The sequence below is a fragment of the Paraburkholderia sp. MPAMCS5 genome (assembly GCF_036016995.1).
Classification (GTDB): domain Bacteria; phylum Pseudomonadota; class Gammaproteobacteria; order Burkholderiales; family Burkholderiaceae; genus Paraburkholderia.
Window position 1 is genome coordinate 1 of sequence record NZ_JAYXBK010000027.1, and the last position, 47,906, is coordinate 47,906.

The window sequence follows — 47,906 nt, forward strand, 5'->3', positions numbered from 1 at the left end:
CCCAGCCCTCGATTGTTGCGCGTGCCCTCCATGCCGTAATGGTCGAGCAGCGCTGAGTAACGTTTCGTGAAGTCCTCCTGCTCTGTCAGATTCTTGAAGGCAGCCGACAGGCTGTCAGAGCGATGTTCGCGCGGGCAGCCGCCGGCCTGCCACAGCGCGTTCTGCAATCCCGCTGCGAGGGCCTCGAAACTCTCGCCACCCTCAACAACGTTCGCGTATTCCCAGCGCGAGAACGCCAGTACGAAGTGATACAGCCGATGACCGAATGGGGCACCGCCGATCGTCATGCAAAGCTTGCTCATATCGGTGAAGTCTGACAGTCCGCGCAGACCGGGCTGATGCTCCTGGGGGAAGAACACCTCCTGTGTAGGCCCTTCAAGGGGGATGAACAAGGTACGCGATGAGCCAGCGAAACATCGCGCCGAGTACCGACAGTGCGTAAGCGGTTGAGCGTGCAGATAGCCCACCGGAGAATGGTCGCCACTCGGGCGAAGTGCGCGGACGCACGGGCCCCACCCAGCGCTCGCGCGGCGTCGGTCTGCGTAGAAAACTTCTGTACGCGATCGCATCCTCTGTCGTGAGCGACGACAGGGCTCGGTCACGGTCGACGATCGCCCACAGGATCAAGCGTTCGGCTTCCTTCCGGTAGGCCCGCTGCGTTGCGGGGGATTCGTGCAGCGACAGCCATGCCTTATGCGCAAGTCGGTAACGATTCTCTAATACTCGCAGGCTGTGTTAAAGCGGACACCCGCACAAACACAGCAGAGGATCTGCACGATGACAGCAAGACGAACGACCATCCGGCAACTGCCGTTGACTGAGGTCGTTGACCGCGACACACCCGGCGCGACGCCGGTCAGTATCACCACCCCCGAGGGCGGCACCATCTATCACACAGTCCCGCTCGCAGACCCCGACACTGGCAAGCGACGCGACACCCGCCCGAAGTGGATCGCTGACACCTTTCCTCTCTTTCCCGTTGTCCGACTTGCTGACGGCGCGCCGTGGGCTGAGGCGAACCTCTGGCTCATCGACATGATGGAATCGAAGTCGTCGCCCAACATGCTGACGTTTGCCAGCATCGCAGACGACCTGGTGGCGTTCCGTCGTTATCTGGATGACGAGGGTATCGACTGGCTCGTCTTCCCTGTGAACAAGCGGCAACGTCCGACCTACCGATATAGCGGCTCGATCAAGCTGGCCGTGCAGGCCGGCGAGCTGTCCCCGGGCGTTGCCAGGCGTCGTATGGGCACCGTGGTGCGCTTTTATCGCTGGATGATGACCGAAGCAGGCTTTCGACCCACGAACGCGCTGTGGGTCGAATCTGATCGTTTCATTGAGTTCAAGGACCAGAAGGGCTTCAGCAGCGTGATCGAAGTCAAGACCACGGACCTGTCGATCAGTGGCCGGCGCGCAGACGACCCGTGGGACGATCACATCCAGGACGGTGGTCGCCTGCGCCCGCTCCCCTCTGCCGAGCAGTCGGCGCTGCTTGAATCGTTAGCCACACTCGGCAATATCGAGATGACGCTCGTTCATCTGTTCGCGCTGTTGACAGGCGCCCGCATCCAGACGGTACTGCCCGTGCGTGTGAAACACGTGATGCGCAAGCCTGACGGGTTTCACGGCGACGACATCCGTCTCGCCTGCGGGCCAGGTACCGGCATCGACACGAAGGGCGGTGTTAAGGGCGTGTTGCACGTTCCGCGCGGTTTCTATGAGCGGCTGTACATCTACGTGCACAGCGATCGTGCGCGCAAGCGCCGCCAGATGGCAGATGGCGGCGATCACTTCGACCAGGCGCTCTTTCTGAGCCATCGCGGTGCGCCGCTCTACGAGGATCGCGCGTCGCGCGACCCGCTCACCTCTGGCCCGCGCGTGCGCCGTCACGTCAAGACCGGGCAGGCCGTGCGCCAGTTCATCCGGGACGAACTGTTGCCCATGATGCGTGTGCGGCTCGACAACCCCAGGTACGAGTTCAGTTTCCACGACCTGCGCGCGACTTTCGGGCTGAACATGGTCGACGCGATGACGGCGAACGGGACGAAGTACACCCGGGCGCTCGATCAGTTGCGGCAGTTGATGTGGCACGTCCGCCCATCTACAAGCGAGGCGTACCTCGGCTTCAGGGAGAACCGCAAGCTGTTCGACGCTGTACAGGACGGCTGGGGAGCGCACCTGTCGACGCTGGTCACGCGCACCCTCGACACTGTGGAGGTAGCATGAACCGCCTGTACGAGGAAGTTCGCATGCCGCTTGCGGAGCGCACAATACTGCTGCACCCAGAGCGCGCGGTGCTCCGGTGGGAAGGCGTGAACAGCCGTTCCGATATCGGCCAGATCTGCTACCTGACGCGCGACACGTCGAGCCCGCAGCGCACACGACGTACTTTCGACCATACGAGTTTCAGCAGCGAACGCGCCGGGGTAGTACGTCTGCTGGTGACGCAGCTTTCCGGGCGTATGACACTTGGCGCGAGGCGTCCGGTGACGATCTTCATGGATTTGCGCGTCGTGCTTGATTTCGTCAACTGGGCCGACAGCCAGGGCTTGCATCAGGTGCTCTGTGACGAGAAGGCCACCGCAGAGGCGGTTCATCGGTACTTCCGTGAGAGGCGCGAACAGGTCTCGCTGGGCAACCTGAACCGCAATTCCGTCGCCCACTATCAGCGCAGTCTGTTGTCGATGCTACGTGAGTTCTTCCGAAACGACGACTTCTGCGCCGACGCGAGGGTGCTGCGCCACCAACAGGATGCCTGGGTGCCGACGGCTGTGCCTGACGCCGAGGCACAGGCTGCCCTGCTCGCGTGGGCCGACGCGCTCTTCAGCAGCATCAGCACGCTGGTGCTCGACTTCAAACCGTACCCCGTGCGCGTGACCACGGTGCGAGGTGAGCATCTTTGCCTCGTTCCGCACATCTACGGCCGTAGCGACGGCGACGACTCGCGCGGCCTGATCGGCTGGAATCTGGAGACAGGAGAGCCACGTACTCGCGAAGACATCACGAAGCGCATGGCCGAAACAGGGGCTAATACTCCTCATGAGAGTTCGAGGAGGATCGCCGGACTGACAGCTAAACATCTTGCGGCAGCGAACGCGGACGCGCAGTCGTCAATCCGACGCTCGCACGCTTCGATAGCGGCCTCTTGCTTCGCCGCGCTGTTTCTTGCCGAAACGGGCATCAACCTCGCGCAACTGCTAGCCATGAAGTGGAGTCCGGAGCTTGCCACGAGCCTGCAGGATGCGTCGGTTGCGCGTCAGAAGTTTCGTCAGGTCAAGTACCGGGCAGGCGGGAAGGAGATTACGTTTACCGTCTCGCTGGGCTTCATGCCGAAGCTCAGGGCGTATCTGGCGTTGCGCGAGTATCTGGTGCAGGACGCAGAGTGGGACGCGTTGTTCGTCGTAGTCGGGCATCATGCACAGCTGCGGCGGCTAACGGGTCTCTCAACCAAATTCCTAGAGCGGCTTTACCGTCGACTCGACACGCTCGGGATCGTGCTGCCGCGCATTGGCGCGCGTCAGTGGCGTGCGGCGAAGCAGGATTGGGCGGTGAGCAACCACGGCCCCGTCATCGCAGCCAGGCTGATGGGGCACTCGCTGGAGACGGCGCTGCGCTCGTACTCGAACGGCACGGATGCCGCGCACAAGGCTGAGATGGGCGCGTTCCTCGCTTCGGTCGAGAAGACCGTGCTGGGGCCAGGCAACGACCCCGCGGGCAGCATCGGGAGCGCAGTGGGCATCTGCATCGGATTCCACAAGCCTGCGCCGATCGCGGCTTCGGTCACGGTACAGCCTGACTGCCGCTCGACCGAAGGGTGTCTCTTCTGCGACCAGTACCGCGTGCACGCTGACGCGACCGACATCCGCAAGCTGCTGAGCTGCCGTCACTGCGTCAGACTCGTGTGCGGGCGTGCTGACTCGATCGAGCAGTACGACAGATCGTTCGGTGCGGTGCTGCGACGCGTTCACTTCCTGCTCGACGAACTGCGCAGGCGGGATGCCGCGCTGGTCGAACAGATCGAGCATGACGTTGATATTGAGGGGAATCTGGACGCTTTCTGGTCGGCCAAGCTCGACCAGCTTTACGAATTGGGAGTGGCATGAACAACTCACTGATCGCGCCGACCGCTGAGCGGCCCGACTGGTATCGGGTCGAGGACGATACGGTCGTCACGCGCGACACGTCCGGGAACACTGTTTCGCTGTTTGGTGACGATACCTGGGACATCCGTGCGTACGCGGTTGGGCCACGCAGCACGCATCTCTATTTTAGGAGCCACTTGCCTGACGGCGTGAGTCGCCCGCTTTCAGAAGCAACCACGCGTCAATGGAAGCAGGTCATGTACTTTCTGATGCACGAAGCGACCGATATGGTACCGGCGTCCGGCACGCTTCAGGCTCGTTCAATCAACCTGAGGGAGTTCACGTTCTTTGCCGCCGCACGTCAGCTTACGCTCTACGAGGGCCTGTCCAATGTCGCCGTTGTTCTGGACTATGCGGCGCAAGCCAGAATGGAGTCGAAGGCCCAACGCCTTCATTCGATTCTGGTGAAGCTTCACCGTCTGGGCGTCGAGACCACAGGGCTGCGCGTACCGCTGGTCCAATTACATAAGCCTCTGCTTAAACGCTGGGCGCAACACGCTGGATACTCGCAATACCCTGCCATCCCGACGCGGATCTACCAGCACTTCCTGTCGACCTGTCAGCATGACCTCGGCATCGCTGAAGACGTCGCTGATGTTCTGTCGGACTACCTCGCACGCGCATACGCTGGTGAGAGGCCTGGTGTCCCTGCAGAACTGGTAAGTACTGCCACGCACTTCCGGTGCGAGGATCCCCGTTACGTCGTGTCGTCGCTTGTGGCGTCGATCACCGCGCTATGTCAGCTTGTCATCCTGTCGTTCACCGGCATGCGCGCGGCAGAAGCAGAGACCCTGCCCTACAACTGCCTGAGCGAGTCCCGTCTGGATGGCGTGACGCACTACACCATCGAGGGCGTCACGACCAAACTATCGGGCGGTCGTCCCAGGCGCGCGTGCTGGGTGACCAGCCCGCTCGCTGCCCGCGCTATCAGGCTCGCGCAACGCCTGTCGGGCGAGGCGCACCGTGCGCACGGCGCGCAAGGCTACGCCGAATCGACGGACGGTTCGCACCTGCTGTTCTGCCGGATGGGTCTGCCGATAGGCCCGCGTCATGGATACGTGGCAAACCGGGCGGCAAGTAAAGTAGCTAACTATATCGAAGCCTTTCGTGAGCGCGTCTTTTCGACGATCACATTCGAGGACATCGCCGAGCTGAAGCGTGTCGACATGCACCGCGCGTGGGAAGACGAGCCGAAGTACGCGCTCGGGCAGCAGTGGCCGTTCACTCGCCACCAGCTTCGCCGGAGCCTAGCCCTCTACGCCCATCGTAGCGGCCTCGTGACGCTACCTACGCTCAAACGTCAACTGCAGCACCTCACGCACGAGATGAGCACCTACTATGCGCGCGGCTCGGCGTTCGCGAAGGGTTTCATCGACACCGACAAGCGCCACTTCGCGAAGGAATGGGCCGAGACGCAGGGCCTGTCCGAGTATCTCGCCTACGCCGAGCAGGTGCTGTTCGCTGACGAGCGGCTGTTCGGCGGGCACGCAGCGTGGACGCAGAGCCGTGCCGTGCAGGCCTCGCCTGTGTCGGTCTACTCGCGCGAGCAAACGATCAGAAAGTTCGAGAAGGGTGAACTCGCATATCGCGAGACGGTGCTGGGCGGCTGCGCCAGCGTCGAGCCCTGCAGGTCGACACCTCTCGACTGGATGCGTCTGGATTGTCTTGAATGGAACTGCCGTAATCTCATCGTCGTGCCGTCGAAGCTTCAGCGAGTGATCAAGGCGCAGCAGACTACGGTCGGGAAGCTGCGCGCAGTTGATGAGGCAAGCGTCGAATACCGTATCGAGGCACAGACGCTGCAACGACTGCTTGACGCGCAGGAGAAACTGATCAAACCGGAGGCAACATGAGCGACGCCATGACCGACTACTACGCCGCCCTTGAGCGGCTGAAGAAACGAAAAGGAGTGCGTATCAACAATGACACCGTGGCGATCGAGGCGGGCCGCAAGAAGGGCAGCATCAAGAAGTCACGCCCGCAGTTCACAGCACTGATTGACGCGATCGATGCAGCCAACGCGGTAGCCGGGCGCCCGAAGCTAGAACTGGGCGAGCGTCTGGACCGGGCGAAAGGCGACGCGAAGGATCTGCAGGCACAACTTGACGAGTCACTGGCTCGTGAGCTCGCACTGCTGCGTCAGGTGTTCAGCCTGCGCAAGGAACTGGCCGCGCTACGAGGCGGTAGCGTCCTGCCCCTGCACCCGCGCTAGATCGGGGCGGGCGTTTTCGCTCGAAACGGGCATTTGGTCTGCTTCATCTGCGTCGACCTGGTGCTCGCGAAGGTTCCCGCTACGGGTCACCCGGCGTAGTGACCCATCATACGATCGTGGTTCTGTGACACCGCTGAATGGGTCAAGGGCGGGCGAAGCCCGGCGAAGTGAACCCTTGACGCGCGATGGTTTGATACGCTCTGGCATGGTCGGACACCCGGCTTTATCGGGCTTCCGACCATGCGAAACCTGCGGTGAAAGATGGACACACAGACGGTCGACCTGTCCACTTTTTCGGCTGATCTGATGGACACTCCGCAGACTGCTGATTCCAGCATTTTCAAGGCTCCGGCTGATGTCCATTGTTTTTCTCTTGCGCGTAATGCCTGCACGGCTGCGTAATCGTTGTTGGCGTCGAGCGTGCAGGTGTGCCGAGGCGCGCGAAAGGCACCTGACGAGCCATCAACCTGGTGCGGCAGCCGCAGTGATTCCCACGGAACGACCGCGCCCGGAACAGAGGCCGTGATCAGGGCGCGTGCCCGCTCCGTCAGCGCGGGATACGCGGCGAAGAACGCCTCGATTCGCCGTGCGCTTGCCGCGCCGAGCCCGGGTACGGCTTTCCACCACTGGCGCCGGCGGGGAATCCGCACAGTCAGGTCAGCCAGCGTATCGATACCGTGTGCGCGCAGTGCCTTGCCAGTTCTGGCCGGAAACCATCGTTCGATGTCGTCGCTGATCTGCGGCTCGGGTGCCGGCAACAACCGGAGCACCCCGATCGCGTGCGTCACCGCCTTGGCGCGTTCGATACGTTCGGCCACCGGATGCCCAAACAGTATGGCGAGATCGTCTCGGTGAAGACCGCGAGCCACGGCGACCAGTTGGCGACGGATGCGCCCGAGGATGCCACGTGCAGACTGTCGCTCGCCCATGCTACCGCACAGGTAACGCTGGACCGCTTCCCGCGCCGGCAGGCCCGCGTACCAGGCACGCAGCGCAGCCAGCGAGTCGGCATCGGGAAAACCGTCCGGTGTCGGCGCGGAAGCGGAGGGGGACGTCAGACGTGTTTTCATGACACGGAGTTTAGTCCACGAAAGTGGCCCTTGAGATAAGAAAACTTATCTCAATAGTGCGATCACCGAGCGCGTTTGTAACTGATGGCACTCGTGCGAATCCAACCGGGGACCTGGCGAGTGGCCGCTGTCGGCAGGCACGACCGCCTCCTGTCGACCCGCGACGACCCTTCGACTTCTCGACAGAAGACATTCGCGATTGGCACACGGGCGCGACGGAATTCGGAACGGTGTAGATTGAGCTACGCGTGCAGGCGACATGTCGCGCAAGCGAACCGCTGGTCGAGACCTCTGCGGCTTCCTCGCGCGGCCGGCAAACGAACGCCCCATGATTGGAATTTCCCCTGTTCGGTGAGCAAAATGCAGACGATTATTCTGGTGGATGACGATCGCAGCATCCTGATTGCGTGGAAACGTATCCTGCAACTCGAAGGCCACCGAGTCGAAACGGCCAGTGATGGGAAGGCCGGCCTGGCTGCCGCCAACAAGGTGCAACCCGTCCTCGCTGTCACGGACCGACGATGCCCGACCGAAAGTGGCCGAGGCTGTCGCATGGACCAGCCGCCCGTTCACCCGCACTCGCGCGGCGGGTGACAAGTTTGTTCGCATCGTCCAAACACTTGTGCCACAAGGCTCGATCGCCGCAGGCCCGTGGCATCGCCCCGAGTTGACCTTTACTGTCGCAATCGTGACAGATCTATTGCGGTCTAAGGGGCCAGGTTGTTGACCGCTACCGTACAGACGTACTCCGTCAGCCGTGAGAACGTGCTAGTCCACCCTGCACGCACCAGCGATTTTCGGGTTGCTCTCACGAGGCAGGTATTCACGAATAATCGGCAAGGCGCGCTACACAGCAAGCCGTTGCTGTGACAGGCCGTCGCATGCCGCAGCGTGCATCGCCCGCTGGTCGCGATCCGCGCGTCAAAAAAAGAGGCTCAACATGTCATCTCATCCAGTGTCCTTCCAGTGGTCTGTTGGCACGCCCGATGCACACCACGCAGACGTGAACGATGAAATGATGGAACGCGCGCAGCAACGAGCCTCCATCGCTTGTTCCAGTCATTCTCCGTCAGTCGCCCATCGTTTCGACGCGCTACGACGCAAGGACGAAATTCTTGCGATGGTGGCGCACGAGCTTCGTGGACCATTGACGCCGATGCAACTCGCCATCCACCTCATCCGCAGGGCGTCGGCGGATCGTCCGGAGGTGTTACGGTCGATCGACATGCTCGACCGGCAGATCACACAGATTAGCCGGCTTGCTGAGGACCTGATGGATGCCACGCGGATCGACCGTGGCGCGCTCCGTGTGAGCAAGACCCTCATCGAAGTCGTTGCGGTTCTGGCCGCGCCTCTTACCGCGGTTGCACTGGCGGCCGCCCAACGCGGCCAGACACTCACCGTGCAGATTGCCGACAGGACTGTACACATTGAAGGCGATCCGGTCCGTCTCGCACAGGCCGTCGACAACCTCCTGCATAACGCAGTGAAATACACGCCGGAGAAGGGTTGCATCACCGTGAACGTGCTCGCAGACGGGAAGGACCTTGTGGTGTCCGTCAAGGACAATGGCCTGGGCATATCGGGCGCGCTCCTGCCACATATCTTCGACCTCTTCGCTCAATCCAGCCGAACAATCGCGGCGAGTGCCGGCGGTCTGGGGGTGGGTCTTGCCGTCGTCAAAGCGGTCGCCGAAGCGCATGGCGGAACGGTGTCGGCGACCAGTGCCGGCCCCGGTACGGGCAGCGAATTCACGCTACGGCTGCCGATCGTGCTGGAACGGCGCATGGCTCGAGAGCCGTCGTGACGGCGGGCAATGCGGCCACACATTTCAGTCTGCTGCTGAGCCTGCCAGCCCGCAGACGACACCGCCCTCGCAGGTGACAGACCTGTCAGCGCAGACCCGTTGAGCCATGGCCGGTGGCCGTTGCAGCCCGCCTGCGACGCGCCACCGTGCGCGCGCGAACTATAATTTAAACGGGTTTAGTCAGGGTCGATATCCTCGCCCATCCGTCTGCTGCTTTCATGCAACTGCCGTTGAAGCCTGATACTGTTAAGAACAATTCTGCGAAAATGGTGCAGTTTCTGGACAGGATGGTAAGGAGCGGGACATGGAAAACGGACATCATCCCGGAGAAAACCACCTGCTTTCGGTTCTGCCGGAAGCGGAGCGCGCGCGCGTGGTGCCGCATCTCGTACCGGTTGAAATGCCCCTGGGGCAGGTCGTGTATGAGTCTGGCGACCGCCTTGATCACGTCTATTTTCCGACAACGTCCATCGTATCGTTGCTCTTTGTGATGGAGGATGGTGCGTCCGCCGAGATCGCGATCGTGGGCAACGAAGGGATCATCGGTATTGCACTCTTCATGGGCGGTGAAACGACGCCAAACCGGGCAGTCGTGCAAAGCGCAGGTCTGGCGTATCGACTGGATGCGCGCATCCTGAAAGAGGAATTCCATCGCGCCGGCCCGGTGCAGCGGTTATTGCTGCGCTATACCCAGGCATTGATCACCCAGATGGCCCAGACAGCCGTCTGCAACCGGCATCATTCGATCGACCAGCAATTGTGCCGCTGGCTACTGCTCAGCATGGACCGCCTGCCGTCAAACGAACTGAAGATGACACAGGAACTGATCGCCAACATGCTTGGCGTGCGCAGATCCGGGGTGACGGAGGCGGCGCTGAAACTTCAGAACGCGGGGCTGATTCGCTACGGTCATGGCCACATCGAGGTACTGGATCGACCGGGGCTCGAAAAGCGCGTGTGCGAATGCTACAGCGTGGTGAGACGGGAGTTCGACCGCCTGTTGCCTGATCTGAAGGCGATATAAACCGCGCATCATTCCTGCGCGGGCGAGCAGCGCCGGGTTACCGCAACACCCCTGCAGCATTCCCGGCGAATACGGCTGGCGCGCTTTACCAGGGCGGGCACGCATTGAACCCAAGCGTGAAAAGGAGAAATTTTCGTCCGCGACCGGACCGCTGCTGAACAGAATACCCGCTTTGGCCGGCGTATTGCAGAGCGTCATTTGGATTGCGCCGAACGATCTCCTGGCCGGGCAGAGTGCAGTCGGACTGACAGCCCGGCACTGCCCACAGACGGCAGTACCCCGGCACGCGGCAGTCGCGAATTCCGGGCGGAAAAAAAGAAATCCCGATGTCCACCACCGTACCGACTGCGTGGCAAATCAATGCCAGCCTCACGGTACAGAGCGGGTCTTTTCCGGGTTGTGCGGATGCCGTTCATCATCGCTTTTATTTTGCGCAGATACCTCGCTAAAGGCCAGAAGATTCCGGGCACGTGGCGAGAGAGCGGCGACGGGCTCGTCGTAAGACGGAGTCGGAAAGGGGGCGTCTTATGTTAAGCATACTATTGATAGTCGTACTGGCGTTCATTTTGATGGGCGCGATGCCGACCTGGCCATACAGCCGTTCATGGGGCTATATGCCCAGCGGGGTGCTGGGCGGGGTGCTGGTCGTCGTTCTCATCTTGCTGCTTCTGGGCAGAATATAGGAGCGCAAAATTCCTGTCTGGATGATCCGATCACGGGCAGTCGTTGTCGGACCGTGCCATCAGAAAACGAGCGGGCGGCACGCGTTGGTAAGTTCAGTCATCCGTCATTTTCAAGGAGTAGTGTCATGAACAAGGATCAGGTGAAAGGCCGCGTCGAGGAAGCAAAGGGAAAGGTTAAGGAAGTCGTCGGTAAAGCCACGGGAAGCGAAATGACCCAGGTGAAAGGTCAGGTCGAACAGGTCGCCGGCAAGACACGGGCCGCGTACGGCGATGCAAAGGAGCAACTGAAGAAGCAGCCGTAGGCTGTTCGCGCCGACAGATCTTGAGGCGTCACGTCGTGGGTCAAAGTGCTCGCGTGACGCCTTTCCCAACGTATGCTTTCGAACTGCGGGGTGCACGATGAAACGGGTTATCACGCTGGTATCGGTGGCTGTTCTCGGAACGGCCCTGATCACGGGAACGCTGTGGGCTCAGGGAACGCCACAATCCATCACAGCGAAGCGCGTTGATGTCGTCCAGCTGGCGACGGGATACCGGGCCTCCAGGATCAACGGATCGCCCGTCTATAACCGCAACAAGGACAACATCGGAACAATTGACGACCTGATCGTCAGTCCAACCGATCGGGTTCCCTACGTCATCCTCTCGGTAGGCGGGTTTCTCGGTATGGGAACCCATCTCGTCGCAGTACCGTTTGGCAGCCTTCAGGTCGTCGACAAGCAGATGCGGCTGCCGGACGCGACCCGGGAGTCCCTGAAAGCGTTGCCGGAGTTCAGGTACGCGCCTGAATAACGGCCGCCACCGGTTCTGATGCGCCGCCGCCGGCGTTCCGGCAGGATCGAAAGCGCTTCGCAGGCACGCGGGCACCGCCCCCGTTTGTTTTGGGCGCTACAGTGACTTCAGCTTCGTGATCTTCGTACCCTCGAGCGTCACGCCGGCCATCAACCCGCTGTTCGTAAGCACGAACGCTTCGATCGGCGCTGTCGCGGTGGCGGTATCAATGTTCCCATTCGCGCCGACTTTCAAGACGGCCACTGACGCGTCGCCGCCCACTGACCAGCCTTCGCTATTTCGGAACCGGGCAAGTGCGTCCTCGGTCATGAACAGGAAAATGATGGCTTTCGATTGCGCGCCGATCTGCAGCCCGATCGAGCCGGTCGTGGTGCTGTAGTAGCCAACCGTGCTGCCGCCGACTCGCAACGAGCCTTCGCCATACTGGTCGCCGATCCAGAAGCCGGCGGCGATGACCGATGGGAACACCAGTACGCCGCGGGCCTTGCCGACGAGTTCACGCGAGCCGTTGGCGGTGGTGTAAAGGCGTGCAAGGGTCGAGTCGACGCCTGCATCGATGGCGTGACGCTTGTCGACCTGGTGGCCACTGGCATCGGTTGTTCCGGTCGTCATGCAACCCGAAACCGCGAGGCCAATCGCCAGGATCGATCCGGGCGTAGCCCATATGGATGTTCGTCGTAGCATCATCGTCTCCAGTTGTTCCGGGAGGCTTCTGACGCTACGCCAGGGCGGCGGCGGACGCGGTACGACAGCGTACAGAAACGCGAAACAGGTCTCGATGAACAAGACGGGTTTGACGCGCAACACGCGCATCGCTTTCCAGTCGGTTTCGGGCATCGGGGCAGTTTGCCCGCAGACATATTCAGTATGTGTCTCTGCCCCTTCCGGATAGCCGGTAGCCCGGTCTACTGCGCTGCTCTGAACAGGTCCAGTTTTTTATGTGGAAACATGATTCCGGCGCGATCGCTTCGTACTGGAAAACTGCCGAGGTGCCGATCAACCCGTGGCGGCACGTCGCAACACCGGGCGTCTTGATGCCTGAAGCAGTGACGTATAGCTGTCGAGGTAATTGTGCGCCATCGTCCTGGCACTGAAGCGGCGTTCGAACTGGGCCCGGATTTCAGTCCGTGACAGCTCATCGAGACGTTGCAATGCACCGACGGCGTCCTGTACGTTTTCGCAGATATAGCCGGTGACACCGTGATCGACGACCTCCGGAACTGAGCCGCGATTGAATGCAATCACTGGCGTCCCGCACGCCATTGCCTCGATCATGACCAGGCCGAACGGCTCGGACCAGTCGATCGGAAACAGCAGCGCTTTCGCACCCGACAGGAATCGAGGCTTCTGCTGCTCGCTGATCTCGCCGAGAAATTCGACGTGCGCCTGCGACAGCAACGGCTCGATTTCCGTCCTGAAGTATTCCTGGTCGGACTTGTCGATCTTGGCGGCGATCTTCAACGGCAGACCGCTTTGTGCAGCGATCCTGATGGCGACGTCTGCTCCTTTCTCCGGACTCAGACGTCCCAGGAAAGCGAGATATTTCGGCTCCTTCTGCGTTTGCGGCGTGAGCAGCGCTTCCGGCAGACCGTGATAGATCGTGTCCAGCCAGTTCGCCTGCGGCAGCGGCAAACGTTGTGAATCGGAGATCGACACGACCGGCGCCTTCGGAAACGTATTGAACACGACCTGCAGTTCCGGCAGGTCGAGGCGGCCGTGCAGCGTCGTCACGAACGGCGTGTCGAACTGCGAAAACAGCGAGAACGGCAGATAGTCCAGGTGGAAGTGCAACACGTCGAATTCGTGGGCGACACGGCGCACCTTTTCGAGCATCAGCATGTGCGGAGCAAGCACGTCGCGGGTCGACGGGTCGAGGCGCAGTGCGCGCGGCCACGCAGCCTCGAGCGTCGCCTTCGTGTGCGAGTCGCCGCTTGCGAACAGGGTCACGTCGTGTCCCAGGTCGACGAGCGCATCGGTGAGGTAGGACACCACGCGCTCGGTGCCGCCATAGAATTTCGGAGGAACGGCCTCGTGCAGCGGGGCAATCTGTGCGATTCGCATTGGCCGGTCTCCCTGGAACAGGTGCTGGGGCTTCAAACTATTTCCGAATGACCAGCGAGAGTCTCGAAGGCTGACGTCTGCGCGATATATTTTGCGCTGCGCCCGGTCTGGCCTGAACTGAAGTTCTCACCTGCGAGGAGATCCGTCTGTACGGTAGCGTTCAGCCCCGATCATTCGGCGGGCCCTACCGTGTTCCTCTTCTTCATTCGATTGACCGTGCCGCCCGTGCGCGTTGCGGATCAGTGCTGGCCATTCGCAACGGCGTCCACGGGCCGAGCAACTCATGCGCCACGATGACCAGGATCAGGTTGCTGATTGGTGGCACTTCGACGCCGCGACCCGTCGCGCAAACGTCCTCCAAAGAACCATCCGCACTCGGCCGGGGACCACGCTTCATCAATGCATATGTCACGACAGGAAAGTTCAAAGCAGAACCTTCCGAAAACGCCTCGGTGGGCGCCAGATGTGCTGACATTTCGATCCCCATTTCGCGCCCCGGTGGGCCAACGATGAACGGGGAGAGGCGCGTATCAGGATGGTGTTCAAGGGAAGCAGGCTGCTTGCAGAACATCGGAAGCGCGCGTTCGCCAATGCCTGCCTCGCTGGCGCGATCAGGAAATCACGGACCGAGAGCAGGTTGACGCAACGAGATCGCAGATGCAGTCAGGTAAGTCTGTGCGGCAGCGTTCAGGCCGGCAAAAACGACCGAATTGCGCGAAAACCCATGGGCGTAGAGCACGTCTGATGATTGCGGCAGGCGTCACCGGGTCAGTGCCCGACTACCATCAGGAAAGTCGCGTGACGACCAACGCTGATTAGGCGTTTGAACATAGACAAACGTCTGTACGTTGTCGTACCGCTTTCGTCCGCGCGTGCAGGTAGTGTGTTGTCTTCTATCGACTTCCTCATCGACACACAGTGTGGAGAAACCATGTTGCGAAGCATACGGGACTTGCACGGAAACACCGTTAGCGCTGTGGACGGTGACATCGGCTCAGTCAGTCAGGCATATTTCGACGACGAGTCATGGGGTGTGCGTTATCTGGTGGTCGAAACCGGCAATTGGCTCAACGACAGGCAAGTGCTGGTTTCGCCGTATTCGGTGAAACACACCGACCCCGGATCGAACGTCGTGCATGTCGGCCTCTCCCGGCAGCAAGTGAGGGACAGCCCAATGCTGGACGCCCACAAGCCGGTATCGCGGCAGCACGAGATCGAGTATCTGCGCTACTACAGCTATCCGACCTATTGGGGCGGTCCGAACCTGTGGGGCATGGGCGCCTATCCGGCCTATGACCCGACAGGTGTGTCGCCGGACGCTCTGCCCGATGAGCCACCAGAGCCAACCGTGCATACGGACAAACCGCAACCCGACGTCCATCTGCGCAGCACCGACGAGGTCAAGGGCTACCACCTCAAGACGGCCGACGGCAGCATCGGTCACGTATCGGATTTCATTTACGACGACACCGACTGGGCGATTCGTTACCTGGTCGTCGAGACGCACAACTGGTGGCCCGGCGGCAAGGCCGTGCTCATCGCGGTTCACTGGATAGACGAAGTCGACTGGGTTGATTCGACCGTATCGACGGCATTGACGCGCGACGTCATCAAGAATAGCCCAGCTTATGACGACTCGATGCCGATCGACCGGCGTTACGAGGTCGTGCTGCACCAGTTTTACGACAAGCATGGATATTGGTCGGATGCCGGCGTCGACGAGCGAGACGCATCGGACTGACCCGCCGTGCGGACCACGGTCCTCATCATTTCCGGACCGTGCCAGATCCACCGAAAGCGAAAACCTTCAAAGGCGCTAAAGGCAGGAGCAGGTCATGAGGCAGAACATTCAGACGTTGTATCAGGCCCGTATCCATACATTCACCCCCGAATGCATGGAACTGCAGGACGGGACATTCGATTTTCATCTTCGGCATGCTGTGGAAGGCTGCCTTCCTTCGGCCGACAAGCACTATGACGTCGGCGTTTTTGCGACGAGCAAGGAAGGCTATGCGGCAGCACTCGCATACGGCGACAAATACATTGCGGAACATAAGTTCGGGATATAGCAGTGCCGACGGTTACTGACGAACCGCGCGCTTAACCTGGCAGCGACGACGACCGGTCTGGCTGTCGTTCAGTCAGACAGGCGGCACCATGGCAGACAGAATCATTTCAGGCAGGACACACGACGCTTACATGACCGTCAGGGATCATATTGCCGATGGTTGGGCAGCGAGCGTGTGTACCGTTCCTAAAGACGCGCCAAAGGGCGAGGAACTCATCAAACTCGACACTGTCTTCGAACGCGAAGATGTCGCATGGAAATCGGTTGAGAGGTTCGCGCGTGCCGAGCTCAACAATCTGAAATAGCCCAGGGCCGCATTTCCAAGCCTCTCGCCGTGCATGGCACAATAGTTTGGACACCTGTTATCTTGACTCTTCAAGGAGCATTCGCATGACTCTCCATGACGTCGTAGTCGCAGTCTTCGATGACCATCGTAATGCCGATGCCGCCGTGCGGAAGCTGATAGCCGGCGGATTCGATATGCAAAATTTCAGTGTCGTCGGCAAGGGCTATCACACTGAAGAAAAAATCGTCGGTCTCTACACGATCGGCGACCGCATGAAGATATGGGGCAAGTACGGCGCGTTCTGGGGCGGCCTGTGGGGCTTGCTGATGGGCGGCGTGTTTCTGACGATTCCGGTGCTCGGTCCGATCGTAGTGCTGGGTCATCTCGCCGTTGTCATCGTGTCGGCTGTCGAAGGGGCGGTCGTTGTCGGCACTCTCAGCGCTTTGGGTGCAACGCTAGTCAATGCGGGGCTGCCGCAGGAAAGCGTGATCCATTACGAGGCCGCCATCAAAGCCGATGGATTCATTGTGATGGCCCATGGCACGCCCGATGAAATGGCGCGCGCAAAAGCCGTTCTCGCGACCCATCAGCCGACGCGTCTTGATTCGCACGAAGGCGTCACGCCCACCGAGCCCGCCACACCCGAAACGGCTTGAGGGGCCGGTACGACCTCGGCAGGAGCACCCGTTCATGGATACAATCACTCGCGAACCGGTCGAGCAGCCGACTCGCCCAAAACTTCTGCTGGTGATGGGCCCCCGCCTCATCACCTGCGCATCGGATGACGATCCGAGCGGTATCGCGACGTATTCGCAGGTCGGCGCGCAATTCGGCTATGGCCTCGCGTGGACACTCCTGTTCAGCTATCCGTTGATGGCCGCGATCCAGGAAATCAGCGCGCGCATTGGGCGGGTGACCGGCAGCGGTATCGCCGGCAATCTGCGTGAGTACTATCCGCGTTGGTTATCGACCAGCGTAGTCGGGTTGTTGCCCGTCGCGAATATCATCAACCTGGGTGCGGACCTCGGCGCGATGGGAGCGGCGCTCGGGCGGCTGATCTCAGGTCCGGCACTACTCTATGTGTGCGGCTTCGGGCTGCTGTCGGCGGTGCTGGAAGTGTTCACGCGCTATGCACGCTATGTTTCGGTTCTCAAATGGTTGTGCCTCGCTGCTCAGCGAAGTGATCTGCGCCTTTGTCGTCAAAGTGCCGTGGGATCAGGTGGGATGGGCAGTCGATAGCCGCGTGCTGATCTATATTCATAAGGAAGCGCAGCTGGATGCGGTTGCAAAGCGGTATCCGGCCCGGCGCTTCGTAATGATCGATGACAGGCTGCGCATCCTGGTGGCGATGAAAAAGACATGGGAAGACCGTCTGACGACCATCTTCGCCCGCAAGGGACACTACGTGATGGACCCCCCCCAGCGATTCTCGCCGCGTACGCACCGGTCGACATCACGATCGAGCGCGTCGGCGAGCTGGCTGGCGCTGATCTGGCCACGCGGTCCGGCAACGGCACAGCAGGCGACGCATAACAGGAGGCATCAATGAAGCCAACCCGACAACTGCATGACCTCGGCCAAAGCCTTTGGCTCGATAACATCACGCGCGGGCTGCTGACAGACGGCACGTTGCAGCGCTATATCAGCGAGCTTTCAGTGACCGGATTGACGTCCAACCCCACGATCTTTGATAAAGCCATCACGGAGGCAGATTTCTACGACGCCGCCATCCGGCAGCAGACGGCAGAAGGGAAATCCGGCGAGATGCTGTTTTTCGAACTCGCGATCGAGGATCTGACCCGGGCTGCCGACCTTTTCCGTCCCGTTCACGACAGCACCGGTGGGGTTGACGGCTGGGTGTCGCTGGAGGCGTCTCCCTTGCTGGCCTACGATACGGCCGGCACCATCAACGCGGCTGCGCACCTGCATCGAGCCGCGCAGCGTCCCAACCTGTTCATCAAGATTCCCGGCACGCCCGAAGGCGTTCCCGCGATTGAGGCGTCGATCTTCGCCGGCGTGCCGGTGAATGTCACGCTGCTGTTTTCGCGCGAACAGTACGTCGCTGCAGCGCAGGCGTACATGCGCGGCATCGAGCGGCGGATCGCCGCGGGACTCGATCCAGACGTCGGTTCCGTCGCGTCGATTTTCGTCAGCCGCTGGGATGTCGCGGTGAAAGACAAGGTTCCCCCGCCGCTTCACAACCGCCTCGGGATTGCCATCGCCAAACGCGCGTACCAGGCGTACCGCGAGTTGCTGGCATCGCCCCGCTGGCAACAACTGGCGGTTGCCGGCGCCCGACCGCAGCGCCTGCTCTGGGCCAGTACCGGCACCAAGGATCCGGACGTCGTCGACACACTCTATATCGAGTCGCTGGCGGCCCCTGACACGATCAACACGATTCCCGACAAGACCCTGCACGCCTTCGCCGATCATGGCGAACTGAAGGGTGTATTGCCGGTCGATGGCGGGGACGCCGAAGACGTGCTCGCCGAATTCGCGCGGGCCGGTGTCGACGACGCAGCACTCGCTGCCCAACTCCAGCGCGAGGGCGCAGAATCGTTCGACAGGTCATGGAAAGATCTGCTCGGCCGCATCGCCGCAAAGAGCGCGATGCTGGAGAAAGGCGATCAAACGAGTGCGGGATAATCGTGATCACCAAACGGGCGGCTCAGCTTCAACCGCTGACTGATCGGTCGGCGTGGAAGGCGCTGGCGGAGTATCACCCAGAAGGTGCGGAATCTGCATCTGCGGCAGTTCATCGCCAGCGATCCCCTGAGGGAGCCCTTGAGCGTCGAAGCCGCCGGTCTTTATCTCGATTACTCGAAGAAACAGGTGACCGCCGAGACGATCGCGCTCCTTGTGCAGCTGGCTGGCGAATGCGGTCTCGCAGAGCCGTTCGACGCCATGTTCAGCGGCGCAACGATCAACGTGACCGAGCCATCATGAGCGTCGGCCATGCCTGGATACCGTTATGGGAACAGGTACCTTGGCAGGCCTGCCCGCACCACCGGTGATGCGGATCAACTTAACCCGGTTCGTCACGTGCTACTGCACCTGAGATGTGAATGGTGCAGCAGGGGCGATCTGGAAAATCGATTCTTCCGATCAGTGGCGCGTCGAGCTTGGCAAGGTGCTGGCACAGCGCATTCCGCCCGAGCCCGAGAGCGCGAACGAGACCGGGCTTGCGCGCGACAGCCCGGCCAACGCGCTGATCCGCTACCGCCGTCTCGGCGAAGCGCGAAGGGCGATGCTGGCACACGAGGAGAGGACCATGTCACTCGAAATCAAGGTGGGGCCGCCACAGCTCGCGATCCATCAGGGGCACGCCGTCCTCCTGACCGAGCCGGACGGCCAGATCAAAGGACCGACCCAGAAGGGCCTGTACTTCTACGACACCCGCGTGATCAGCAACTGGACGATATATGCCGACGGAAAGCCGTGGGATCTGCTCAATGGCGGCACGACCACCTCTTTCGACGCGCGCATCTTTCTGGCCAACCGCGCACTCGTCACTGAGGCCGGTCCGATCGCGCCGCACACCATTGGGCTCATGCTCAGCCGTCAGATCGGCGGCGGCGTGCACGAGGATCTCGATCTGGTCAACTATGGCCAGTCGGAGGTGCGCTTTAACCTCGAAATTGCGGTGCGCAGCGATTTTGCCGACATCTTCGAGGTGAAGTCCGGCCACTTCATCCGGCGTGGCCACGTCACGACGAAATGGTCTGGGCGCAAGCAGCGTCTCACGACCGCATACGATAACCAGGACTTTTCGCGGGAAGTCGCAATCACGGCGCACAACAACGGCTCGCCCGCAATGTACGCGAACGGCCGGCTCACGTTCGCCGTCGAGCTGGCGTCCGGCGCCCAGTGGCACAGCTGTCTCACCTACGATCTCTCGGACGGTCACAAGAGCTATCCAGCCCCGCACGCGTGTACCAGACTGGACCGCGACAAGTCGGAGAACAGCAAGCGGCTCATGGACTGGCAGCGCGCGGTGCTCAAGCTCGAGAGCAGTAACGACGGATTCCGGCGCCTGTTTCGTCAGGCAACCGACGACATGGCGGCACTGCGCCTGCCCGTTGAGGGTGCCGACCGTAGTCAGCTCGTGCCGGCAGCCGGTTTGCCGTGGTTCGTGGCGCTATTCGGGCGCGACAGTCTGATCGCCTCGCTGCAGACTTCGATCGTCTATTCGGATTTTGCGCGCGGGACGCTGGAGGTGCTGGGCATCTGGCAGGCGACCGGATGCGACGACTATCGAGATGCCGAGCCTGGCAAGATCATGCACGAGCTCCGTCTGGGGGAGCTGGCGAGTCTCAAGCTGATTCCACACACGCCGTATTACGGAACAGCAGACGCGACCCCGCTCTATCTGATCACGCTGCATACGGCGTGGTGCTGTACGGGCGATCGCGAACTGCTGAAGCGTCATCTGCCGACCGCGGAGCGGTGCCTCGAATGGATCGACAGGTACGGCGATCGCGATGGCGACGGCTTTCAGGAATACGCCACGCGCTCGTCGGCGGGCCTAGAGAACCAGAGCTGGAAGGACTCCGGCGACGCGCTGGTCTACCCTGACGGGACGCTGGTGAAGGGGCCCAAGGCGCTCTGCGAGTTGCAGGGCTACGTCTATGATGCGTGGCTGCGGATGGCGCAAATCTACGATGCGCTGGGAGACGCGGCCCGCGCTGCGGTGTTGCGCACGAAAGCCGCTGCGCTCTTCGCGCGGTTCAATGAGGCGTTCTGGGACGAGGAGACGGGCTTTTACGCGTTCGCACTCGACGGCGAGAAGAAGAAAGTCCTGAGTGTCGCGTCCAATCCCGGCCATTGCCTCTGGTCCGGCATCGTGCCGCCCGAACGGGCGGCACGCGTCGTGGCGCGGCTCATGCAGCCGGACATGTCGAGCGGGTGGGGCATCCGCACGCTGTCGGCGAGCCATCCCGCTTACAACCCGTATTCCTACCAGAATGGCTCGGTCTGGCCGCACGACAACGGCCTCATTGCGCAGGGATTCAGGCGCTATGGCTATGCCGCGGAGACGGGGCAAATCGCGAACGACGTATGTGGAGCAGGGTGCTTTTTCATGCTGAACCAGCTACCTGAGCTTTATGCGGGCCTGCATCGGGACGCGGCGAATTTTCCCGTTCAATATCCGGGTGCCAATGTGCCGCAGGCCTGGGCCGCGGGATCAGTCTTCTCGCTGCTGCAGGCGATCCTTGGCCTCCAGCCGGATGCGCCGCACAAGATGCTCTATATCGACCCGGTGCTGCCGCCGTGGCTCAGCGACGTGACGCTCAGGGAATTGCGCGTCGGCGAGCAAACTTTCGATATCCGGTTCTGGCGCACCGAGGAGACGACACAGTTTGACGTGCTGAGGGGGGACCCGGCATCAGTCGCGTTCCGCGCGATGACCGTATGGAGTGACCTGCTGAAACGTGACGTCGAAGATGCCCCCTGCCCGTAGGTGGCCGCGCTCAGACAGCATGCGGCTACCGCGGCACTCGCCAAGTTGACGCCGTCGCAAACAGGGCCGGCATCGCTGGATGGGTAGGTGAAGGGTCCGGTCCCAGAAGACCACACGGCTCGCCTGTCCGGGCACCCGCGGTTCTGCGCGCATCGAGCGGCGTAAGATGGCATTTCGATCTGTTCGCCAAAGATGACGCATGGTCCGGTACGGCGTGTGGCACGTTTCGCCAGCAACCAGGGAGAGTTTGTATGAACCCAGCGGTTACCACCCAACCCACGGCGTCCACGCTGGACGATCTGTGCATCGACACGCTGCGTTTTCTGTCAGTGGATGCGGTACAGAAGGCCGATAGCGGCCATCCGGGTTTGCCGCTCGGCGCCGCGCCAATGGCTTACGTGCTGTGGACCCGTTTTCTCAGACATAACCCGGCAAATCCGGCGTGGCTCGACCGCGATCGCTTTGTACTGTCCGCTGGCCACGGCTCGATGCTGCTATACAGCCTGCTGCATATGACCGGCTACGATCTACCGCTCGAACAGATCAAACAGTTTCGCCAATGGGGGAGTCTCACGCCCGGTCACCCGGAGCGCGGCCTCACACCCGGTGTCGAAACGACCACAGGTCCGCTCGGTCAGGGCTTCGCCAACGGGGTCGGCATGGCGATGGCGGAGGCCCATCTCGCCGCACGCTACAACCGCCCGGGCTTCGACATCGTCGATCACTTCACCTACGGCATCGTCAGCGACGGTGATCTGATGGAAGGCGTCGCGTCCGAAGCGGCGTCGCTCGCCGGCCATTTGCGGCTCGGCAAGCTGATCTATCTCTACGACGACAATCAGGTCACGCTCTCTGCGGGCACGGATATCACGTGTTCCGAAGACCGCGCGCAACGTTTCCAGGCTTACGGCTGGCACACCCAGTCCGTCGACGACGGCAACGATCTTGCCGCCATCGAACAGGCGCTGGACAATGCGCGTGCCGAAACGCGCCGTCCCTCGCTGATCCTCGTGCGCACACATCTCGGCTACGGTTCACCGAACCGGCAGGACACCTACAAGGCACACGGCTCGCCGCTCGGCGCGGAAGAGGTGCGCCTGACGAAACAGAACCTTGGCTGGCCGACCGAGCCGGCGTTTTATATCCCCGAGCCCGCGCAGGCACATTTTCGTCGTGCGCTGGAAGAGGGGCAGCGCAGCGAGACTGAGTGGAACACCCGTTTCTCGGCCTATACGCAAGCGTTTCCCGAGCTCGCGGAAGAACTGCTGAACGCGTGGCGCGGTGAATTGCCGGCCGGCTGGGACCGCGATATCCCGCTCTTTCCCGCCGACGCCAAAGGCATCGCCACGCGGGTCGCATCGGGCAAGGTGATGAGCGCGATCGCGCCACGTCTGCCGTCGCTGATTGGTGGCTCCGCCGACCTCGATCCGTCCACCTTTACTGCACTGTCCGGGCTTGGCGACTTCGAAGCGCCCGGCGCCAGCGCCCACGACCGGCAAGGTTCCGAGGGAGGCGGCTGGAGTCGTGCCGGCCGCAATCTGCACTTCGGCGTGCGCGAGCACGGCATGGGTGCGATCCTGAACGGTCTGGCCGCCCATGGCGGGACCATACCGTTCGGCGCGACGTTCCTGATTTTTTCGGACTACATGCGCCCGCCGATCCGGCTTGCCGCGCTCATGCATCTGCGCGTGATCTATGTGTTCACGCACGACAGTCTGGCGCTCGGCGAGGACGGCTCGACGCACCAGCCCGTCGAGCAGCTCGCCAGCCTGCGGGCCGTGCCGAACCTCAACGTGATTCGCCCCGCCGACGCCAACGAAACCGCCGTCGCCTGGCGCGTCGCACTGGAAACCCGCGATCGGCCGACCGCGCTCATCCTGACGCGGCAGAACGTGCCGACCTTCGACCGCGCCCAGTTCGCAGCCGCCGACGGCCTGCGGCGCGGCGGCTACATCCTCGCGGACGCGCCCGGCGGCAAGCCGGCACTGATCCTGATCGCCACCGGCTCGGAAGTCGCGCTCGCGATGGCCGCGCGCGAGCGGTTGCTGGCGCAGAACATCGCGGTGCGCGTGGTCTCGTTGCCATGCTGGACGCTATTCGACAACCAGTCGCAAACGTACCGGGACACGGTGCTCCCGCCCTCGGTCGGCGCGCGGCTGGCGGTGGAGGCCGGCGTGCCGCAAGGCTGGCATCGCTATGTCGGCAAACGCGGCGAGGTGCTCGGCATGGAGCGTTTCGGCGCGTCGGCTCCAGCCGATGTCTTGTTGCGCGAGTACGGTTTCACCACCGACAACGTCTGCGCACGCGCGCTGGCGCTGTCCGGTTAGCGAAGCGATGGAAGGCGAAGGCGCCTGTCCATCCGGTGTTCCGGTCTACGCCGCACGTCACGCGCTTCTGCGCTTCACAGCTGGATCGGACAAATCGCAGCTTGAACAGTCCCCGCTGGGGCAGCACCACTCCGGGCGTTTATGGAACACGACATGACGTCGTCCGCAAAGGTCGAGATCGAAGTCGATAGTCAGGCCGACTCGTGGTTTGCGAAGCTCGGACCAGGACTCATTACCGGCGCAGCGGATGACGACCCGAGCGGTATCGCCACCTATTCGCAGGCGGGTGCGCAATTCGGCTTCAACATGCTGTGGACCGTCCTGCTGACGTATCCACTGATGGTCGCGATTCAGGTCGTGAGCGCCAGGATCGGCCGGGTGAGCGGCCATGGTCTCGCGACGAATCTGCGGCGCCATTATCCGCGGTGGTTGCTGTACGGCACCGTCGTCCTCCTGCTGGTGGCGAACACCATCAACATTGCAGCCGACCTGACGGCCATGGGCGCGGCCGTCCATCTGCTCGTCGGCGGCCCCACGCACGCCTACACGGTCGGAATGGGCCTGTTTTCGCTGGCATTGCAGGTGTTCGTGCCGTACCGCGGGTATGTCCGCGTGCTCAAGTGGCTCACCCTCGCGCTATTCGCCTATGTCGGCGTGATCTTCGCGGTCCAGATCCCGTGGACGACCGTGGCCCTGCGCACGGTGCTTCCGCACGGCTCGTGGAGCGCTGGCTACATCACGACGGTGGTCGCCGTGTTCGGGACGACGATCAGCCCGTATCTGTTCTTCTGGCAGGCGTCGCAGGAGGTCGAGGAACTGCACGCGAAGAAAGGACAACAGGCGCTGACGGCGATGCCGTCACAAGGTCCGGCAAACCTGAGCCGCATCCGCCTGGATACGGCGATCGGAATGGCGTTTTCCAATCTCATTGCGTTTTTCATCATGCTTACTACTGCGGTCACGCTGCATGCCCACCACATCACCGACATCCAGACTTCGGCGCAGGCGGCTTCCGCGCTGAAACCGATCGCCGGCGAGTTTGCGTTCCTGCTCTTCAGCCTCGGCATCATCGGCACGGGGCTGCTCGCGCTGCCCGTGCTGGCCGGCTCGGCCGCCTATGCGATGGCCGGCACTTTCCGGTGGAAAAACAGCCTTGCGCTCGAACCGCAGCTGGCGAAACGGTTCTACGCGGTTATCGTGCTCGCGACGGTCGTGGGCCTCGCGCTCGATTTCACGTCGATCGACCCGATCAGGGCGCTGTTCTGGAGCGCCGTCATCAATGGCGTCGCATCGGTGCCGATCATGATACTGATGATGCTGATGGCGTCGAACCCGAAGGTCATGGGCACCTTCGTGACGCCCGTGCCGCTGCGGATGTTGGGATGGCTTTCAACCGCGGTGATGGCCGCCGCGGTGATCGCGATGTTCGTTTTCATCTGAAAAGTGACTCAGATCGGTACGCGGTAGCCGTAGAATTCGTGATCCTCGTTGTAGCCGCCTTGTCCCGCGCCGAGATCGGCGAAATCGCGCACGAACTCAATGGCCGCAACCCACTTGACCATCTTGAAGCCGAGTTCGTTCTCGCAGCGCAGCCGCAACGGCGCGCCATGCAGCACGCTGAGTGGCGCGCCGTTCATCTCATAGGCGAGCATCGTCAATTCGTGCCGCATGTTGGCGATGCTGTGGACGTCGTAGTAGCGTCCGCCATCGCCACCATCGGCCAGTGAATAGAACACCGCGTAGCGGGCACCGGCCGTCGGTTTCACCAGATCGAGGAGATGACGCATCGGAACGCCGCCCCACCTGGCGACGCCGGACCATCCCTGAATGCAGAAATGCGTGGTGATCTGTTCCTGCTTCGGCATCGCTTTCAGCTCGGCGTATGAGAGCTCTACCGGCTTTTCGACCAGCCCATCGATTCTCAGCCGGTAATGCGCAAAGCCATCTTTCACGAGCTGATCGAACCCGGCCGATGCCGGCATCGTCCCGTTGGGCCAGAAGTACGGCGAGATGTCCTGTTCGGTGAGCTGGCTCGTCGGGTCCCACCACTGCGTCACGCTATTGAATGGCCGGGCCAGGAACGCCCCGATCCGCTGAACCAGACGCGCATGACGAAGCGTGAACGGCGACGCCAGCCACCAGGTGACGGCCACGAGGGCCATCGCCGGGACGAAGACCAGCACGCCGCTCCAGGAGTCGCCGTTCACGCCCGCGAACATCATGTTCAAATTCACCCGGGCTCCGGTGATGAACACCAGCGTCACGTGCGCGAGGATGTAGAACAGGAACCAGCACAGCGCGATGAAATGGATCGAGCGCGCGCGCTGCCGGTTCAACGCCCGGCCGACCCAGCCGAGCCGGTTGGAAATCGCCGGGCTCTGCATGAAGCCGGTCAGGATGGAGGTGGGCGCCGCGATGAACACGGTAATGAAATAGGTGATCTGTTGCAGGCTGTTGTAGCGCAGCCAGCTGTGATCGGCGGGGAACGTGAGCGACAGATACTGGAGGGCGGTCGAGGCCGCGTTGGGAATCACTTCCCAGGTCGTTGGTACCAGCCGCAGCCACTGGCCGGTCGTGAACAGCAGCGCGTAAAAGACGATGCCGTTAATCATCCACAGCAGCGTGACCGAAAAATGCCACCATCTGGCGAGGCCGATGGAGTGACGGATTCCAGGAATGCCGAGCCAACCAGGGAGCGTGACCGAATCGTCCTTCGCGGTCCACACGCGGCCGGTCGGCACGGCCTTCTGGAAGCGAAACCATTCCGTCCCGGGCGTGCAATCGCGTTTCCAGTACAGCCGCGGGTGGTCGGCGAGAATCTGGAGTCCTGCACGAATGATGAACGCCATGAAAAACAGGTTCAGGAAATGCTGCAACCTGAGCCAGGCGGGGAATCCCGTGGTGACAGCCACTGCGGAAGGTGGGATACCCGGGTAGCGCACGAGGAATTCCTGCACCGCCGGGACTTGCCGCAGTGCCTGTGCGATGGCCACGCCGATAATCAGCAGTACGAAAGCAATCGGCAATGCCCACAGCACGTTGACCCAGCGCTGACCAATCCGGATCCGGGGAATCACGCCTGCCTGCGGCGGCAGCCAGTGATTCAGGCGAACCCGGTCGTCCGCGGGGCTCAGACTTGCCTCCACCGGATCATGCCGGGGTGCCGGGTGAATGTGTGCCATCCCATCTCCTTCTTGCAGTCCCGCAACCTCATGTTCCGTCAGTCGCGCATCAACGGCCTTGATTCAGGTTAGCCGGCCGGCCAACCATGCCTGGGCCTCATGTCTAGCGCGCCATCGAGTCGATGAGGACGTGAAAAACACGCTCAACGACCGGAAGCGCGCCTGGAACGCGCTCGCAATGCGCTGATTTCATCGAGCAGGTCGAGGGCGAGCGCAATGCCCGGTGCGTTGATCTCCAGATCCTGTGCGAGCCGTCGGGCGGTTCGCACGCGGCGAAGTGCGGCACCGCTGAAGCGCCATTCGCCCGGAGCGATGCCTTGCGGCTCGACTGCGCCTTCTGCGATCCATAACGTCAGTTGCTCTTCCGATGCGCCGCTTGCCCGGCACAATTCAACGAGCGTGAACTCGACGTCTTCCTCGACAATCTCACCTTCCACAAAGACCGTCACCGATTCTTTCATGGTCGACCACCCGTAAAATGCGCGCGCGGATCGAAGTGGAACGCCTGCCGCATCGCTTCGTAGGCCGCCCGCGCGCTGTCGCTGTCGGCCGGCGGCAGCACGATCGTCAATATCACGTACAGGTCGCCCGGCGTCTTCCCCGGAATCCCCTTGCCCTTGAGCCGCAGCCGCCGGCCGCTGGCCGATCCGGCTGGCACGGTCAGCTCGACCGAGCCGTCAGGAGTAGGAACGGTTACCTGGGCACCGAGTGCACCCTCCCACGGCGCCACCGGTACATCGAGCGAAACATCGCGTCCGTCGACACGAAAACGCGGATCCTCGCGGAAGGCGATTTCCAGATACAGGTCACCGGCCGGTCCGTGCCCCAGGCCGGCGCCGCCCTGACCGGCAAGGCGCAAGTGCTGCCCGACCCGCACGCCCCTGGGAATGGTGACGTTCAGCGTACGCTGTTGCAGGATGACATGACCGTGTGCATCAAGGACCGGCATTTGCAGCGAAATGGAACGCTGCGCGCCGTGATAGGCGTCCAGCAGATCGATCATGACTCTGGCGTGATGATCCTGTCCGGGGATCGGGCGTTGCGTGCCACGATAGGCATCCTCGAGATCGTCCGCGGTTGCGGCGCCGCGATTGCTTGCCGCGCCATGCCTTTCCGTTTGCCGCGAACGTCCGCCTGGGTGCGGACCGCCGAACATCGCTTCAAAGAATTCACTGAAATCGGCGTTCGCGTTGCGCCCGTTGCCTGCGCCGCTGAATTCAAAGCCCTCGTCCCAGTCGGGTGGCGGCTGAAAATCCTGGCCGTTCTGCCACTGGCGGCCCAAACGGTCATAGGCTGCGCGTTTCTCCGTATCCTTGAGGACCTGATAGGCCTCTCCCAGTTCCTTGAAACGGTCCTCCCCATCGGCCTGCTGGCTGACGTCCGGATGATATTTGCGCGCGAGCTTGCGATACGCGCGCCGGACCTCGTCCTGCGTCGCGGTCCGTGGCAGTCCGAGAACCTCGTAGTAGTCCCTGTATTTCATTCCAGAGTCCGCCTGATTCCAAGTCGTGCAGCCATCACATGTTGCGCCCGCCTTTAGCCTTTACCTGTTGCGCTTCGTTCAGTTCACCATACCCGCATGTCGCCAGTCTGTCGCGGCGATCGTCCTCTCGAATTCGACCTCCGCGCGCAGACCTTCGAGATCGCGGTGAACGACAGCCACGGCCAGCTTCCTGCCACTGCGGCGATACGTGATCGTGCAGTCCTGAGTCCCGGCATCGAGCAATCCGTCGAGCTGGGCCTCATCCCAGTGTTCCGCGTGGCCGACATAAGCGAGACCGAAATCGTACTGCTCAGTCCAGAAGAACGGCACCGCGTCGAACGGTTTGCGCTGGCCGAGTATGTTGCGTGCCGCGGTCTGCCCCTGGCGTTGGGCCACCACCCAGTGTTCGACGCAGATGCGCTCGCCGGTGAGCCGGTCCGGCCAGCGGGCAATGTCGCCGGCCGCGAAAATGCTTGGGATGCTCGTCTCGAGGTAGGAGTTGACGATAATGCCGCGATCGATGAGCAGGCCTGCCTTCTCAGCGAACGAAATCACTGGCCGTACGCCGATGCCGATGACGACAAGATCGGCGGGCAGACTCTCCCCGCTCTTCAGCTGGACGCCTTGCGGGTCGATGGAAATCGCGCTGGTGCCGAGGTGGAACGTGACGCCGTGACGTTCGTGGAGGCCGCGGATGAAATTGCCGACGTCTGGTCCGAGGATTTTCTCCATCGGAACGGCGTCCGGCGCAACCACGTGCACCTCGACATTGCGCGCGCGCAGTGATGCTGCCACTTCGAGCCCAATGAAGCTTGCGCCGATCACCACCGCCCGCTTCGCGGTGAGCGCGCCGGCGACAATTGCGCGGCTGTCGGCGACCGAGCGCAGATAGTGCACGTGCGGGAGATCCGCACCTGGTACCTCGAGCAGTACTGGCTCGGAGCCGGTGGCGAGTAGCAATGCATCATAGGCAACCCGACTGCCGTCCACGAGTTGCAGGTGCCGGCTCTTCGTGTCGAGCGTCGTGACAGGCACATCCAGCTTCAGGTCGATGCGATGCGCGTGGTAGAACGCCAGTGAACGCAGCGGATTCGACTCTGGTGTCGCGGTGCCGGCAAGGAAGCCCTTCGACAGGTTGGGCCGGTCACACGGCCTTGATGGATCGGCGCTCAGCAGGGTGATGCGGCCTGTATATCCCTCGAGACGGAGCGTCTCGGCGGCGGCATTGCCTGCCGCGCCACCACCCGCGATAACGATCGATTGCGGTGCGCCGGCCGCTGCCGGTAAGGGTTTCGGTTCGACAGGCAGGAGCTTTTCACGGACATACACGCTACCGTCCTGCTGCTCGACCCGCCAACAGGTGACCGGATCAAGCGCCGGTGCGCGGAGCGCCGCGCCGGTGCGCAGGCTGAAACAGGCATGATGCCAGGGACAGCGGACCGTGTCGTCGACCAGCAGCCCGTCGGCCAGCGGAGCGCCGTAATGCGTGCAGACGGCGCCGATCGCGAACAGTGCGTCCGCACGCCGCACGAGCAATACCGGCTCGCCGTGGGCGTGCCCCTGCAGCATCGCGCCGTCGGCGATTTCTGAAAGCGCAACGCCGCTGGCGAGGTCGGGTCCGCTGAGTTGATTCGCAGGTTCGTTCATTCGATTCTCCTGACGTTGGCGATGCGCGGCGCGGTCTCACCCGCCACTTCTCGGGATAGCTGCGGCAGTGCCGCTATTCCGTCCTTCGACACCGACTCCGTAGACCTGCACCATCGGACCGCCAAGCCAGTCGGGAACAAAGAGCAGTGCGATACCGACAATCGAAAACAGAACCGGCGTGCTCAAGCCCGGACTCACACTCCCGGGGCTCCGCATGCGCAGCCAGCTATAGACAACCGGCATTGGATGGGTGGGCTGCTTGCAGATCCTCGCGGGAGTGCGCATGGCTATTTCTCCGTCGATCGCCAGACAAAGTTCGCGATTGGGGGAAACGCATTCCGGCATCTGCTGTCCTGTCACAACCCGGGCCGGTTTTGTTGAGCCCGTTCCTGGTACCCGCGTGCATGCCTTCCGGCAGCGAACCCCAAGTGGCCAATGCACGCCGGCTCCCAGCGACAGGGTTTCACATTCGTTGGCGCCTCGTCTGTACGGTAGCAGTCAACGCCTCTCAGGAAGCCATCTTTTTCAGCGCGCCACCTTTGTGCATCGCGATGTGGTCGGTCTTGTCACTCCTGATCTCGTACTGTGGATCGTCCACGCTGGCGTGATGGGTGTATCCCTTGTAGTCGGTGTCTCTCGTATGCACCTTGATGATCTTGCCGCTGACATGGCCGGCCTCCGAATTCCACGTCACGTGATCGCCAACCTTGAATCTCGTCATGACGAATGCCCTCCGTTCGGTATTGCGTGCAGTGCACTGATGTCAGCGCCCGCGGGCACTGCCGAACATTCAGCTGCACACTTTCATGGTGCTCCAGTGCAATCCACTATAGATCACGTTGTGACATAGTTTAAATTCAATTGAATTGCCGACGTCCAGGATGCACAAGAGAAGAGGGCGTCGTACGTCTCTGGCGACGCTGGATCAGTTCATCACGGGGTGACAGTACCGTGCAGCACGTTTTGCGCGCGCATCGGCTTCACGGCTCATCGCGAGGTGACCCGCACCGCGCCAGAACGATCGGCGCTCACGTGAGAGCCTGCCGGTCGACCCAGTGCCTTCTTCACCAGCTGGAGCGTGGATTCGATGAGTACAGCGATCCCGATACCCCATGAACACCCCGCGCACGCACGGCCGCACGGCTGGCGCCGCTGGCTGCTCGCCACCAACCACAAGGACATCGGCACGCTGTACATGCTGTTCGCGTTCACCATGTTCCTGTCGGGTGGCGTGATGCCGCTGATGCTGCGGGCGGAACTGTTCAAACCGGGCCTGCAGATCATGCGGCCCGAATTCTTCAACCAGCTGTCCTCGCTGCACGGTCTGGTGGTGATCTTCGGCGCGATTATGCCGGCGTTTGTCGGTTTTGCGAACTGGATGATTCCGCTCGAGATCGGCGCGGCCGACATGGCCTTCGCGCGGATGAACAACTTCAGCTTCTGGCTGTTGCCGCCCGCGGCGATCCTGCTGATCGGGTCCTTCTTTGCGCCAGGTGGCGCGGAAGCAGCCGGCTGGACGATGTACGCGCCATTGTCGATCCAGATGGGTCCGGGCATGGACATGACGATTTTCGCGGTGCATCTGATGGGGGCGTCGTCGATCATGGGCGGGATCAACATCATCGTGACGATCCTGAATCTGCGCGCGCCCGGCATGACAATGATGATGCTGCCAATGTTCGTCTGGACCTGGCTGATCACTGCCTATCTGCTTATCGCCGTGATGCCGGTGCTGGCGGGTGCGATCACGATGCTGCTGTTCGACCGCCACTTCGGCACCTCATTCTTCAATGCGAGCGGCGGCGATCCGGTGATGTACCAACACATCTTCTGGTTCTTCGGACATCCCGAGGTGTACATCATGATCCTGCCGGCGTTCGGAATCATTTCGCAAGTTATCCCGGCGTTTTCGCGCAAGCCGCTGTTTGGCTACAGCTCGATGGTCTATGCCGTGGCGTCGATTGCGATCCTGTCGTTCATGGTGTGGGCGCACCATATGTTCGCCACCGGCATGCCTGTCACCGGCCAGCTGTTTTTCATGTATGCGTCGATGCTCATTTCCGTACCGACCGGCGTGAAGGTGTTCAACTGGACGGCGACGATGTGGCGAGGTTCCCTGTCGTTCGAAACGCCGATGCTGTTCGCAGTTGGATTTATCTTCGTGTTCACGATCGGGGGCTTCAGTGGTCTGATTCTGGCGATGGCACCGCTTGATATCGCGCTGCACGGGACGTACTACGTCGTCGCCCATTTCCACTATGTGCTGGTGGCCGGGTCGCTGTTTGCAATGTTCGCGGGCTGGTACTACTGGTCACCGAAATGGACCGGGCACATGTACAACGAGCTGCACGGCAAGATCCATTTCTGGGGCACGATGATTACGTTCAACGTCACGTTCTTCCCGATGCATTTTCTGGGCCTGGCCGGCATGCCGCGCCGCTATGCCGACTACCCGGCGCAGTTCACCGACTGGAACCAGGTCGCGACAATCGGTGCATTCGCCTTTGGCCTGATGCAGGTGTATTTCCTGTTTTTTGTCGCACTGCCGGCCTATCGCCGCACTGGCCTGGCAAAGGCCGCGGACAAGCCATGTGACGGCGCTGAAGGGCTCGAATGGACGGTGCCGAGTCCGGCGCCGTTCCATACGTTCGAGATGCCGCCGATGATCGAATAACCGCCGGTAGGCTGATAATCTGAAGCTAAGGAGCAGCGCATGGAACTCGAACATATGGAATTCGAGGTGGAGAAGATGACCGGTGATGGCGACGCACAGAGGCTTGCCCGGGCCATCGGCGCGGTCGACCCTGACGCGAGAGTCGATGTCGACGTTAATGCCAGAACCGTAAAGGTTGACTCGTGGATGCTCGCCGAGGAATTCCTGGTTGCGTTCGAGGACGCGGGCTACAAGGCGAAGATCAGCAAAGGTTGATCTGGAATCCGGACGGGTCATTCGCGTGAGCGCTGGCGCGTCATCCTGTGGCGGCCGGCAAGAGATGACGGCGGCCGCTGGCGGCTTACCTGCGTCGCCCGCGTTCGGATACGGTGTGAGTCGTGCGTCCACGTTTGGGGTGCCGTCATTGAACCAGTATTGGGAGCCAAGCCATGGACAAAGCAATGTATCCGCCGTCGGACCCCGGTATAGCAGCAAGGCGCAGGCAGCTGGCGCCCGGACCGCTCGCCGCTTTCAAGGCATTCAGCGACAGCGTCTTCGTCGACGGCGCGCTGCCTGCGAAGACGAAACAGCTGATTGCCGTGGCCGTCGCCCATGTCACCCAGTGCCCGTATTGCATACGCGGACACACGGCGGCCGCCCTGAAAAGTGGCGCGACCGGAGAGGAGATCATGGAGGCCATCTGGGTCGCGGCCGAGATGCGTGCTGGCGCGGCGTATGCGCATTCGGCGCTCGCGCTCGACACGATGGCGGGGACGTCGAGTCCGAATCCGAACCCGGACGAGGCGCCCGATGCCCACGGTCATTGAGCGCCTGCAGGCCGAACATGGCAGGCTGGGACGACTCGTGCAACTGCTCAACGACGAGCGGTCGCTGCGCACCGATCCGGGCGCACCGAATGTAGCGCTGCTGGTCGATGCGCTTTACTACCTGACACGCTTTCCCGATGTGGCCCATCATGCGATCGAGGATCGCATCGCGGAGAAACTGCGGGGCAAGAACGCGTTGTCCGGAGAGATTGCGCGGGAAATCGAGGCGCAACACGCCACACTGATTTCGCAGGGTCACGAACTGCTCCAGGATCTCGAAGCGGCGGCCCGTGAAGAAAACATGTCCCAGGAACTGGTCGAAATCCACGTCCGTCTCTACGCGGAGCGACTGCGGCATAACATGATTGTCGAGGAGCTGACACTGTTTCCTGCGGCGGCACGCCACCTCGACGATGACGACTGGCATGCCATCGAGCTTGTTGATGCGGGCGGACGGCCGGACCCGCTCTTTGAAGGCCCGGTAGACGAACGATTCGCACAGCTCCATCGGGTTATTACAGCGGAGCAGGCAGCAGCGGTGAACATCGAAGCTGAGAGTAAAAAGCAACCAGCTCGCCGGCTGCCTTATTGATCCGTTACAGCGGAATGCCCCCCAGGAGCAACGCAGCCGGCTCAGAACCCGGAACACAAAGTGGAGATGCACGATGAGTGACAGCCGCGTGATCGAGATCTTCCGGTATGACCCGGACACGGATACCAGGCCGCATATGCAGGCGTTCGAGGTTGACATCGATCCGCGCGACCGGATGCTGCTGGACGTCCTCGTCAGGCTGAAGTCGGTCGACGAATCGATTTCGCTACGGCGTTCGTGCCGAGAAGGCATCTGCGGGTCCGACGCCATCAACATCAATGGCAGGAACGGTCTTGCATGCCAGATCAACATGAACGACCTGCCGTCGCGGATTGTCCTGCGGCCACTGCCCGGCTTGCCCGTGATCCGCGACCTGATCGTGGATATGACGTCGTCCTTCAACCAGTATCACTCGGTGATGCCGTATCTGATCAACGATACGCCGCCGCCGGAACAGGAGCGCCTGCAAAGTCCCGAAGAACGCGACCAGCTCGACGGCCTGTACGAGTGCATCGTGTGCGCGTGCTGTTCAACGGCCCGCCCGTCGTACTGGTGGAATCCGGATAAGTACGTCGGACCGGCTGACCTTCTGCAGGCCTACTGGTTCATCGTCGATTCGCGCGACATGGCCACGCAGGCGAGACTGGACAATCTCGAAGATCCGTACCGGCTCTTTCGTTGCCGCACGATCCTGAACTGCACCGACATCTGCCCGAAGAACCTGAATCCCGCGTATGCCATCGGCCAGATCAGATCGATGCTCGCGCGCCGCGCGGTGTAAAGCCCGGTCACATGTCCGCTATCGTGTGTTTTTTCAAACGAACACGCGCGCGACACGCGACCCGGCCTCCAGGTCCTGCTGGCCCAAATGTCATTGCCCGGGTGCGCAAGTGTCGGGCACCGGACAGACGCCAGTCGCGAATCGGCGCACACATGAACTTTGCGATCGAACCCGCCGGCGACGACGCCAAGCCGTCCACGAGTCCATCGATACCCGTTTGGAGACCGACCATGAGACCCGTTGCCCAGCCACACCGCCCACGACTGACACCCGGGCCGTTCACCGGTGCGCGCCAGACTCGCACCCCTCGGTCGACCGGTCAGCAGCGGGACGGCCAGGAGCTGGGGGAGCCGTCTTTCCCTGCGCTGGATCAAGTCGATATGGCTTCCGACCAGTCATTTCCGGCTAGCGATCCACCGGCGTGGATCTGGCAATAGGCGCCGGTGCGCGCTATCCGTTTCCTGCCGCAGGCCAGGTTTCCGGCAACGTGCGGAGTATGCTATCGCAACACGCGCGGCAGGCCGTGGGTGATCAACACTACCTGCTGACCTGATCGGGTTGCACGTCAAGGAGAGACAGGTGGCTATATCACATCTTTCGTCTGGCGAAGTTGCGAGCCTGTTACCGCTCGGTGACAGGCTTGAGCAGACTCCGACCACGGCACTGTTCAAGGAGGAGCGCCTCGAAGTCATGCGGATTGTTCTTCCGGCTGGCAAAGGGATGCCTGTGCACGCGGTTGATGGCCCGGTCACGGTGCAATGCATCGAAGGGGAGGTCGATCTCGAGATGAATGAAGGCCACCAGATCCTGCATACCGGGGACCTTATCTATCTGGCAGCCGGCGTCCCGCATGCACTGACAGCGTTCCAGAACACATCGATACTCGTAACTGTCGTACTCGTCAGTCCGGATGAGTTGCAGGGGCTCGCCGGTGAGCGGCGCAAACATCATGACGACGATCTGGAAATGAAGTGGCCGGAAAATGAATAAATACTCATGTTCTTCCCTCGATACGCTACTGACTGACGTGCGTGCCTGTCGTGCATGTGTGCCGCACCTGCCACTCGGTCCTCGCCCGATCGTGCGCGCGGGAGCCGAGGCGCGCATCCTGGTTGTCGGACAGGCGCCGGGTGCGCGCGTGCACGCATCGGGCATTCCGTGGGATGACGCGAGCGGCGACCGTCTTCGGCACTGGCTCGGAATCGACGCGACCACATTTCACGACGAGTCGCAGTTCGCGATTATTCCGATGGGCTTCTGTTATCCTGGACGCGGCAACGGCGGTGACAAACCACCGCGTCGCGAGTGCGCTCAACTGTGGTTGGACAGCCTGCTGGAAAAGCTGCCGAAGATTCAATTGACCTTGCTGATCGGCCAGTATGCGCAGCAGCATTTTCTCGGCACCCGTCGCAAGTCGTCGCTCACTGAAACAGTCAGGGCGTGGAAGGAATACGCGCCGGCCTTCGTTCCGTTGCCGCACCCGTCACCGCGCAACCAGCCGTGGTTCCAGCGGCACCCGTGGTTCGAAAGCGAGGTCCTTCCCATGCTGCACGAGAGGGTTGAACTACTCGTCGCGCAAGACCTGGGACGGGCAGGGTAACGTGTATCGGGACACAGGTCTGAACGGAGCAGGAAATGCCACACGCGAAAGTAAGCGGCTCAGCAGGGCCGGTCCGCGATACGCGCGCGCGTGAGGCATGATGTGAGGGCATGGAGAAGTCCGGATAGATCACGGGAGATCGTGTCCATGATCGGTCGTGGACACGATCTATCTGGATCTACCCGGTCAAACGCGAGGCGTACGTGAAGCAGCTGGATTAAGTTTGTCCGCTACGTTCCAAGGCAGCAGCTCGTCGATGCGATTGACCTTGTGGTCCGCGATACGAGTGAGCACGTATTCGAGGTAGGCTCGCGGGTTGATGCCATTGAGCTTGCATGTTCCGATCAGGCTGTACATTGCTGCCGCTCGCTCACCGCCGCTGTCGGAGCCGACGAACATATAATTTCGCCTGCCCAACGCTACGCAGCGCAGGGCATTTTCTGCGAGCACGTTGCTGATCTCGGCGCGCCCGTCCTCGCAATAGAACGTAAGCGCCACCCAGTGGTTCAGCGAGTAGTTGATCGCGCCCGTAAGCGCAGACTTCTTCGACAGCGTCGCCAGCTTGGCCCTGATCGTCGATTCGAACGTGGCGAGCAGAGGCTTGCTCTTCTCCTGCCGCACACGCAACCGCTCATCGGGAGGCTTGCCGCGAATGCCGGCTTCGATGCTGTAGAGCTCGCCGATCATTTCCAGCAGTTTCTGGGTATCCGGAGTCGGCGCGCTCACATGGACCTCGTAATACTTTCTCCTGCAATGATCCCAACACGCCGCTTCGTGGACATCGCCGCTCGTGTACAGCTTATCGAAACCGGCGTAGGCATCCGCTTGCAGGATTCCCTTGAAGTTGGCGAGGTGGGTTTGCGGATGAACGCCCTTACGGTCCGACGAGTACGAGAACCAGACTGCCGCAGGATCGGTCGAGCCCGAGCGGCGATCGTCGCGCACATAGACCCAGAATCGACCGGTTGTCGTCTGCTTGTTGCCCGGCGTGAGCACGGGAACCGTTGTGTCGTCGGCGTGGACCTTTCCGGGCGTCAACACGTAGCGCTGAATCGCCTCGACCAGCGCCATACAGAGTGTCGCGATCTGTCCGACCCAGCGGCCCATGCTGGAGCGATCGAGTGTTACACCATCGCGGGCTGCGATTTCCGACTGGCGATACAGGGGCTGGTGATCAGCGAACTTCGACACCAGGATGTCGGCGAGCAGGCTGGGATGAGCGATGCTGCGCTCGATCGGCAGGCCCGGCATCGGCAGTTGTTCGATATGTCCGCAGCCGGCGCAAAGCAATTTACGCCGGATCGTGCGGATCACCTTGAATGCGGCAGCTACGCGTGCGAGCTGTTCGGATAGGTCCTCCCCCAGCGGCTGCATCGTCATTGCGCACCTGGGGCAGAGCGGATCAGGCTCGAGAACGATCTCCTCGCGCGGCAAGTGCGGCGGGAGCGGCTCTCGCGAAGGCGACTTGCTGGACGGCGCATTCGGTGTCTTGTCTCGCTGGTTCCGCGCCTCGGCGGCACCACGGCCGCCCGTCAGGTCCTCCAACTGCGCCTCGAGCTTGTCGATCTGCTTCGCGAGTTGTTCGGACTTGCGCCCGAAGTGCATCCGCCTGAGCTTGTCGATCTGCGCCTTCAGGCGCTCGATCTCGTCATCTCGCGCGGCGAGTTCCTCCACCATCTTCGCAATCGATGCCTGGTTCTCAAGCAGCGATGCCTGTTGCGCGAGCACCATGGCACGGAGCTCGGCGACGGTATCGGGAAGCGGCGCCTGATCGGACATGCGTCGCAGTTTACGAGCCTTCCTCGCGGTTTACAACATCGAGAGTGCGGCGGTGCGTCGTGGCTGTCGCCAGTCGATACCCTCGAGCAACATTGACAACTGCGCGCTCGTCAGATGGATCTTGCCGCCATCGGCCTGAGGCCAGATAAAACGGCCTCGCTCCAAACGTTTTGCGACCAGCCAAAGCCCGTCGTCTGTCGCCCAAAGAATCTTCACAAGATCGCCGCGGCGGCCGCGGAAGATGTACAGGTTGCCGCCCAGCGGATTGTCCTCGAGTGCTGTTTGCACTTTCGCAGCCAGCCCCTGAAATCCGCACCGCATATCGGTGACGCCCGCCGCAAGCCAGATGCGCGTGCCCGCCGGCAGCGTGATCACTTCAGACATTCCTGCAGGAACGATTCAGCGCGCTCGAGCGGCAAGCCGCGGATTCGCACGCGGCGTTTGCCGATCTCAACCTCGATCTCGCAGACCGAGGGTGGCACGTTGCCCGCCGTCGACGGCGACTCGTTTTCAGCAAGCTGTACTGGGCGCGGCATCGGCACGGGCAGATCGATCACGTTGACCGGCAATAATTCAGTAGATGATGTCCGCGCCGCTTCGATGCCCGGTAGCTTCAGCTTGCCTTCCCGATATAGCCGCTTCCACTCAAATACGACGTTCGCGTTCATATCGTGTCGTCGCGCGACGACCGAGACCGACGTTCCGGGCTCAAGAGTCTCCTGGACAACTTGCTGCTTGAATTCGAGCGAATACACGCGGTGCGTTTGGCGAGCCATGGGGGATGCGTTCGACATCTCGGTAGATCCTCTACAGTCCGAATCAATGCGGACGATGATCTCAACGTCCGCGGCTTGCTTCGAATCATGCGCTAGGCTCACGCGAGATGGCGAATGGCCCTCGTGAGCCGCTTACACGCGAAACGCAAACACCTGAAGATCTTTGTCAAGCGGGCATACGAGGATGCGACACCGAAAGACGGCTATCGCGTCCTTGTTGATCGCCTCTGGCCTCGCGGACGCAGCAAGGAAATACTGGCACTCGGCCAGTGGGCGCGCGACGTCGCGCCAAGCGCTGCCTTGCGAAAATGGTTCGGACACAAGCCGGCGCGATGGGAAGCTTTCCAGCAACGCTACCGTCTCGAACTCGATGTTGAAGAACAGCAGCAACGCATGCGCAGTCTCCTCACTGAAGCGAAGGGGCAGCCAATCACGCTGGTCTATGGAGCGAAGGACGAGGAGCATAACCAGGCCATCGTGTTGCGAGATGTCCTTTCGCATCTGCCGGAGGAATCAAAGCGCTGACGTTCTCCATATTCTGGCGCACTTCGCTGGCGTCGATCTACCTGTCGAAATCTGGCCGTCGAAGTGAGACCGGCATCATGCTGCCTCAGCGCAGACCGTTGATCAGCGAAAGCAGTGAAGGCGCGAAAGCACAATGGTCATCTCACGGCGTCGTTCCGGTCCGCGCGAGCTGGGCCTTCAGCGCGCGCATTTCGTTATGGCGCTTCGTCACGTCCCGCATGATGGCCGCCATGCCATCGACGCGTCCCTCATGGTTCTTTAACGGCACGATCGAAAACTCCACCGAAATGCGCGTGCCGTCTTTACGGATCGCGGGTACCGACAACAGATCCCCGCGGCTGTAGTGGCTTTCGCCTGTTTGCATCACCCGACGATAGCCGTCCCAGTGACGCTGACGGAAGTCCGGCGGGATAATGATGTCCAGCGATTGTCCCACCGCCTCGTTGGCTACGTAGCCGAAAATCCGTTCGGCGCCCTGATTCCAGAAGTGAATTACGCCGTCCTGGTCACTCGCAATGATTGCCTCAGAACCTGTGCCGAGGATTGCCTGGGTTAATAGCTTGTCGAAAATCATCGTCAATCTCCTGTATGCGGTATCCCGTTTCGTCTCTGGCTCTTCTGCGGACTGCGGCGATGCCGCATCGGACACAAGCGGGACCGGGGCGATCGTCGGGAAATGATATGTCTGACGCAGTTTAACCATCCGTATCTCGCGGCCGTCACGACGCAAGCGACGGCCAGGCGGCTGCGCCCCTACAACGAATCTCTAACAATCATCAGTCTGATCTTCTCAATGGCCCGCGACGGAACCAGTCCTTTAGGACAGACTTCGGTGCAGTTCATGATCGTGCGACAACGGAACAGCCGGTACACATCGTTCAGATCCTCCAGGCGTTCCTGCGTTGCCCGATCCCGGCTGTCGATAATGAACCGGTAAGCCTGAATCAGGCCCGCCGGACCGACGAATTTGTCCGGGTTCCACCACGAAGACGGGCACTGGCTGGTGCAGCAGGCGCACAGGATGCATTCGTATAAACCGTCCAGCTTGTTCCGGTCTTCGGGTGACTGGAGACGCTCCCTTTCCGGCGCCGGTTCATTGTTGATGAGATAGGGCTTGATCGAGTAATACTGTTTGAAGAACTGGGTCATGTCGACCACCAGGTCGCGAATGACCGGAAAGCTCGGTAGCGGTCGCAACTCGACCGGCTCCTGAAGGTCCCTCACCGGCGTAATACACGCCAGACCGTTGCGGCCGTTGATGTTTATCGCGTCCGAGCCACACACCCCTTCGCGGCAGGATTTCCGGATGGCGAGTGACTCATCCTGAGCCTTGATGCGCAGAATGACATCCAGCAGCATCCGGTCGGTCGACTCAAGGTCGACCACGAAGTCCTGCATGTACGGCTTGCTGTCCTGTTCCGGGTTGTAGCGGAAAATCGAGAAACGCATGGTGCCTCCGGGTGCGTTAGCTTTCCACAGATCCACGGCTAGCCGTGACCCTTCAATAAAATCCGCATGACCCATACCACCATCGCTGCCAGACTGAAACCGAGTAGCACGAGCAGGCAAACGCGAACGACGAGGGGGTGGACGTAGTCCATGATTACATCCCGCAGCCCCACCCAGGCATGCGCGAACAGAGCGACGAAAAAGACCATCGTGCAGATGCTCACGATGGGACCGGTGATCCAGCCCTGCCAGTCAACGTAGGTGTGCGGTGGGTCGACGGCAAAATGAACCAGGGCGGCCACAACAAATATCAACATGTAGATGGCCGTCACTCGTTGTACCAGCCACGCTCGCAGTCCGGTAACAGTTTTTCTCACAGCAATGTTCCAGCCGCGAGCAGCGCGATGGCGACGCCCCCGATGTTGACGACCCACGCGCTGCGGCGAGCCGCCTGCAACTGCGACCCGATGTCAATATCGCTTAACAGGTGACGTGTTCCAGCCAACACATGATGTGCCAGCACCCAGACGAAGAGAATCGTGACAGCCCTGAACACAAGGCTGTGAAACAAGCTGATGACTCGCGCGTAGCCTTGGGCGTCTTGCAGCGACACGTCCAGCAGATAAATTCCGAAGGGAACACCGAGCGCGAGGAAAATCCCTGTCACCCGATGGAGAATCGAGGTCAGTGCACCCACGGGCATCTGGATCTGGGTCAGATTGAAGAAGACCGGCCGCTTCCTCTTTAGCCCAGTCACGTCGCGAATGCCCATTTTTTAAATACGTCCCAGTATCTGCGGCTTGCCCTGCGCGTCCCGATAGTTTTCCAGAAGTGCGCGAGTACCTCGAGGCGCCATGCGACAGCGTCCGTACCGGGCATCGTATTTCGGCCGGGACATGATTGTCGCCCTCCAAAAGATGCCTGCGGTTCCGGAACCAGACCCTGCAACCAGTATAGTCAAAGCGTCGCGGTAAACCAGAATACTGGGCAAAACCGCCTCCGGCGCGTTCGCGCAGCGACTGACGAGTGCGTGCAATGCGCAGTGCGGGTGCGTCTGTGAGCGGTTCGATGTTCCATACTGGCGGTACGATTCGCTGCGTTCGGGCGGCTACGCGTCGGATGGAATTTCCGCACGGTCGACAAGGCCCGGAGCAACCAGGGGCGACGTGCGCATCTGAATGGGCGATGATAAAGGGGCTTGGATAATAGCCCGTCATCGCAATTAATTCCTTGTTCCCGTCCCGCATGAGGAAACGGCTGCGGTGTGCGTCGAGGCCGTATGCCCCCGCAGCCGCTGCACGATCATTCGATAGTCGGGCTGCGGAGCATTTACATCTGCGACGGGCATGGGCGAATCGACGAATCCGCGAAGGGTTGTTAGCGATCGTCCAGGCTCACGCCAGATGCCGGGCACAGTGTCAGTATTTCGTCAGGTAATTCAGGTCGAGCGCGTCGCGTACCATTTCCATCGTCTCCACCGCGATGACGCGACTGCGGTTTGTGCCGTGCTCGAGTGCTTCGCGCACCAATGGCATGTTCCTTTCATACTGTGCCCGTCGTTCGCGCATGGGCTCCAGCAGTTCCTCCAGAACGCTCGTCAGCCGGTCTTTTAACTCCTCGTTGCTGACGCCGCTGCGCTCGTAGCGTTCCTTCAGGTCCCGCACCAGTGCCGTGTCGTCATCAAATACGTCGAGGTATAGAAAGACAGGGTTGTCCTCCACCGTGCCTGGTTCATTCGCTCCCCGCGGAGGACCCGCATACATGCCGCGAACCTTTCTTGCGACGGTCGCCGCGCTGTCTTTGAGATCGATCGTGTTGCCACGCGACTTGCTCATCTTGGCATTGCCATCGGTGCCGACGAGGCGCGGTACGCGCCCCACGAGCGCCTCCGGTTCGGGAAAGATCGGCTTGAATTCGCGATTGAAACGCCGCGCCGTCTCCCTCGTCAATTCGACGTGTGGCAGCTGGTCTGCGCCGGCCGGCACGACATGCGCACGGGGCAAGAGAATGTTGGCGACCTGCATCACCGGGTAGATGTAAAACGCGACAGGAACCGATTTTCCACGTGTCTTCGCATCGTCGGGTCTTTCGATGGCCTCCATTTCTGCCTTGAGCGTCGGATTGCGTTCGAGCATCCTAACGGACAGAAACCACCCGAGCCATGCGGTCAGCTCCGCGTGTTCGGGCACGAGGCTCTCGATGACGAAACTGCCGCGCTCCGGATCAAGCCCAACGGCCAGCCAGTCGAGTACTACTTCCCAGACGGCGTTGCGCACCCGCGGAAGGTCGTTCGCATAGTCCGACACCTGATAGTCGGCGATGAGGAAGAAGCAGTCGTATTCATTCTGCAGCCTGACCCAGTTCTCAAGCGCACCCGTATAGTGCCCAAGATGCAGTGGTCCTGTCGGCCGGATTCCGGTGAGGATGCGCTTTCGTTCTCCAATCGGGTTGCCGCTCGCCACCGATGCCGAACCTGCGCTGCCGTCTACGTCAAACGAAGTGGGACTCACGATATTAAAGAGGTCCTTGGGTGGGCGAAAGAATTTGGTGCCGCAGAAGCCGGAAACAGGATCGTGTCGACGTAAAAAGGTACACGCGCTCCAAGGCTTTGAAACGGATGGCGGAATCTGCGCGGGCCCATGATGCTGATCGCCGACTGAAGGCTGAAGCGCCGTTGCGTCGACGGCAAGCGGCACCACGGGTTCGACTGACCGGGTCCAACCCGCGTCGGGTTGCAAAAATAGTCGGTCCCGTAGCCAATCTGCTCACAATACGCCGCCGCTTCCGGGGCGGTCAGATGCAACGTGTCGCTGGCTACGTCATCACGGCTGGTTTTCTAAGGTCACTGCGACCTGATCGCGATCGCGGCCTGCCAGTTTGTTGTAACCGCATGGTGCTCGCAATGCGGCTTGGCGGCGGTCGTGCCTAGCTTTCGGTCATCGCATATCGGGGCAGGCTGATCGTGAAAACGCAGCCTGTACCGGGCACATCACGCACGCCCAGCGTCCCATTATTTGCCTCGACGCTGCGCCGCGCGATGGACAGTCCCAGCCCCAGTCCGGTTCGGTCGTCGCCATTCTGGGTGAAAGGCAGGAACATCCGTTCCGCGTTGCCCGGCGGGAGACCGCCGCACTGATCCTTTACATCGATCAGGATGCGATCCGACACGGCGTAGGTGTCGAGCGTCACCTCGCTGTGGGGGTGTGTGAACTTGAAGGCGTTCTGCAGCAGGTTGCCCAACGCCGAGTAAAGCTGGTCACGATCGCCACTGACCGCGAGTCGCGGGTCCACCGCCGACACCTTCAGTACGCATCCACGAACCTGAGCCGCAAGGTCGGCGGCCCGTTTGACTTCCGCAATGAAATCGGCAACCGGAAACATTCGGGATTGCGCAGTAACGCCGGTTGCCGTCCGGACCTCGTCCAGAGATTGCGCGATCAAATCGCGCAGCCCGTCCAGGCTGCGCTCCAGCACCGTCCCGGTAGCGCCGGACAGACTTAAGTTTCCGGTTTTGGCGGCGGTAAATGCGAGCGTGGCAGTATGCAGAAGGTTACGCAGTTCGTGGGCGAGGAATCCCAGCCGCTCCTGCGCCTCAATGGCCTGTCGGTCTGCCATGACAAAATCCCGCTGGTAGCTGAATTCGGTGACCGCATTGGCAATCGCGTTGTCCAGACAGCGGTTGAGGGTGCGAAATTCGTCGATCTGAAACGGCGCATCGCGCTCATACGCGAGATCGGTAACGGCCTGACACAGGTCGCCGTAGTCGTGCACGACCTGGTCAACCGAAAATCCGAGCGCCATCAATTCTCGTCCGTGTTGTGCAGCTGCCCCGCCGATTTCGGATAACGACGCCCCGCCACCCGACGGACCCGAGATCCTGCGGCTGCCCATCGGCTCGGATGTCTGTTCGATCCGCAGCGTGCTGATGAGCTGGTCCAGGAACAGCGGCACACCATTCTGCAGCTGCTGGGTAGTCGCCGCCCGGGCGGGCCTCTGCGCAACCTTTGCCCGACACCGCTCGATCAGCTCATGGCGATTGTTGGCCAGGAAAACGTGCATCATGATGCGACCCCTTGGTCTGCGGCATTCCACTGGTGGCCAGCTGTTGTGGCCCGACGCTGCTGCTGCGACGCGGTCTTTGTCCCGGACGAAATCGCTGAACACCGTCCGAGGCAAATATCTGTGCGCGGCAGGCAGCGTGGCCGGTGGATTTTTCCGTAAAGGCTACCTTCCCACCTGCGTGTAGATGCATCTTACGCGCGCTACGCGTTTCCGGGGGACGTCGCGACATCCAGATTCGAGATGCGCCGGCCGTTGCGCATCAACGCTCCGGGCCCGATCCGTCAGGCGGCACGACTGCTTCGCTTGGCGCGGCGCAATTTTTGCTCTCTATTTCCTGTTTCAAGACAAACCTGGGGCTGGAAAAATGGCGCAACAGGAGCAACGCTGTGATCCTTCTCGTCGACGATGACAAGCTGACGGCGGCCGCATGGACCACGGTCCTTCGCATGAACGGGTTCGAGGTGGTGTGGGCGCCTGACGGCGCCTCAGCCTGGGCCTTGGCGCGCATGGGCCGTCCGGACCTGCTGCTAACCGACTGGGACATGCCCGGTATCGACGGCCCTGAGTTATGCCGGATTTTCAGGAACGATCCGGGGCTGGCCAGCGTGCCCATCATTCTGGCTTCGTCGTTCAGCTTGCCGTCTGCCGGTCTCACTGATTTACACAATCTGTTCCTGCAAAACCGGTCGATGCCGTCGCCCTGCTCGCTGCTGTGTCCGCTCTCGCGATAGCCGTAGCAGCAACGGAAGCAGAGGCACGACCGGATGAAGAGCCTCCCGCGGACCAGCAATAATCAAACAAAGCAGGGCGATCGCGATCCGGATGCAAACGTAGATAACCGCACCGCACCTGCCAGGCATACCAGGCGATTGCGACGAAAAGGCAGCCCGAACTCGCCAGCACGAACAGATGCCAGATCGAATGGGCGAAGTACCGCGTAGACAGCGTCAAGCAGCACGGCCGGTCAGCGACAACTATTTTGGCCGGTCAACGGGTGTAGTTGTCGCTGGCTAATTCATAGTTGTCGCGCCTCCATCGTAATTGTCGTTGGGTAATTGTCGCCGGCGCGCGCTCTGTTTGTCGGTGGCCTTTCGACGGCGATAGCTTTCTACATTCAGTTCAAAGATCGTCGAGTGATGGACGAGCCGGTCGATGGCTGCGACCGTCATGCCGGGGTCGGGGAACACGTCATTCCAGCCAGAGAACGGCTGACTGGCCGTTATTAAAAGACTTTTGCGCTCATACCTCTCAGCGATCAGTTCGAACAGTACGCTGGTTTCGGCCTGGTCCTTGCGCGCATACGACAGGTCATCCAGGATGATGAGATCGAAGCGATCGAGCTTCGCGAGCGCGGATGGCAGTTGCAGGCTCTGGCGTGCAGCCTGCAGCTTCTGGACGAGTTCGCTGGTGCGCGTGAACAGCACCCGGTAGCCAGCGTCGATCAGCGCGTGTCCGATGGCCGATCCCAGATGACTCTTGCCGGCACCAGGCGGCCCGAACAGGAGAATCGTGGCGCCTTTCTCCAGCCAGGATTCCCCGGTTGCCAGCGCAGTGACATGCGCCTTCGAGACCATCGGCACCATGCCGAAGTCGAAGGTAGCAAGTGTCTTGGTCGGGTCCAGATGCGACTCGGTTCGGTGGCGCTCGATGCGTCGTTTGGCGCGTTCGGCCAGTTCGTGCTCGAGCAATGCGCCGAGCAGCCGTGAAGCCTGCCAGCCTTCCTTGTCAGAGCGTTCCGCGAACTCGGGCCACAACCTGCCGATCGTGGGCAGGCGCAGCTCGTTGAGCATCAGGGCCAGACGACCGTTCTCATAGGCGGGTGCGTTCATGCGGCCGCCTTGTCGAGGAGTTCGTCATAGACTGCGATGGGAGGCATCTCGACCACCACCTCGGGACACAGCGCCTCACGCGGCGCGAATTCGTCGCGCAACTGTTTCAGGTCGGGCAGTTCGCCGACTACGAGTAACGCATCAAGCCGCTGCGCCAGCAACGCTTCAACGCCGTGGTGTCCTGCAAGTTCGAGCAACCCCACCATGGTCTTGCATGCCTGACGTTGCGTCAGTTGCGCCTCCAGCCGCTCCCAGGTCCGGCGGTAGGCATCGCGCGGAAACAGCGCGTCGCGAAACGCAAGTCCCCTGAACGCCTGAGGCTTGCGCTTGAGAGAATCGATGAAGTGACGGTAATCCAGCGCGTGGCGGTTGTCGGCGGCACGGGAGCCTCGCGGCGTACTGTGCACCAGCGCGCCCGACAGATAGCAGTCGAGCCGGTCACCGTAGAGACGCACCTTCAGGCGGTGGCCGATCAGGCGCGACGGCGCGCTGTACAGGATGCCGCGCACGGTGAACGTGCTGCAACGGGTCACGAGCGCCTCTTCCTCGACGAAGTCAGTGGTACGGCGTTCAGGCAAATCCTGCAACTGTGTGCGCTCAATGCGAAACGCCGCGGCGTTGCGCCGGTTCCGGCGCATCACCACCTCACGGATGAATTCATCGTAGGCCGCCCGGTCAGCGAAGTCGCGATGGCCGCGCAGCATCAGGGCCTGGTCGACCGCTTCCTTCAGATACCGATGCGAGGATTCCACGCTGCCGTTCTCGTGAATATGGCCTCGAGGCCATAA

At 61.5% G+C, this 47,906-nt stretch carries 51 protein-coding genes and 2 pseudogenes; 30 read left to right on the forward strand and 23 right to left on the reverse strand.

Annotation, left to right across the window (positions count from 1 at the left end; translation table 11 throughout):
* Positions 1–380: pseudogene (locus VOM14_RS30515) on the reverse strand (IS21 family transposase); the annotation flags it as partial.
* A gap of 19 nt (positions 381–399) precedes the next feature.
* A pseudogene (locus tag VOM14_RS30520) lies at positions 400–699 on the reverse strand (integrase); the annotation flags it as partial.
* Between the two features lie 78 nt (positions 700–777).
* On the opposite strand from VOM14_RS30520, the gene VOM14_RS30525 reads away from it, so the two are divergent.
* From VOM14_RS30525 to VOM14_RS30540, 4 genes are read left to right on the forward strand one after another with little or no spacing between them, the layout of a single operon-like run.
* Positions 778–2,226 (forward strand): site-specific integrase, encoded by a 1,449-nt coding sequence (locus tag VOM14_RS30525; RefSeq protein WP_327632440.1) that lies wholly within the window; start codon positions 778–780, stop codon positions 2,224–2,226.
* Complete coding sequence (locus tag VOM14_RS30530) at positions 2,223–4,103, forward strand: integrase (protein ID WP_327632441.1); 1,881 nt, start codon at positions 2,223–2,225, stop codon at positions 4,101–4,103. The genes VOM14_RS30525 and VOM14_RS30530 overlap by 4 nt, the downstream gene beginning before the upstream one ends.
* On the forward strand, positions 4,100–5,995 hold the full coding sequence (locus VOM14_RS30535; protein WP_327632442.1) for an integrase: 1,896 nt from the start codon (positions 4,100–4,102) through the stop codon (positions 5,993–5,995). Before VOM14_RS30530 ends, VOM14_RS30535 begins: the two co-directional genes overlap by 4 nt.
* The gene (locus VOM14_RS30540; RefSeq protein ID WP_327632443.1) at positions 5,992–6,354 is read left to right on the forward strand and encodes a hypothetical protein; all 363 of its coding nucleotides are present in this window, start codon (positions 5,992–5,994) and stop codon (positions 6,352–6,354) included. Before VOM14_RS30535 ends, VOM14_RS30540 begins: the two co-directional genes overlap by 4 nt.
* Positions 6,355–6,440: 86 nt before the next feature.
* Here the strand turns inward: VOM14_RS30540 and VOM14_RS30545 are convergent, their stop codons facing one another.
* Positions 6,441–7,424: a phage integrase family protein gene (locus tag VOM14_RS30545; RefSeq protein WP_442955608.1), complete on the reverse strand. Its 984-nt coding sequence runs from the start codon at positions 7,422–7,424 to the stop codon at positions 6,441–6,443.
* Between the two features lie 360 nt (positions 7,425–7,784).
* Here VOM14_RS30545 and VOM14_RS30550 point away from each other — a divergent pair, with 360 nt between their 5' ends.
* The 6 genes from VOM14_RS30550 (at position 7,785) to VOM14_RS30575 (ending at position 11,730) form a co-directional block, all read left to right on the forward strand.
* Positions 7,785–8,018 (forward strand): response regulator, encoded by a 234-nt coding sequence (locus VOM14_RS30550; protein WP_327632444.1) that lies wholly within the window; start codon positions 7,785–7,787, stop codon positions 8,016–8,018.
* A gap of 346 nt (positions 8,019–8,364) precedes the next feature.
* A complete protein-coding gene (locus VOM14_RS30555; RefSeq protein ID WP_327632445.1) occupies positions 8,365–9,231 on the forward strand; it encodes a sensor histidine kinase in 867 nt (288 codons plus the stop codon).
* Positions 9,232–9,535: 304 nt separating this feature from the next.
* On the forward strand, positions 9,536–10,255 hold the full coding sequence (locus tag VOM14_RS30560; RefSeq protein ID WP_327632446.1) for a Crp/Fnr family transcriptional regulator: 720 nt from the start codon (positions 9,536–9,538) through the stop codon (positions 10,253–10,255).
* 527 nt (positions 10,256–10,782) lie between these two features.
* Positions 10,783–10,938: a DUF3309 family protein gene (locus VOM14_RS30565; protein WP_327632447.1), complete on the forward strand. Its 156-nt coding sequence runs from the start codon at positions 10,783–10,785 to the stop codon at positions 10,936–10,938.
* Between the two features lie 125 nt (positions 10,939–11,063).
* Positions 11,064–11,240, forward strand: a complete 177-nt coding sequence (locus tag VOM14_RS30570) for a CsbD family protein (protein WP_327632448.1) — start codon at positions 11,064–11,066, stop codon at positions 11,238–11,240.
* A gap of 97 nt (positions 11,241–11,337) precedes the next feature.
* The gene (locus VOM14_RS30575; protein ID WP_063496085.1) at positions 11,338–11,730 is read left to right on the forward strand and encodes a PRC-barrel domain-containing protein; all 393 of its coding nucleotides are present in this window, start codon (positions 11,338–11,340) and stop codon (positions 11,728–11,730) included.
* 96 nt (positions 11,731–11,826) lie between these two features.
* Here VOM14_RS30575 and VOM14_RS30580 read toward each other — a convergent pair whose 3' ends face one another.
* From VOM14_RS30580 to VOM14_RS30590, 3 genes are all read right to left on the reverse strand, one after another.
* Positions 11,827–12,414: a BPSL1445 family SYLF domain-containing lipoprotein gene (locus tag VOM14_RS30580; RefSeq protein ID WP_327632482.1), complete on the reverse strand. Its 588-nt coding sequence runs from the start codon at positions 12,412–12,414 to the stop codon at positions 11,827–11,829.
* 312 nt (positions 12,415–12,726) lie between these two features.
* Positions 12,727–13,791 carry a glycosyltransferase family 4 protein gene (locus VOM14_RS30585; protein ID WP_327632449.1) on the reverse strand — a complete coding sequence of 355 codons (1,065 nt, stop codon included), beginning with the start codon at positions 13,789–13,791 and terminating at the stop codon, positions 12,727–12,729.
* A 202-nt stretch (positions 13,792–13,993) separates the two neighbouring features.
* The gene (locus VOM14_RS30590; protein WP_327632450.1) at positions 13,994–14,362 is read right to left on the reverse strand and encodes a hypothetical protein; all 369 of its coding nucleotides are present in this window, start codon (positions 14,360–14,362) and stop codon (positions 13,994–13,996) included.
* Between the two features lie 360 nt (positions 14,363–14,722).
* Here VOM14_RS30590 and VOM14_RS30595 point away from each other — a divergent pair, with 360 nt between their 5' ends.
* The 11 genes from VOM14_RS30595 to VOM14_RS30645 all read left to right on the forward strand — a co-directional run bounded on the left by VOM14_RS30595 (position 14,723) and on the right by VOM14_RS30645 (position 25,373).
* Entirely contained in the window at positions 14,723–15,532 is an 810-nt protein-coding gene (locus tag VOM14_RS30595; RefSeq protein ID WP_327632451.1) for a PRC-barrel domain-containing protein, read from the forward strand.
* A 94-nt stretch (positions 15,533–15,626) separates the two neighbouring features.
* Positions 15,627–15,860 (forward strand): hypothetical protein, encoded by a 234-nt coding sequence (locus VOM14_RS30600; RefSeq protein WP_327632452.1) that lies wholly within the window; start codon positions 15,627–15,629, stop codon positions 15,858–15,860.
* 88 nt (positions 15,861–15,948) lie between these two features.
* Positions 15,949–16,164 carry a hypothetical protein gene (locus VOM14_RS30605; protein WP_327632453.1) on the forward strand — a complete coding sequence of 72 codons (216 nt, stop codon included), beginning with the start codon at positions 15,949–15,951 and terminating at the stop codon, positions 16,162–16,164.
* A 175-nt stretch (positions 16,165–16,339) separates the two neighbouring features.
* Positions 16,340–16,801 carry a DUF1269 domain-containing protein gene (locus tag VOM14_RS30610; RefSeq protein WP_327632454.1) on the forward strand — a complete coding sequence of 154 codons (462 nt, stop codon included), beginning with the start codon at positions 16,340–16,342 and terminating at the stop codon, positions 16,799–16,801.
* A gap of 34 nt (positions 16,802–16,835) precedes the next feature.
* On the forward strand, positions 16,836–17,384 hold the full coding sequence (locus VOM14_RS30615; protein ID WP_327632455.1) for an NRAMP family divalent metal transporter: 549 nt from the start codon (positions 16,836–16,838) through the stop codon (positions 17,382–17,384).
* Positions 17,385–17,388: 4 nt separating this feature from the next.
* The gene (locus VOM14_RS30620) at positions 17,389–17,694 is read left to right on the forward strand and encodes a hypothetical protein (protein WP_327632456.1); all 306 of its coding nucleotides are present in this window, start codon (positions 17,389–17,391) and stop codon (positions 17,692–17,694) included.
* Positions 17,691–18,791 (forward strand): transaldolase, encoded by a 1,101-nt coding sequence (gene tal / locus VOM14_RS30625; protein WP_327632457.1) that lies wholly within the window; start codon positions 17,691–17,693, stop codon positions 18,789–18,791. Before VOM14_RS30620 ends, tal begins: the two co-directional genes overlap by 4 nt.
* A 138-nt stretch (positions 18,792–18,929) precedes the next feature.
* Complete coding sequence (locus VOM14_RS30630) at positions 18,930–19,091, forward strand: hypothetical protein (RefSeq protein ID WP_327632458.1); 162 nt, start codon at positions 18,930–18,932, stop codon at positions 19,089–19,091.
* 115 nt (positions 19,092–19,206) lie between these two features.
* Positions 19,207–21,606, forward strand: a complete 2,400-nt coding sequence (locus tag VOM14_RS30635) for an amylo-alpha-1,6-glucosidase (RefSeq protein ID WP_327632459.1) — start codon at positions 19,207–19,209, stop codon at positions 21,604–21,606.
* Positions 21,607–21,857: 251 nt separating this feature from the next.
* On the forward strand, positions 21,858–23,933 hold the full coding sequence (gene tkt / locus VOM14_RS30640; RefSeq protein WP_327632460.1) for a transketolase: 2,076 nt from the start codon (positions 21,858–21,860) through the stop codon (positions 23,931–23,933).
* Between the two features lie 153 nt (positions 23,934–24,086).
* Positions 24,087–25,373 carry an NRAMP family divalent metal transporter gene (locus VOM14_RS30645; RefSeq protein WP_327632461.1) on the forward strand — a complete coding sequence of 429 codons (1,287 nt, stop codon included), beginning with the start codon at positions 24,087–24,089 and terminating at the stop codon, positions 25,371–25,373.
* A gap of 8 nt (positions 25,374–25,381) precedes the next feature.
* Here VOM14_RS30645 and VOM14_RS30650 read toward each other — a convergent pair whose 3' ends face one another.
* The 6 genes from VOM14_RS30650 to VOM14_RS30675 form a co-directional block, all read right to left on the reverse strand.
* Positions 25,382–27,115, reverse strand: coding sequence for a molybdopterin-dependent oxidoreductase (locus VOM14_RS30650; protein WP_327632462.1), 1,734 nt, complete (start codon positions 27,113–27,115; stop codon positions 25,382–25,384).
* Positions 27,116–27,258: 143 nt separating this feature from the next.
* Entirely contained in the window at positions 27,259–27,576 is a 318-nt protein-coding gene (locus VOM14_RS30655; RefSeq protein WP_327632463.1) for a chaperone modulator CbpM, read from the reverse strand.
* Positions 27,573–28,598: a DnaJ C-terminal domain-containing protein gene (locus VOM14_RS30660; RefSeq protein WP_327632464.1), complete on the reverse strand. Its 1,026-nt coding sequence runs from the start codon at positions 28,596–28,598 to the stop codon at positions 27,573–27,575. Before VOM14_RS30660 ends, VOM14_RS30655 begins: the two co-directional genes overlap by 4 nt.
* Positions 28,599–28,676: 78 nt before the next feature.
* Positions 28,677–30,245, reverse strand: a complete 1,569-nt coding sequence (locus VOM14_RS30665) for an FAD-dependent oxidoreductase (RefSeq protein ID WP_327632465.1) — start codon at positions 30,243–30,245, stop codon at positions 28,677–28,679.
* Between the two features lie 36 nt (positions 30,246–30,281).
* Positions 30,282–30,530: a hypothetical protein gene (locus tag VOM14_RS30670; protein WP_327632466.1), complete on the reverse strand. Its 249-nt coding sequence runs from the start codon at positions 30,528–30,530 to the stop codon at positions 30,282–30,284.
* A gap of 223 nt (positions 30,531–30,753) precedes the next feature.
* Positions 30,754–30,966 (reverse strand): DUF2945 domain-containing protein, encoded by a 213-nt coding sequence (locus VOM14_RS30675; protein ID WP_327632467.1) that lies wholly within the window; start codon positions 30,964–30,966, stop codon positions 30,754–30,756.
* A gap of 366 nt (positions 30,967–31,332) precedes the next feature.
* Between VOM14_RS30675 and ctaD the strand changes: the two genes are divergently transcribed.
* The 7 genes from ctaD to VOM14_RS30710 all read left to right on the forward strand — a co-directional run bounded on the left by ctaD (position 31,333) and on the right by VOM14_RS30710 (position 36,698).
* Entirely contained in the window at positions 31,333–32,919 is a 1,587-nt protein-coding gene (gene ctaD, locus VOM14_RS30680; protein ID WP_327632468.1) for a cytochrome c oxidase subunit I, read from the forward strand.
* 39 nt (positions 32,920–32,958) lie between these two features.
* Positions 32,959–33,174 carry a heavy-metal-associated domain-containing protein gene (locus tag VOM14_RS30685; protein ID WP_442955609.1) on the forward strand — a complete coding sequence of 72 codons (216 nt, stop codon included), beginning with the start codon at positions 32,959–32,961 and terminating at the stop codon, positions 33,172–33,174.
* A gap of 173 nt (positions 33,175–33,347) precedes the next feature.
* The gene (locus VOM14_RS30690) at positions 33,348–33,725 is read left to right on the forward strand and encodes a carboxymuconolactone decarboxylase family protein (RefSeq protein ID WP_062255054.1); all 378 of its coding nucleotides are present in this window, start codon (positions 33,348–33,350) and stop codon (positions 33,723–33,725) included.
* Entirely contained in the window at positions 33,709–34,317 is a 609-nt protein-coding gene (locus VOM14_RS30695; protein ID WP_327632469.1) for a hemerythrin domain-containing protein, read from the forward strand. Before VOM14_RS30690 ends, VOM14_RS30695 begins: the two co-directional genes overlap by 17 nt.
* A 73-nt stretch (positions 34,318–34,390) precedes the next feature.
* Entirely contained in the window at positions 34,391–35,098 is a 708-nt protein-coding gene (gene sdhB, locus VOM14_RS30700) for a succinate dehydrogenase iron-sulfur subunit (RefSeq protein ID WP_327632470.1), read from the forward strand.
* A gap of 579 nt (positions 35,099–35,677) precedes the next feature.
* Complete coding sequence (locus VOM14_RS30705; protein ID WP_327632471.1) at positions 35,678–36,088, forward strand: cupin domain-containing protein; 411 nt, start codon at positions 35,678–35,680, stop codon at positions 36,086–36,088.
* Positions 36,081–36,698 carry a uracil-DNA glycosylase family protein gene (locus VOM14_RS30710; protein WP_327632472.1) on the forward strand — a complete coding sequence of 206 codons (618 nt, stop codon included), beginning with the start codon at positions 36,081–36,083 and terminating at the stop codon, positions 36,696–36,698. Before VOM14_RS30705 ends, VOM14_RS30710 begins: the two co-directional genes overlap by 8 nt.
* 186 nt (positions 36,699–36,884) lie before the next feature.
* Here the strand turns inward: VOM14_RS30710 and tnpC are convergent, their stop codons facing one another.
* From tnpC to VOM14_RS30725, 3 genes are read right to left on the reverse strand one after another with little or no spacing between them, the layout of a single operon-like run.
* Positions 36,885–38,477: an IS66 family transposase gene (gene tnpC, locus VOM14_RS30715; RefSeq protein ID WP_442955610.1), complete on the reverse strand. Its 1,593-nt coding sequence runs from the start codon at positions 38,475–38,477 to the stop codon at positions 36,885–36,887.
* Positions 38,478–38,507: 30 nt separating this feature from the next.
* Positions 38,508–38,861: an IS66 family insertion sequence element accessory protein TnpB gene (gene tnpB / locus VOM14_RS30720; RefSeq protein ID WP_264166872.1), complete on the reverse strand. Its 354-nt coding sequence runs from the start codon at positions 38,859–38,861 to the stop codon at positions 38,508–38,510.
* On the reverse strand, positions 38,849–39,271 hold the full coding sequence (locus VOM14_RS30725) for a transposase (RefSeq protein WP_131244847.1): 423 nt from the start codon (positions 39,269–39,271) through the stop codon (positions 38,849–38,851). The genes tnpB and VOM14_RS30725 overlap by 13 nt, the downstream gene beginning before the upstream one ends.
* A gap of 96 nt (positions 39,272–39,367) precedes the next feature.
* On the opposite strand from VOM14_RS30725, the gene VOM14_RS30730 reads away from it, so the two are divergent.
* Positions 39,368–39,778, forward strand: coding sequence for a DUF488 domain-containing protein (locus VOM14_RS30730; protein WP_327632473.1), 411 nt, complete (start codon positions 39,368–39,370; stop codon positions 39,776–39,778).
* Positions 39,779–39,920: 142 nt separating this feature from the next.
* Here VOM14_RS30730 and VOM14_RS30735 read toward each other — a convergent pair whose 3' ends face one another.
* From VOM14_RS30735 to VOM14_RS30760, 6 genes are all read right to left on the reverse strand, one after another.
* Positions 39,921–40,352 (reverse strand): PAS domain-containing protein, encoded by a 432-nt coding sequence (locus VOM14_RS30735; protein ID WP_327632474.1) that lies wholly within the window; start codon positions 40,350–40,352, stop codon positions 39,921–39,923.
* A 179-nt stretch (positions 40,353–40,531) separates the two neighbouring features.
* Positions 40,532–41,227 (reverse strand): succinate dehydrogenase iron-sulfur subunit, encoded by a 696-nt coding sequence (locus VOM14_RS30740; RefSeq protein ID WP_327632475.1) that lies wholly within the window; start codon positions 41,225–41,227, stop codon positions 40,532–40,534.
* Positions 41,228–41,265: 38 nt separating this feature from the next.
* Complete coding sequence (sdhD, locus tag VOM14_RS30745) at positions 41,266–41,661, reverse strand: succinate dehydrogenase, hydrophobic membrane anchor protein (RefSeq protein WP_327632476.1); 396 nt, start codon at positions 41,659–41,661, stop codon at positions 41,266–41,268.
* Positions 41,601–41,999 carry a succinate dehydrogenase, cytochrome b556 subunit gene (gene sdhC / locus VOM14_RS30750; protein WP_327632477.1) on the reverse strand — a complete coding sequence of 133 codons (399 nt, stop codon included), beginning with the start codon at positions 41,997–41,999 and terminating at the stop codon, positions 41,601–41,603. Before sdhC ends, sdhD begins: the two co-directional genes overlap by 61 nt.
* Before the next feature lie 646 nt (positions 42,000–42,645).
* Positions 42,646–43,923, reverse strand: a complete 1,278-nt coding sequence (gene trpS, locus VOM14_RS30755) for a tryptophan--tRNA ligase (protein WP_327632478.1) — start codon at positions 43,921–43,923, stop codon at positions 42,646–42,648.
* Positions 43,924–44,152: 229 nt separating this feature from the next.
* Positions 44,153–45,289: a sensor histidine kinase gene (locus VOM14_RS30760; protein ID WP_327632479.1), complete on the reverse strand. Its 1,137-nt coding sequence runs from the start codon at positions 45,287–45,289 to the stop codon at positions 44,153–44,155.
* Positions 45,290–45,675: 386 nt separating this feature from the next.
* On the opposite strand from VOM14_RS30760, the gene VOM14_RS30765 reads away from it, so the two are divergent.
* Positions 45,676–46,020, forward strand: coding sequence for a response regulator (locus VOM14_RS30765; protein WP_327632480.1), 345 nt, complete (start codon positions 45,676–45,678; stop codon positions 46,018–46,020).
* A 279-nt stretch (positions 46,021–46,299) separates the two neighbouring features.
* On the opposite strand, the gene istB is transcribed toward VOM14_RS30765, so the two are convergent.
* Both istB and VOM14_RS30775 read right to left on the reverse strand, forming a co-directional pair.
* Positions 46,300–47,118 carry an IS21-like element helper ATPase IstB gene (gene istB, locus VOM14_RS30770; RefSeq protein ID WP_327632481.1) on the reverse strand — a complete coding sequence of 273 codons (819 nt, stop codon included), beginning with the start codon at positions 47,116–47,118 and terminating at the stop codon, positions 46,300–46,302.
* A partial coding sequence (locus VOM14_RS30775) for a Mu transposase domain-containing protein (RefSeq protein WP_442955611.1) occupies positions 47,115–47,906 on the reverse strand: 792 nt, incomplete at its 5' end. The genes VOM14_RS30775 and istB, both read right to left, overlap by 4 nt.

Excerpts from the sequence above, each read along its gene's own strand:
- VOM14_RS30525 (WP_327632440.1), top strand. The coding sequence starts at position 778 with ATGACAGCAAGACGAACGACCATCCGGCAACTGCCGTTGACTGAGGTC.
- VOM14_RS30530 (WP_327632441.1), top strand. The coding sequence starts at position 2,223 with ATGAACCGCCTGTACGAGGAAGTTCGCATGCCGCTTGCGGAGCGCACA.
- VOM14_RS30535 (WP_327632442.1), top strand. The coding sequence starts at position 4,100 with ATGAACAACTCACTGATCGCGCCGACCGCTGAGCGGCCCGACTGGTAT.
- VOM14_RS30540 (WP_327632443.1), top strand. The coding sequence starts at position 5,992 with ATGAGCGACGCCATGACCGACTACTACGCCGCCCTTGAGCGGCTGAAG.
- VOM14_RS30545 (WP_442955608.1), bottom strand. The coding sequence starts at position 7,424 with ATGAAAACACGTCTGACGTCCCCCTCCGCTTCCGCGCCGACACCGGAC.
- VOM14_RS30550 (WP_327632444.1), top strand. The coding sequence starts at position 7,785 with ATGCAGACGATTATTCTGGTGGATGACGATCGCAGCATCCTGATTGCG.
- VOM14_RS30555 (WP_327632445.1), top strand. The coding sequence starts at position 8,365 with ATGTCATCTCATCCAGTGTCCTTCCAGTGGTCTGTTGGCACGCCCGAT.
- VOM14_RS30560 (WP_327632446.1), top strand. The coding sequence starts at position 9,536 with ATGGAAAACGGACATCATCCCGGAGAAAACCACCTGCTTTCGGTTCTG.
- VOM14_RS30565 (WP_327632447.1), top strand. The coding sequence starts at position 10,783 with ATGTTAAGCATACTATTGATAGTCGTACTGGCGTTCATTTTGATGGGC.
- VOM14_RS30570 (WP_327632448.1), top strand. The coding sequence starts at position 11,064 with ATGAACAAGGATCAGGTGAAAGGCCGCGTCGAGGAAGCAAAGGGAAAG.
- VOM14_RS30575 (WP_063496085.1), top strand. The coding sequence starts at position 11,338 with ATGAAACGGGTTATCACGCTGGTATCGGTGGCTGTTCTCGGAACGGCC.
- VOM14_RS30580 (WP_327632482.1), bottom strand. The coding sequence starts at position 12,414 with ATGCTACGACGAACATCCATATGGGCTACGCCCGGATCGATCCTGGCG.
- VOM14_RS30585 (WP_327632449.1), bottom strand. The coding sequence starts at position 13,791 with ATGCGAATCGCACAGATTGCCCCGCTGCACGAGGCCGTTCCTCCGAAA.
- VOM14_RS30590 (WP_327632450.1), bottom strand. The coding sequence starts at position 14,362 with ATGTTCTGCAAGCAGCCTGCTTCCCTTGAACACCATCCTGATACGCGC.
- VOM14_RS30595 (WP_327632451.1), top strand. The coding sequence starts at position 14,723 with ATGTTGCGAAGCATACGGGACTTGCACGGAAACACCGTTAGCGCTGTG.
- VOM14_RS30600 (WP_327632452.1), top strand. The coding sequence starts at position 15,627 with ATGAGGCAGAACATTCAGACGTTGTATCAGGCCCGTATCCATACATTC.
- VOM14_RS30605 (WP_327632453.1), top strand. The coding sequence starts at position 15,949 with ATGGCAGACAGAATCATTTCAGGCAGGACACACGACGCTTACATGACC.
- VOM14_RS30610 (WP_327632454.1), top strand. The coding sequence starts at position 16,340 with ATGCAAAATTTCAGTGTCGTCGGCAAGGGCTATCACACTGAAGAAAAA.
- VOM14_RS30615 (WP_327632455.1), top strand. The coding sequence starts at position 16,836 with ATGGATACAATCACTCGCGAACCGGTCGAGCAGCCGACTCGCCCAAAA.
- tal (WP_327632457.1), top strand. The coding sequence starts at position 17,691 with ATGAAGCCAACCCGACAACTGCATGACCTCGGCCAAAGCCTTTGGCTC.
- tkt (WP_327632460.1), top strand. The coding sequence starts at position 21,858 with ATGAACCCAGCGGTTACCACCCAACCCACGGCGTCCACGCTGGACGAT.
- VOM14_RS30645 (WP_327632461.1), top strand. The coding sequence starts at position 24,087 with ATGACGTCGTCCGCAAAGGTCGAGATCGAAGTCGATAGTCAGGCCGAC.
- VOM14_RS30650 (WP_327632462.1), bottom strand. The coding sequence starts at position 27,115 with ATGGCACACATTCACCCGGCACCCCGGCATGATCCGGTGGAGGCAAGT.
- VOM14_RS30655 (WP_327632463.1), bottom strand. The coding sequence starts at position 27,576 with ATGAAAGAATCGGTGACGGTCTTTGTGGAAGGTGAGATTGTCGAGGAA.
- VOM14_RS30660 (WP_327632464.1), bottom strand. The coding sequence starts at position 28,598 with ATGAAATACAGGGACTACTACGAGGTTCTCGGACTGCCACGGACCGCG.
- VOM14_RS30665 (WP_327632465.1), bottom strand. The coding sequence starts at position 30,245 with ATGAACGAACCTGCGAATCAACTCAGCGGACCCGACCTCGCCAGCGGC.
- VOM14_RS30670 (WP_327632466.1), bottom strand. The coding sequence starts at position 30,530 with ATGCGCACTCCCGCGAGGATCTGCAAGCAGCCCACCCATCCAATGCCG.
- VOM14_RS30675 (WP_327632467.1), bottom strand. The coding sequence starts at position 30,966 with ATGACGAGATTCAAGGTTGGCGATCACGTGACGTGGAATTCGGAGGCC.
- ctaD (WP_327632468.1), top strand. The coding sequence starts at position 31,333 with ATGAGTACAGCGATCCCGATACCCCATGAACACCCCGCGCACGCACGG.
- VOM14_RS30685 (WP_442955609.1), top strand. The coding sequence starts at position 32,959 with ATGGAACTCGAACATATGGAATTCGAGGTGGAGAAGATGACCGGTGAT.
- VOM14_RS30690 (WP_062255054.1), top strand. The coding sequence starts at position 33,348 with ATGGACAAAGCAATGTATCCGCCGTCGGACCCCGGTATAGCAGCAAGG.
- VOM14_RS30695 (WP_327632469.1), top strand. The coding sequence starts at position 33,709 with ATGCCCACGGTCATTGAGCGCCTGCAGGCCGAACATGGCAGGCTGGGA.
- sdhB (WP_327632470.1), top strand. The coding sequence starts at position 34,391 with ATGAGTGACAGCCGCGTGATCGAGATCTTCCGGTATGACCCGGACACG.
- VOM14_RS30710 (WP_327632472.1), top strand. The coding sequence starts at position 36,081 with ATGAATAAATACTCATGTTCTTCCCTCGATACGCTACTGACTGACGTG.
- tnpC (WP_442955610.1), bottom strand. The coding sequence starts at position 38,477 with ATGTCCGATCAGGCGCCGCTTCCCGATACCGTCGCCGAGCTCCGTGCC.
- tnpB (WP_264166872.1), bottom strand. The coding sequence starts at position 38,861 with ATGTCTGAAGTGATCACGCTGCCGGCGGGCACGCGCATCTGGCTTGCG.
- VOM14_RS30725 (WP_131244847.1), bottom strand. The coding sequence starts at position 39,271 with ATGTCGAACGCATCCCCCATGGCTCGCCAAACGCACCGCGTGTATTCG.
- VOM14_RS30730 (WP_327632473.1), top strand. The coding sequence starts at position 39,368 with ATGGCCCTCGTGAGCCGCTTACACGCGAAACGCAAACACCTGAAGATC.
- VOM14_RS30735 (WP_327632474.1), bottom strand. The coding sequence starts at position 40,352 with ATGATTTTCGACAAGCTATTAACCCAGGCAATCCTCGGCACAGGTTCT.
- VOM14_RS30740 (WP_327632475.1), bottom strand. The coding sequence starts at position 41,227 with ATGCGTTTCTCGATTTTCCGCTACAACCCGGAACAGGACAGCAAGCCG.
- sdhC (WP_327632477.1), bottom strand. The coding sequence starts at position 41,999 with ATGGGCATTCGCGACGTGACTGGGCTAAAGAGGAAGCGGCCGGTCTTC.
- VOM14_RS30760 (WP_327632479.1), bottom strand. The coding sequence starts at position 45,289 with ATGATGCACGTTTTCCTGGCCAACAATCGCCATGAGCTGATCGAGCGG.
- istB (WP_327632481.1), bottom strand. The coding sequence starts at position 47,118 with ATGAACGCACCCGCCTATGAGAACGGTCGTCTGGCCCTGATGCTCAAC.